Raw genomic sequence first — 55,697 nt, forward strand, 5'->3', positions numbered from 1 at the left:
GAGATCGCCGACACCGTGGTCAAGGAGATCGAGGCGGCGGGCGGTGAGGCCGTGGCCGTCGCCGACGACATCTCCACGATGGCGGGCGGGCAGCGCGTCGTCGACGTGGCGCTGGCGTCGTACGGGCGGCTGGACGGTGTCGTGTGCGTGGCCGGGATCCTGCGCGAACGGATGCTGTTCAACATGACAGAGGAGGAATGGGACCCCGTCGTCGCGACCCATCTGAAGGGCACGTTCACGGTGTTCCGGGCGGCCTCCGCGGTGATGCGGAAACAGCGTTCCGGCACGCTCATCGGCTTCACCAGCGGCAACCACCAGGGCTCGGTGTCGCAGGCCAACTACAGCGCTGCCAAGGGCGGGATCATCTCGCTCGTGCGCAGCGCCGCGCTCGGGATGCACAAGTACGGGGTGACCGCCAACGCGGTGGCGCCGGTCGCGCGGACCCGGATGTCGGCCGGGGTGCCGATGGAACTGGCCGAGATCGGGGAGCCGGAGGATGTCGCCCCGCTGGTGGTGTACCTGCTGTCCGACGCCGCCGCCCGGCAGGGGGTGACCGGGCAGGTGTACACGGTGGCCGGGGCGAAGATCGCGGTGTGGGCACAGCCGAGGGAACTGCGCGCCGCGTACGCCTCCGGCGGGTGGACCGCGGAACGGATCGCGGAGTGTCTGCCCGGGTCGGTGGGAGTGGATCCGATGCCGATGCTGGAGCGCGTGGCGGGGATGGAGAGGGCGGCGGCCGAGGGAGCGCGGCCCAACGCCCGGTAGCTCGGGGGCTCGAGAGGTTCGGCGGGTGCGGCTTCGTCGTGGTGGTCCGCGCAGTTCCCCGCGCCCCTGAAGGAACACATCGACAGCGAGGCGGCGATCGTGGATTTCGGACTCACGCCGGACGACGAGGACTTCCGTGCCGAGGCTCGGGCCTGGCTCGGCGCCCATGCCCACGGCACGAGTGACCGCCGCGCCTGGGAGCGCACCCTGGGCGCGGCCGGATGGATCGGACTCGGGTGGAACGGCGACGGCTACGGCAACCGCAGAGCCACCCTCACCCAGCAGGTCGTCTGGGCCGAGGAGTACGCGCGCTCGGCCGCGCCCCCGCGCTCCGGGCACATCGGGGAGAACCTGCTCGCCCCCACCCTCCTCGCGCACGGCAGCGAGGAGCAGAAGTCCCGGTTCCTGCCGCCGATCGCACGCGGTGAGGAGCTGTGGTGCCAGGGGTACAGCGAACCCGGCGCCGGATCGGACCTGGCCGGTATCCGTACCGCGGCCGTGCGCGGGCCGGACGGCGGCGCGTACCGCGTCACCGGGCAGAAGATCTGGACGTCACTCGCGCACGAGGCGGACTGGTGTTTCGTGCTGGCCAGGACCGAACCCGGCTCGGCGCGCCACCACGGGCTGACCTTCCTGCTCGTCCCCATGGACCAGCCGGGCCGGATCGAGGTCCGCCCCATCCGGCAGCTGACGGGCACCAGCGACTTCAACGAGGTCTTCTTCGACGGGGCGCACGCGGAACACGTCGTCGGCGGCGAGGGCGACGGCTGGCGCGTCGCCATGAGCCTGCTCGGCTTCGAGCGGGGCGTGTCCACGCTGGCCCAGCAGATCGGGTTCGCCGAGGAACTGGCCGGTGTGGTGCGGGCGGCCGTCGAGTCGGGCGCGGTGCGCGACCCCGTCGTACGGGAGCAGCTCGTGCGGCAGTGGGCCGAGCTGCGCACGATGCGCTGGAACGCCCTGCGCACCCTGGGCGGTTGCGGGGACGCGGGCGCCCCGAGCGTGGCCAAGCTGCTGTGGGCCGGCTGGCACCAGCGGCTCGGGGAGCTGGCGGTGCGGGTGCGGGGCGCCGCGGCGAGCGTCGGTCCGTCCGACTGGTCGGCGCGGTCACCGTACGAACTGGACGCGGCACAGCACCTGTTCCTGTTCTCCCGGGCCGACACGATCTACGGCGGCTCGGACCAGATCCAGCGCACGATCATCGCCGAGCGCGTGCTCGGCCTGCCCAGGGAGCCCAAGGGGGCCGTGTGATGCGAGGCGTGATCTTCGACGGGAAGCGGGTCCGGGTCGTGACGGACCTGGAGGTGCGCGAGCCGGGGCCGGGCGAGGTGCGGGTCGCGATCGCGGCGGCCGGACTGTGCCACAGCGATCTGTCGGTGATGGACGGGACCATTCCGTTCCCCGTTCCGGTGGTGCTGGGCCATGAGGGGGCCGGGGTCGTGGAGGCGGTCGGCGGGGGCGTCACCCATGTCGCGCCGGGGGACCACGTGGCGCTGTCCACCCTGGCGAACTGCGGCACGTGCGCGGAGTGCGACCGGGGCCGGCCGACCATGTGCCGGCAGGCCATCGGACGCCCGGGCCGGCCGTTCGGCCACGCCGGCTCCCCGGTGTACCAGTTCGCGTCCAACTCGGCGTTCGCCGAGCGCACGGTCGTCAAGGCCGTTCAGGCGGTCCGCGTCCCCGACGACATTCCGCTGACGTCGGCGGCGCTCATCGGGTGCGGGGTGCTGACGGGGGTGGGCGCCGTACTGAACCGGGCGCGGGTGGACCGCGGCGACAGCGTCCTGGTCATCGGGACGGGCGGTGTCGGCCTGAACGTGCTCCAGGGGGCCCGGCTCGCGGGCGCCGGGCGGATCGTGGCCGTCGACGCGAACCCGGCGAAGGAGGAGATGGCCCGACGGTTCGGCGCGACCGACTTCCTCACCTCGGCCGAGGGCGTGCGCGACCTCCTGCCCACGGGCGCGGACCACGCCTTCGAGTGCGTCGGCCGCGTGGAGCTGATCCGCCGGGCGATCGACTCCCTGGACCGGCACGGCCAGGCCATCCTGCTCGGCGTGCCCCCGGCCACGGCCGAGGCGTCCTTCCGCGTCTCCTCGCTGTACCTCGACAAGTCCGTCCTGGGCTGCCGCTACGGCTCCTCCCGCCCGCAACGGGACATCGCCCTGTACGCCGGCCTGTACCGCCGGGGACGCCTCCTGCTGGACGAACTGGTCACCCGGACCTATCCCGTGGAGGACTTCGAGAAGGCCGCGGCGGACGCGGAGGCGGGGCGGGTGGCGCGGGCGGTGCTCACCTTCTGAGGGCGGCGGCCGTGTCGTTCTGCGCCCGGAACGTCCGCCGGTAGGCGGTGGGTGTGACGCCCAGGGCCGTCTGGAGGTGCTGGCGCATCGACTGGGCCGTGCCGAAGCCCGCGTCCCGGGCCACCTGGTCCACGGAGCGGTCGGTGGCCTCCAGGAGGTGGCGGGCCCGTTCCACGCGCTGCCGGGTGAGCCACTGACCGGGACTGACGCCGGTCTCCTCGCGGAAGCGGCGGGTGAAGGTGCGGACCGACATGGACTCCCGGGCGGCCATGTCGCGCAGTTGGATCGGCGCGTGGAGGCGGCCCAGGGCCCAGGCGCGGGCGGTGGTGGTGGACGCCTGCTGCGGATCGGGCACGGGCCGCGCGATGTACTGCGCCTGCCCGCCGTCGCGGTGCGGCGGTACGACCGTGCGGCGGGCCACGTCGTTGGCGATCGCCGCGCCGTGGTCGCGGCGCACCATGTGCAGGCACAGGTCGATGCCGGCCGCGACACCCGCGGAGGTCAGCACGTCGCCGTCGTCGATGAACAGGACACCCGGGTCGACCTCGATCTGCGGGAAGAGCCGCTGGAACCGGTCGGCGTCGGCCCAGTGCGTGGTGGCGGGGCGGCCGTCGAGGAGACCGGCGGCGGCGAGCACGTAGACGCCGGTGCAGATCGAGGCGAGGCGGGTGCCGGGGCGGATGTGGGCGAGGGCGGCGGCCAGCTCGCCCGTCAGCTCGCCCTGCTCGAAGACCGGTCCGAGCTCGTACGACGCCGGGACGATCACGGTGTCGGCGGTGGCCAGGATCTCCGGGCCGTGCTCGACCTGGATGGCGAAGTCGGCGTCGGTCCGCACCGGGCCGGGCGGGCGGATCGAGCACGTGACGACGTCGTACAGCAGGCGCCCCCGGGCGTCCCTCGGGCGGCCGAAGATGCGGTGCGGGATGCCCAGTTCGAAGGGGAGCAGGCCGTCGAGGGCGAGGACGACGACCCGGTGCGGGCGGAACTCCGGCTCACGGCGCATGGCCCGATTCTAACGAATGCTGTCCTTCGGGCCACTCGATGGAGCGAGCCGCAGATCGGAAGCTCTATGTCGTGACCCAGACAACCGATGCGGCGGCCGTCCGGCAGCCGCCGAAGCCGACTCGTGGGCGCGTGCACCGCGCCTGGTTCGTCGCCGCCGTCACCTTCGTGACGATCATCGGCGCCGCCGCCTTCCGTTCCGTGCCGGGCCTGCTCATCGACCCGTTGCACGACGAATTCGACTGGTCGCGCGGCACCATCGGCGCCGCCGTCTCGGTGAATCTCGCGCTCTACGGCCTGACGGCCCCGTTCGCCGCCGCCCTGATGGACCGCTTCGGCATCCGCCGGGTCGTCGCGGTCGCCCTGACCGTGATCGCGGCCGGCTCCTGGCTCACCGTGTGGATGACCGCGGCCTGGCAGCTGATGCTGTGCTGGGGCCTGCTGGTCGGTCTCGGCTCCGGCTCCATGGCGCTGGCCTTCGCGGCGACCGTCACCAACCGCTGGTTCACCGAGCGGCGCGGTCTGGTCAGCGGCATCCTCACCGCCGCCTCGGCCTCCGGCCAGCTGATCTTCCTGCCGCTGCTGTCCTGGATCATCGACCGGTACGACTGGCGCCCGGCGGCGGTGACGGTCGCCCTCGCCGCCCTCGCGGTCGTCCCGTTCGTCTGGCTCCTGCTGCACGACCACCCGGCGGACGTGGGCCAGAAGCCGTACGGCGCCACCGCGTTCGTGCCGAAGCCCCCGCCCGTCCCCGGCGCTGCCCGCCGGGCCGTGACCGTCCTGCTGTCCGCCGTGCGCACCGGCCCGTTCTGGCTGCTCGCCGGCACCTTCGCCATCTGCGGCGCCTCCACCAACGGCCTGATCCAGACCCACTTCATCCCCGCGGCGCACGACGCCCACATGCCCGTCCAGGCCGCCGCCTCCCTGCTCGCGGTCATCGGGGTCTTCGACGTCGTCGGCACGATCGCCTCCGGCTGGTTCACGGACCGCTTCGAGCCGCGCCGCCTGCTGGCGGTCTACTACGCGCTGCGGGGCGTGTCCCTGGTGTTCCTCCCGCTCCTGCTCGGCCCGACGGTCCACCCCCCGATGATCTTCTTCATCGTCTTCTACGGACTCGACTGGGTCGCCACCGTCCCGCCGACCCTGGCCCTGTGCCGCGAGCAGTACGGCGAGGACAGCGCGATCGTGTTCGGCTGGGTCCTCGCCTCGCACCAGATCGGCGCCGCCGCCGTCGCCTTCCTGGGCGGCGTCGCCCGCGACACCTTCGGCACGTACGACGTGATGTGGTACGCGTCGGGGGCACTGTGCGCGGCGGCGGCGTTGATGGCGCTGGTGATCCGGCGGAGGGCGGACGGCGCGGTGGCGGTGGGCTGAACCGGGGCACCGCTTCAGGGCGTTCCCCGCCCGCCCCGCCGGGCGAGGCCGGTCCGGGCGGTGTGCCGGATCCTCTTCGTCCGGCCGCTCTCGGCGAGCACCCCGAGGGCCTCGGTGTCCGATCCGGCCGCGATCCTGAGCTGGAGCCAGGACGACGACACGAGCAGGTCGTCCCGACGCCAGGGCAGCCGGAGCGCGACGGCTCGGCACAGGGACCACTCCTGGAGGCGCCGGACCAGGAAGGGGTGCCGGATCACCACCCGGGCCATGGCCTGCGCCCACCCCTCCCAGGCGGGTCCGGCACACAGCTGTGCGGCCCGGCGGTCGAGATGCCGCAGCACGGCGCCCTGGGCCATGGTCCGGTCCGGGTCGGTGAGGACGTCGCCGACCAGCTCGATCTCATCCGCGCCGGTGACCTGTTCCAGCTCGGCCAGATAGGCGGCGAACCGGGCGTGCTCGGGTGGTTCCTGCGCTCTGTCTTCGGTGCTCACGCGGCTCACTGTCGGCCTTCCGCGGTCCTGCGTGTCCACGGTCCACCGGGTCGGGGGCCCGCTCGGGCGTCAGTCCGCCGGCCGCGCGAAGCGCCCCCGGTGGAACAGCAGCGGGTCTCCGGTGTCCTCCGTGCCGAGGGCGGTCACCCTGCCGACCACGATGAGGTGGTCGCCGCCGGTGTGGACGGCGTGGACGGCGCAGTCGATCCACGCCACGGCGCCCGCCAGGCGCGGCGCACCCGACACCGGCGCCGCGTCGTAGGCCACGCCCGCGAACTTGTCCGCGCCGCTCACCGCGAACGCCCGGCACAACTCGCCCTGCCCGGCGCCCAGGACGTTCACGCAGAAGACCCCTGCCCGGGCGATACGCGGCCACGTCGTCGACGTACGGCCGACCATGAAGGCCACCAGGGGCGGAGCGAGGGAGAGGGACGTGAAGGACTGGCAGGCGAAGCCGGCCGGGGAGTCGGCGTCGGTGGCGGGTGGTGCCGTGATGATCGCCACGCCCGTCGCGAAGGTGCCGAGGACACGGCGGAACTCACGCGGGTCGAGTGGGGCGCGCTCGTCCTCGGCGACACAGCGCAGCTCGGGGCGCGGCAGCGCGTCGACATGCTCCCGGGCGGGTGCGCGGTTCGACCTGAGGTAGCGGACGGCGGCTTCGGCCATCCCTGCTTGTCCCATCACAACCGTCATTGAAGCTGACGTATCGTCAGATAGGAAGGGTCAGCGGCCGCTGAACCGCGCGCCCCGCCGCTCCACGAAGCTCCGCACACCGTCCTGCGCGTCGGCCGTCGTCATGTTGATCTCCTGCGCGGCGGCCTCGGCGGCGAAGGCGGCGGTACGGTCGGTGTCCATCGACGCGTTGACGAGCTGCTTGGTCAGGGCCAGGGCGCGGGTCGGGCCGCAGGCGAGCCGCTCGGCCCACGCCCGTGCCGTCTTCTCCAGCTCCTCGTCCCTGACGACCCGGTTGACCAGCCCGAGGCGTTCGGCGTCCGGGGCGGAGAGGGCGTCCCCGAAGAACATCAGCTCCTTCGCACGCTGCGGGCCGACGAGGCGGGGCAGGAGGTAGGCGCCGCCGCCGTCGGGGACCAGACCGCGCCGGACGAACACCTCGATGAAGCGGGCCGATTCGGCCGCCAGGACCAGATCGCAGGCGAACGCGAGGTGCGCGCCGAGGCCGGCCGCCGTGCCGTTCACCGCCGCGATCACCGGCTTCTCGCAGTCGAGGACGGCGGCGATCAGACACTGGGCGCCGGTGCGGAGGGTGCGTGCGACATCGCCCGGGAGGCGTTCGCCGGTCGGGCCGGTGCCCCGCAGGTCGGCCCCGGAACAGAAGCCGCGCCCCCTGCCCGTGATCACGACCGCGCGTATATCCGCCGTGGCGGACGCCTCCGACAGCAGCCGGATGATCTCCTCGCGCTGCCCGGCCGTGAGGGCGTTGAGGCTCTCGGGCCGGTTCAGGGTGAGGGTGAGGACATGGTCGCCGGTCGTGCGCAGAACAGCGGCCTCCGTCATCAGCGGCACACCACCAGTGCGTCCAGCGCCACGGCACCCTGCCCCCGGGGCAGGACCAGCAGCGGGTTGATGTCCAGTTCGGCGAGCTGGTCGCCGAGTTCCAGTGCCATGCGCTGGACCCGCAACACCACCTCGACCAGGGCGTCCAGATCCGCCGCCGGCCGCCCTCGGACCCCGCCGAGCAGGGCCCGCCCGCGCAGCCCGGCGAGCATGTCCCGCGCCTGCTCCTCCCCGAAGGGCGGCACTCCCACGGCGGTGTCGCGCAGCACCTCGACGAGCACGCCGCCGAGCCCGACGGTCACGGTCGGGCCGAACAGGTCGTCGTGCGTGACACCGACGACCATCTCGACGCCCGGCTCCATCATCTGGCAGACCAGGACGCCGTCCAGGCAGACGTCCTCGTAACGGGCGATGTCCGTCAACTCCCGGTAGGCGTCCCGGACCTGGCTGGCCGAGGTCAGCCCGATCTTCACCAGGCCCAGCTCGGTCTTGTGGGCGATCCGGGCGCCGGAGGCCTTCATCACCACCGGGTAGCCCACCAGCCCGGCCGCGCGGACGGCCGCCGCCGCGCTGGTCACCAGCTGCTCGCGCGGTACGCGGATGCCGTACGCCCGCAGCAGCTGCTTCGCCGCGTGCTCGCTGAGCTGCCCGCCGGGCTGCATCAGGGCCTGTGCCTTGCGGTAGGACGGCGAAGGGGTGCGCGGGGCCTCGTCGAAGGGGGAGCGGTAGCCGGCCGTGAAACGGTGGTGGGCGAGGTAGGCGCGCACGGCGGTGAGGCAGTTGCCGACCGTGCGGAAGGTGGCCACGCGGGACGATCCGAGCAGGACCTCGCGGTAGGCCGGTTCGGTGCCGACCGGTGAACCCCACACCACACAGACGAGTTTGTCGGTCTGCTCGGCCGCGTCCACCAGGTCGCGCACGAGCCGGTCGCTGAGCGGGGGGAACGGGCCGGTGACCGGGCAGATCAGCACGCCCACGCCGGGGTCGGCGAGGATCGCGTCGATGATCTTCCGGCCGCGGTGGTCGCCGACCGGGTGGCCGCCGTTGTCGACCGGGTTGGCGACGCTCAGGTACTCGGGTATCCACTGGTGCAGCTCGGCCTGCTTGGCCTCGGACAGCACCGGCAGCCGCAGTCCCGCCCCGGCCGCCAGGTCGGCGACGTGCGCGCCCGTGCCACCGGAGATGGAGTAGACGACGACCCCGTCGGCGCGCGGGGGGCGGGCCCGGGCCAGAAGGGCGGCCGTGTCCTGGAGTTCGTCGAGCCCGTCGACCCGGATCACGCCATACTGCCGGAGCGCCGCGTCCACCACCGCGTCCGCGCCGGTCAGCTTGCCGGTGTGGGAGGCGGCCGTGCGGGCCCCGGTCTCGGTACGCCCCACTTTGACGGCGACGACCGGTACGCCGCGCCGGGCGGCCCGGTCGGCGGCGAGCAGGAAGGAACGGCCGTCCTTGAGGCCTTCCAGATAGCAGGCGATGGCGCCGACCTCGGGCTGCTCGGCGAAGTAGGAGAGGAAGTCGGCGCTCTCCAGGTCGGCCTCGTTGCCGGTGGGCGCCCAGTGGGAGAGGCGGATGCCGAGTTCCTGGAGGGCGAAGAGGGGGCGGCCCTGGTGGCCGGACTGGGTGATCAACGCGATCGCCGGGCCGTCCAGGTCCTCACGGAACCGCTCGAAGGCGTTGAGGTTGGTGTTGGGCCCCAGCAGCCGCAGGCCGGACCGCTCGACGGCGGCGGCCAGCCGCCGCTGGGCGGCCTCGCCCTCCGGCCCGGTCTCCGCGAACCCGGACGCGAAGACGACCGCGAACCGTGCCTTGGCCTCGGCCAGTTCCTCGATCACCGGAAGGGGGTCGCCGACCAGCACCACCGCCAGGTCGACCTGCTCGGGCAGGTCGGCCACGGAAGGGGAGCAGGGGATGCCGAAGACGGACGGCCGGGCGGGGTGCACCGGGTACAGCCGGGCGCCGACGCGCTCCGCCCAGTCGGCCAGGCGGCGGGTGATGCCGGTGTGGGGGCGCCCCTCGGTGTCCGAGGCGCCGATCACGGCGACGGAGTGGGGGCGGAAGAAGCGGTCCAGGTCGGGGGTGTCGGTGTGCAGCGGCCGCCCGCTGACGTCGAGGTCGTCCGGCTGGGCCGGCCTGCCGTGCACGACGGGCCCGGACCGTTCGCCACAGGCGATGGCCCGGGCCCGTCGGGAGTCGGTGGTGAGGGTGCCGTGAGTCGATCCGAGCATCGTTTCCGCCCGCTCCTGTGAGACAGCCGCTAACTGACGCCTTGTCAGATTACTGAACTGACGTGACGTCAGGAACGGTGCGAGCGGGTGAAGTTGTGCGGACGGTCAGCCGGGCGTCTCGCCCGCGAAGCGAGGTTCTCAGGACGGCAGCCGGGACGCGCCCCCCGAGTCGTTCCTCGCGACGGCCTTCGCGATCTTCACCGCGTCGAGCGCCATCTCGCGGAGATTGCCGCTGATCGGGTTGGTGAAGCCGGTGAAGTACAAGCCCGGGGCGTTGCTCGGGGTGCGGGCGCCGTGGGCGACGGGTCTGCCGCGGTCGTCGAGCACGTCGAGGTGGCCGACCAGGTCCTCCAGGGCGCGGACGTACCCGGTGGCGGCGATCACGACGTCCGGGGAGATCCGGGTGCCGTCGGCCAGGGCGATCTTGCCGCCGTCCTCGAAGCACTCCACGGCGGCCACGATCTCCACCTTGCCCTTGCGCACGGCGTCGATCAGGCCGACGTCCTGCACCGGGATCGCCCCCTGCCGCACCCGCGAGTACAGCCCGGTGTCGGGACGCGGCAGCCCGTGGGCCGACAGGTCGGGCACGGCCACCTTGGCCTGCACCCGGGCGACGCGGTCGACCAGGCCGACCGGCAGCCGGCGGACCAGGACGCCGCTGTACTGCGCGGCCCAGCCGGCCGTCGACCGGCGCACGATGTGGGGGACGGTGCGCACGGCGAGCCGGACCCGGGCGGCACCGCTCTCCATCAGGTCGACGGCGATCTCGGCGCCGGTGTTGCCGGCGCCGGCGACGAGGACGTCCCGGCCGGCGTAGGGCTCGCCGTCGCGGTACGCGCCGGCGTGCAGGAACTCGCCGGTGAAGGCGGCCCGGCCGGGCCAGTCCGGCACGCGCGGGGTGTGGTTGTAGCCGGTGGCGACGACCACGGCCGCGCCGGTCAGTTCCCGGCCGCCGGTGGCGCGCAGCAGCCAGCCCGTGCCGTCGGGGGAGCGCTCGATCCGGGACACCTCGACGCCGGTGACGATCTCGAGGCGGTGGTGCTCGGCGTACTTCTCCAGGTACCGCACCACGTCGTCCCGGGACACCCACCGCCCGAACCGGCGGGGCATGGGCAGGCCGGGCAGGGCGGAGAGGCGGCGGGTGGTGTGCAGGCGCAGCCGGTCGTAGTGGCGGCGCCAGGACGCCCCGACGCGGTCGGACTTCTCCAGGACGACGGCCCGTATGCCCCGGGCGCGCAGCGCGTACGCCGCGGAGAGCCCTCCGGGCCCGCCGCCGATGACGTAGACGGGGCGGTCGGGCGGGGGCTGCGCGGAGGCGTGTGTGGAGGGTGTGGAGTCGGCCATGAGCGGGAGCGTAATCACGGGACTGCTTGATGGGTCTCGGTCAAGACCGGAATTGGTTGCGGATTGATCACGGCTGTAGGGGGACAGGGAACGGACCGTGCGCAGGTCGCCCGGTTGTGGCGGGCCGGTGGGCATGCCTGTCCGGAAGGATCCCCAGGGGGCCCAGGGGGACCGCACGCGGTTCCGTTCCCGGTTCCGCACGCGTCCCTCTCGGCGGGTTGTGCGCCTCCGAGAAACTGACGTACCGTCAGATTTCATGGACGCGATCTGGCTCACCGGAGCGGAATGGCTGGCCGTGCTGCGCGTCGGGCTCGGGCTGTGGTGGCTGGAGAGCTGGCGGCACAAGGACCGCAAGGCCTGGTTCGAACGGGGCACCGGCATCGCGTGGGCGGCCGGCATCGCCGCCGAACACCGCTGGCGCGCCGTCCGTTCGGGCTTCGAGGCGGTCGTCGCACCCCACCCGCGCGCGATGGCGTACATCGTCGTCCACGCGGAACTGGCCCTCGGCCTGGGCCTGATCACCGGCTTCCTCACCCCGGTCGCCCTGGTCGGCGGATTCCTCCTCAACACCCTCTACTTCACGCTCATGGTCCACGACGTGGCCGAACAGGGGCAGAACTCGATGATGGCGCTGATGTCGGTGGTCGGGCTGTTCGGGATGTCCTGGCAGACGTGGTCGCTGGACAGCGCCCTGGGCCTGTTCTGATGGCCGCCCGCTTCGACCTGCCCGAACCCGACGCCTTCACCCGGGCGTACTGGGACGCGGCCGCCGAGGGCAGGCTGCTGATCCGCCGCTGCGGGGCCTGCGGCCGGGCCCACCACTATCCGCGCGAGTTCTGTCCCCACTGCTGGAGCGAGGACGTGAGGTGGGAGGCGGCGAGCGGCCGCGCCACGCTCTACACGTGGTCCGTCGTCCACCGCAACGACCTGCCGCCGTTCCCGGACCGCGTCCCCTACGTCGCCGCCGTGGTCGAACTCGCCGAGGGCCCGCGGATGATGACGGAGATCGTGGGGGCGGAGGGCCACCCGGTAGGCGAGGAGCCGGGCCTGTCGGGCGGCGCGGAGCTGGAGGTGGCGTTCCGGGAGGGCGTCCCGGTGTTCCGGACGGTGCCCCGTCCCGAGCCGCCGCCGTCGGCCGGGCCGCGTTGATCGGAACGGCCGGGCGGCAGGGAGGATCGCGTCCTGGGGCCGGACCGGAGCCGCTGCCGTCGGCCGGGCCGCGTTGATCGGAAGGGCTGGGCGGTAGGGAGGGATGGCGCCCTGGGGCCGGACCGGAGCCGCTGCCGTCGGCCGGGCCGCGTTGATCGGAAGGGCTGGGCGGTAGGGAGGGATGGCGCCCTGGGGCCGGACCGGAGCCGCTGCCGTCGGCCGGGCCGCGTTGATCGGAAGGGCTGGGCGGTAGGGAGGGATGGCGCCCTGGGGCCGGACCGGAGCCGCTGCCGTCGGCCGGGCCGCGTTGATCGGAAGGGCTGGGCGGTAGGGAGGGTGGCGTCCTGGGGCCGAACCCGGATGCCTCCGGCGGTCGCGCCCCGATCGTCCGGGGAGCCGGGTCCGATGGTGTCCGTGTTCTCTCCGTCCCGGCGCCCCGAATCCCGCATCACGGGTTTGAATGGGACCCATGGCCCTCATACGCGACCGGTCCCTGACCGGCTCCCACCCGGATCTCCACGGCCACGGCCTCCGTCTGCGCCCCTGGGACGCGGGGTCCGGTGCCGACGTCGACACCTGGCTGCGCGGCATGCGGGATCCGGACTTCCGGCGCTGGAACACCCCGTTGAGACCGGTCACGGACCGGGCGAGCGCGCGGGAGTCGCTGCTCGCCCGGGCGCAGAGCGCCTTGGAGGGAACGTCGGTGTCGTTCCGGATCGCGGACGCGCGCACCGACACGGCACTGGGGCACATCGGCGTCAACGAGATCAAGTACCACCTGAAGGTCGCCCGGGTCGGCTACTGGGTCCTGCCCGAGGCCCGCGGCCAAGGCGTCGCCACCCGGGCCCTCCTGCTCACCGCCCATTGGGCGCTGACGCAACTCGGGCTGCACCGACTGGAGTTGGATCACGCGGTCGGACACGACGCGTCGTGCCGGATCGCCGAGCGGTGCGGGTTCTCCTACGAGGGCACCCTGCGCGGCGCGGTCTTCCAGGAAGGCCGCCACGACGCGTTCCGGGACGCCCATCTGCACGCACGCCTGGCCACGGATCCGGCTCCGGATCCGGAGCCGGCAGGGCCGGACGGGCGGAACACGGGCATGTGACGCCCGTCACCGCGAAGCGGCGATCAGTTCGGGCGGCCCGGCCGGTCTCACCCGGCAACCGTGGCATCCCCGCTGTGGAACCGCAGAGAAGAGAAGGGACCGGCCGAGATGACCGCACCCGTGAAGGGCCCCGCCAGCTACCTCCCGTCCATCGAGAAGAAGTACGGCCGGCCGATCGCCGACTGGCAGGAGCTCATCCGCAGCTCGCCACTGACCCGGCACATGGAGCTCGTCACCTGGCTCAAGACCGAGCACGGCCTGGGACACGGCCACGCCAACGCGCTGGTGGCGCACACGCTCGCCGAGGACAGCGGCACCTGAGCCGGGCCGCCCGCGAAAAACGGGGGGTGCCCCGAAGGCCGCCCACGGCACCATGAACCATGGACACAGGCACAGGCACAGGCACCGCGACCGACACCGAAACCGGTGGCTGGCACCTCACCCATGACCTCGACGACTTCCTGACCCGCGCGGGTGCCTTCCTCCGCTCCCGGCCGGCGCTGCACACCGTGCCACTGACGGTGACGGTGACGCTGCGCACGCGCGGTCGGAGCGTGTACGGCGGCGGAGCGCCGGAGTTCGGCCTGCTGGAACGCGACGGCGCCGTCCGGGCGACCTTCTTCCGCACCCCGCCGCACTGGCTGAACCTCACGGCCCTCACCCCCGGGGACACCGACGCCCTCGCCGCGCGGCTGGCCGCCCTCGGGCACCGCCCGCCCGGCGTGAACGCGCCGTGCGACACCGCCGCCGCCTTCGCCGAGGCCTGGCAGCGGCACACGGGCGTGACAGTGACCCTCCGCCAGCGCCAGCGGCTCTACCGGCTCGGCACCCTGACCGCGCCCGAGCCCGTACCGCCCGGCCGACCCCGGGTCGCGGTCGCAGCGGACCGCGAGCTACTGGTCCGCTGGCACGACGAGTTCAGCGAGTCCGTCGGCCAGGGCACCGCCCGCGGCTCCGCCGAGTGGGCGGACGCCCGTATCGACAGCGGCGGCATCACCTTCTGGGAGGCCCCCGACGGCACCCCCGTCGCCATGGCCGGCACCGGTCCGCAGGTCGCCGGCCAGATCCGGGTCGCGCCCGTCTACACCCCGTCCCACCTGCGCGGCCGTGGCTACGCGGGCGCGGCCACGACCGAGGTCAGCCGCGCCGCCCTGGCCGCCGGAGCGGACGAGGTCCTCCTCTTCACCGACCTGGCCAACCCGACCAGCAACGGCCTCTACCAACGCATCGGCTACCGCCCGGTGGCGGACTTCGAGGTGTACGACTTCACGGGCTGAGGCCGTTTCGGCGGGTCGGGCCGTGGGCCGGACGACCCGGAACCGAGGTCCTGATTCCGAGGTCCTGATTCCGAGGTCGTCGGTCAGGTGGCGGGCGTCGGTCGCGCGAAACGCCCCCTCACGGCCAGAGCAGCTCCCGCGACCACCCCTCCCCGGCCGTCTCCTCCCCGTCCCGCCGGTAGCGGAGCCGGACATGCCGACGGCGCTCGTCGCCCTGGAAGAACTCGACCTCCTCCGCCCGCAGCCGGTACAGCGTCCAGGACGGCACCGGCGCCTCCGGTTCCCGTGAGGCCCGTTCCCACGCCGACTCCGAGACCCGGGCCAGTTCGTCCAGGGAGGCGAGCACCTCGCTCTGGCGTCCGGTCAGCGCGGCTGCCAGCGCCCCCGTCGAGCGGGCGTGCAGGTCGCCCTGGGCTTCCCCGGACGGGGCCGCCGACACCGGGCCGCGTACCCGCACCTGGCGGCCCAGCACCGGCCAGTAGAAGCCGAGCGCGGCGTACGGCCGGCCGGTGAGGTGCCGGCCCTTGCGGCTGCCGGCGTGGGACGCGAAGCTCCAGCCGTCGGCGTCCGCGCCGTGCAGCATCACGATTCGCACGTCGGGCAGGCCCGACTCGTCCGAGGTCGCCAGCGACATGGTGTGCGGCTCGCTCTGGCCGGCCGCCACCGCCGCCGCGAACCACTCGGCGAAGAGGGGCAGAGGAGCGGCCGGGGCGGTGGCCGGGTCGAACGAGGGCAGGGCGGTGACCTCCGGGTCCCAGACCCGCAGTGACCTCAGCAGCTCGTGAAGATCGGTTGCCATGCCTCGATTGTCACCGCCCTCGGCACCACCGGGCACCCCGGCCACCCGGAGCCCTAGTGGGTCACACCTGCCCCAGGTCCGACGACACCCACCGCTCCGGCCGCATGCGCAGCACCAGCTGCTCACCGTGGTTGGTCCAGGCGGCTTCCACATAGCCGTCGACCTTCTCGGCCGGGAGGTAGCGGGCCGAGATCTCCCGGAGCTGTTCGAGGGTGGCGGGGGAGGCGTCGACGACCGGACCCTCGACCGACACGTACCGGATGGTGGGTTCCAGCCGGTCCACCATCAGCGAGAACCGGCCCGCCGCGCTGATCAGCTCGTTCTTGCGGGAGTCCCGACCGGTCATGATCCAGATGTCGCCGCCGGGCTCGTACTGGTACCAGATCGGCACCGTCAGGGGCGCGCGGCCCGCCCCCGCGTCGACGGCGAGCGCCGCGATGTGCGGCTCGGACAGGAACTGCTCACGCTCTTCGCGGGTCAGGGCCATTCCGGTCTCCTTCGGCAGGGCGGTCGGCATGCGCATCAGTACAACGCCCTCGCGGCGACCGGCTGTTCCCCGAAGCGGCCCACCGGCGGCGGGCCCGCTCACCCCGCCCCCAGCACCACCGTCCCCGACGAGCAGAACCAGCCCCCCGTCCCCGACGCCACCGACAGCCCGGGCAGTGCGCCGTCCCTCCGCCGCACCTGCCTCGCCCCGCACTCCCCGCGCAGCTGCCGCACCGCCTCCACCAGCAGGAACAGCCCGCGCATCCCGGGATGCTGAGCCGACAGCCCGCCGCCGTCGGTGTTCACCGGCAGCGCACCGCCCTCGACCCGCAGCCGCCCCTTCTCCACGAACGCCCCGCCCTCGCCCTTCCCGCAGAAGCCGAGGTCCTCCAGTGTCACCAGGGTCATGTAGGTGAACGCGTCGTAGATCTCGGCGAAGTCGATCTCCGACGGCCGCACCCCCGCCCGTTCGAACGCCAGCCGCCCGCTCACCGCCGCCGGCGAGACCGTGAAGTCCGGCCACTCGGACATGGCCGCGTGCGAGACGGCCTCTCCCGTCCCCAGCACCCACACCGGTGCGGTGCGGCAGTCCCTCACGTACTCCTCCGCCGCCAGCAGCACCGCGGCCCCGCCGTCGGAGCGGACGCAGCAGTGCAGTTTGGTGAAGGGGTCCGCGATCAGGGGTCCGGCCTGCACCTCGTCGACGGTGACGGGGGTGCGGAACATCGCCTCCGGGTTGAGGGCCGCGTTGGCCCGGGCCTGCACCGCCACCTCCGCCAGCTGCTCGATCGTCGTGCCGTACTCGATCATGTGGCGGCGGGCCGCCATGGCGTACTTGGCGATCAGGGTGTGGCCGTAGGGGACTTCGAACTGCGAGGGGCCTCGCGTGCCGAAGGACAGCGTCCCGGTGCGGCGGCCCGCGTGGACGTCCGCGCGGGCCGTCGAGCCGTACACGAGCAGCACCGCGCGGGCGTGCCCGGCCGCGATCGCGTCCGCCGCGTGGGCCGCCATGACCTCCCAGGTGGAGCCGCCCACGGAGGTGGAGTCGACCCAGCTGGGACGCAGGCCCAGATACTCGGCGACCTCGATCGGGGCGAGGGTGCCCAGGCCCGCCGAGGCGAAGCCGTCGACCAGTGACCGGTCCAGGCCCGCGTCGGCCAGGGCGCGGCGGGCCGCCTGGGCGTGCAGGGCGTACGGGGTCGCGTCGTCCAGGCGGCCGCAGTCCGACAGGGCCACGCCGACGACGGCCGCTCTCCTCCGGGCCACCATGAATCTGACGGTACATCAGATGCGCGCGCCTGGCAGGACTCTGGGCTTCCCTGTTCCGCCGCCCTAATATGACGCACCGTCAGATGCGGAGAGAGGTGCCCCATGGACGCCCGCTTCACCGACGAACAGGACGAGATCCGCCGCACCCTGCGCGAACTGCTGACCAAGCGGTGCGGTCCCGAGAAGCTGCGGGCCGCCGTCGACACCCCGGCCGGTCACGACCGGGCCCTGTGGACCACCCTCGCCGAACGGCTCGGCCTGCCCGCCCTGGCCCTGCCCGAGGCCTACGGCGGTGTCGGCTGCTCGGCTACGGAACTGGCGCTGGCCTGCGAGGAGACGGGCCGGGCCCTCGCCCCCACGCCCCTGCTCGCCACCGCCGTGCTCACCGCCCCGCTGCTGCTGGCCCTCGGCACCGGCGCCCAGCGCGCCGCACTGCTGCCACCCCTCGCCTCCGGCCACCTCACCGCCGCCCTCGCCGTACCGGGGCCGGCCCTCGCCACCGCCCTCGCACTCACCGGCCACGACCGGCGCGGTCAGTGGGCGGGCGGCGGACGGGCCGGGGGAGTGCAGGCCCGGCGGGCGGAGGGCGGCTGGCGGCTGTACGGGCAGGTCGAGCAGGTCCTCGACGGGCACAGTGCTCACCTGCTGGTGGTCGCCGCGCACGCCGGGGGGTTCGCCCGGTCCCGGGTGCTGCCCTTCCTCGTCCGCGGTGACGCCGCCGGGCTGACACGTGCCCGGCAGACCGCGCTGGACGCGACCCGTCCGCAGGGGCGCATCCAACTGCGCGACACTCCGGCCGAGTTGCTGGGCGGTGAAGCCGTGGCCTTCCTGGCCGCCCTCGCCCGGCTCGGTGACACCGCCGCGGCCTGTCTCGCGGCCGAGGCCGTGGGGGCCGCCGACCGGGTGCTGGAGCGGACCGTCGCATACGTGGCGCGGCGCGAGCAGTTCGGGCGGCCGGTCGGCTCCTTCCAGGCGGTCAAGCACCGGCTGGCCGACACGTACGTCCAGGTGCAGGCGGCCCGCTCGGCGGCGTACTACGCGGCTTGGGCCACCACCGAAGCCATTGCCGCGGATGCCCTTGCCGCAGATGCCACTGCCGCGTGCGCCATCGCTGCCGAAGCCGCCGTCGGCCCCGCCGCCGAAGCCACCGCCGCCCGCGCTCCCGCCCCCGCCCGCGCTCCCGCCCCCGAGGACACGGCCGGCGGCCTCGCCCTCGCCCAGGCGCTCGAAGCCCTGCGCCGCGCCGCCGCCGAGGGGATCCAGTTGCACGGCGGTATCGGGTTCACCTGGGAACACGAGGCTCACCTGTACTTCAAGCGTGCCGCGGGCGACGAGCTGCTGTTCGGGCCGGTGCACCGGCTGCGGGCGCACGCCGCCGACGCGGCACACGTCTTCGAGGAGGCCGGGACATGAAGGGCGCGCGCGTGGTGCAGAAGATGTCGTCGACGAGGGGCTTCGCCCGCGTGGCGCCGCACGTGGTGCCCGCCCTCGACCGGGTCGTGCACCGGCTCACCCGGGGAAGGGTGCTGCTCAGCGCCCAACTGCTCCCCGGTGTGGTGCTGACCTCGACCGGGGCGAGGAGCGGGCTGGCCCGGCGTACGCCGCTGGCCTGTATGCCGGAGGACGGCGGGCGCGCCTGGATCGTCGTCGGGTCCAACTTCGGGCGGCCGGGGCACCCCGCCTGGAGTCACAACCTGCTCGCTCATCCCGACGCCGAGATCAGCTGGAAGGGGCAGGACGTCCCGGTCACGGCCCTGCTGCTGGCGGGGGAGGAGCGGGCGGCGGCGTGGCGGGCGCTGCTGGCGTTCTGGCCGCCGTACGCGACGTACCAGGCGCGGGTGGAGCGGGAGATCCGGGTGTTCCGGCTCGTACGGAGGTAGGAGGAGAGAGGCGTAAGAGGGGCACAGGGCAGAAGCGGCGAAAATGGACCGTAACAGCGCGACAGGCGGTGGTCCACCCGGGTGGACCACCGCCTGCCAGACAGGACTTGGAAAGGTGAGAGGCCGCCGCGCCGCCGCTACTTCGTCGGCTTCCGGCCGGTGACGCCCAGGTACACCAACAGGGCGAGGTTCGGCTTCAGTTCGGCCTGTTTCACGCCCCAGGAGGAGAAGCCCTTCTGGTGGGAGGCGACGGCCGCGAGCATCGCGACGAGCGAGCCGGCCACGGCCGCCGGGTTCACGTCCTTGTCCACCCTGCCCTTGGACTGGAGCTCGGCGACGGCGTCCGCGAGGGAGTTGTTCACCGAGTTGAGGATCTTCATGCGGAGTTTGTAGAACCGCTTGTCGCCCTCGGCGGCACCGAGATCGACGACCCGGAGGATCGCGTCGTTCTTGCGCCAGAACTCCAGGAAACCGTCGACGAGTTCCTGAGCCGTCTGCCAGCCGGCCTTGCCGGCCCAGGAGCGGCCCTCCAGGAGCTCCGTCAACGCGGCGCCCTCGGTCGCCATTTGCTCGGCGATCTCCAGGACGGCGCCCTCGACGTCCGGGAAGTACTGGTAGAAGGTCGCGGGTGAAGTGCCCGCTCTCCGGGCGACATCGATGACTTTGACGTCGCGGTACGGGGAGGAGCTGAGCATCTCGCTGAGGCAGTCGAGCAGCTTCTGCCGAGTCGCCTGCCCACGCCGGCCGGCCACGCGGCCGTCGACGGTACGCACTTGTCCTGTCATGCCGTCAGCTTACCGAGGCGTGATCGGGGCGCGATTCGGCCGACTGCAAATGGGGTGCGAGGGAGTGCCGAGGCTGGTGTGCCTGGTCTGCGGGTTGCGGCAGACGCGGTTACGTTGTCGGCATGGCCGAAAACAGGGCATCGGTGTACGGAGAGGGCGTCCCCTGCTGGGTGGACGCGCAACTTCCCGACGTCGAGGCGGGCAAGCGGTTCTACGGTGAACTTTTCGGATGGTCCTTCGAGGACTGGTTCGGCTCCTTCGCGCAGGCACTGAAGGACGGCGAGCCCGTGGCGGCCCTGGTCCGCAAGGTGGACGGCCGGCTGCCCAGCGTCTGGACGGTGTACTTCGCCACCCCGGACGCACCGGCCCTGGCCCGGCGTATCCGGGACGCGGGCGGGCAGGTCGTCTCGGCGCCGGTGCCGGCCGGTGATCTGGGCGTCACCGCGCTCGTCACCGACCCGGAGGGCGCCGTCTTCGCCCTGTGGCAGCCGGAGGAGCACCCCGGCTTCGGCAAGCGGCACGAGCCGGGCACCTTCGCCTGGGCCGAGCTGTACGCCCGGGACACCGAGGCCGCCAACGCCTTCTACGGCGATCTCTTCCGGGAGGCCCTGTTCGGGCCGGACGCCGCGCCGGACTTCGGCCGCGCCCCCGTCTCCGACGTGTTCCCCGCCGAGATGCCGCCCCACTTCCTGGTGCACTTCGCGGTCGATGACGTCACGGCCGCGCTGGAGGACGTGCGGCGGCTCGGCGGCCGGGTGCAGGCCCCGCCCTTCGAGACCTCGTACGGCGAGGTGGCCGTCGTCACGGACGATCAGGGGGCGTCCTTCGCGCTGCTGCGCCGCTGAGCAGGCATTGTTTGGTCATCATTTGATCTCCTTTGCCACTGGACATCCCAATTGTCACCGGGTTCGCCACCACGGCTCCGGCCAGGAAGAATCAGGGTGCGTGCCGCCATGGCGGTGCGGTGGTGAGACGCTGCACGGGGTCGCGTGGAACATGTGGCTTGGCGCGGCTCGTACGGGGAGGTGGCAGGCAGAGTGGTGGATCAGCTGACGCAGCACGATCCGCGGCGGATCGGGCCGTTCGAGGTGCTGGGACGGCTGGGTGCCGGCGGCATGGGGCTGGTCTATCTCGCGCGTTCGGCGTCCGGCCGGCGTGTGGCGATCAAGACCGTCCGGACGGAGCTGGCCGAGGACCAGTTGTTCCGGGTCCGCTTCACCCGTGAGGTGGAGGCGGCCCGCGCCGTCTCCGGCTTCTACACGGCCGCGGTCGTGGACGCCGACCCGCGCGCCGCCGTGCCGTGGCTGGCCACCGCGTACGTCCCCGCACCCTCCCTCGAGGAGATAGTGAACGACTGCGGCCCGATGCCGGCCCAGGCGGTGCGCTGGCTGGCAGCGGGTGTGGCCGAGGCGCTCCAGTCCATCCACGGCGCGGGCCTGGTGCACCGGGACCTCAAGCCGTCGAACGTCCTCGTCGTCGAGGACGGGCCCCGGGTGATCGACTTCGGTATCGCGTCCGGCGTTTCGAACACCCGTCTGACGATGACGAACGTCGCCGTCGGCACCCCCGCCTACATGTCCCCCGAGCAGGCCAAGGACTCCCGCAGCGTCACCGGCGCCAGCGACGTCTTCTCGCTGGGCTCGATGCTGGTCTTCGCCGCCACCGGGCACCCGCCCTTCCACGGCGCCAACCCGGTCGAGACGGTCTTCATGCTGCTGCGCGAGGGCCCGGACCTCGAAGGGCTCCCGGACGAACTGCGGCCGCTCATCGAGTCCTGTATGCAGATGGACCCGACGGCCCGCCCCAACCCGGCCGACCTCCAGGCCCAGCTCGCCCCGCACCTCTTCGGCTCCGGCTCCGACGACAGCGGCACGGCCTCCGCGTGGCTGCCCGAGCGGGCCGTGGGCCTGATCGAGTCCCGCCGCAACGGCCGCCCGGCCGGCAAGCCCGCCCAGGGCGCCGGACGCGGCGGCGGACGCCCCGCCCCCGTGCCCATCCCGCCCCCGCCCTCGCACGACCCCGTCGTCCCCGCGCCGGCCGGCGGCCCCGACACCGGCCCCGTCCGGCTGGCCGGCGCCAAGGTGCCCATCGGCCCCGGCCCGCGAGTCGCCGACGTGCGGGCCGCCGCCGTCCAGGCGCCCCCTCCGGAGGCCGCCCTCGCCGCCTCCTGGTCCAAGCCCCGCCCGGGCGTCAACGGCGCGGACCCCGCCGTCGCCGCGCCCCCGGCCCCGGCCGCGCCGCCGGAGCAGGCCGGTGGCTGGCGGCCGTGGCGCTTCCGCATGTCCAACGACGTCTGGGGCACCCCCTCCGTCGACGGCGACCTCGTGTACGTCACCTCCTTCGAGGTGCACGCCCTGGACGTCGCCACCGGTCGCCGCCGCTTCAAGACCCGGGACGTCGCCTGGTCCATGGCGGTCGCGGACGGCCGTATCCACGCCTCCGACGGGCCCACCCTGTTCGCCCTCGACGCCCGTGAGGGCGGCGACCTGTGGCGTCTGCAGACGGACGCCTGGGTCTACTCGCTCAAGGCCGGCCGCGGCACCGTCGTCACCGGCACCCGCGGCGGCGGAGTGCAGGGCTGGGAGGCCTCCGGCGGCCAGAAGCTCTGGGAGATCACCGGCTGCCAGTCCGACTTCGAGTCCCCCGAGGCCGGACCCGTCCTGCACGACGGCACGGTCTACGTGTGGCAGGACGCCCGGCTGCGCGCCCTGGACGCCCGCACCGGCGAGGAACGATGGTCGTACCCGATCGGCGACGCGGCCTCCTGCGGCGGCGTCCCGGTCCGGCTCACGCAGGCCACCGACGGCTACGTCTATGTCTGCGCCGGCACCCGCGTCCTCGCCCTCGACGTGGCCGCCGGGCATGTGAAGTGGCACTTCGAGGCCCCGGCCGTGTTCCTGTGCCCGCCCACCTTCGTCCCCGGCCCGGCCGTCACCGGCGGCGGCATCTACCTCACCGACTACCTCGGCACGGTCTACGCCCTCGACGCCACCGACGGCCGCGACCGCTGGCGCATCGCCACCGAGGCCCGCTCCTGCGTCGACCCCGTCCTGGTGGCCGCCGGCCATGTCCACGTGGGCAGCGGCAAGGGCCTCTACACCCTCGACGCGGTCACCGGCACACCCAAGTGGCGCTTCCAGGCGGGCGGCGACATCGTGGGCACCCCCTCGGTCGCCGAGGGCCGTATCCACTTCGGCTCCACCGACCACCTGCTCTACACCCTGAAGGCCGACGACGGCCGGCTGCGCTGGAAGCTCGCCACCGGCGGCGAGATCACCGGCTCCCCGGTCGTCCGGGACGGGGTGGTGTACGCGTGCAGCAAGGACCGCTGTGTCTACGCACTGGACGCGGAGAAGGGCACGGGCACGGCACGCACCGCCTGACCGGCCCGAGCGGCCGTCGTCCCGGTACGGAAGGGGCTCCGGGCAGCGCCCGTCGCTCCGCCCCTCGGGGCCGTCTCAGGCTCGAAGGTCCTTGACCATGACCGCGTACACCGGGGAGTCGGCGAACGGTTGCTGCTCGCCGACCTTGGCGTACCCCCAGGACTCGTACAGCTCCTGCACCTTGGGGTGTGTCACGTCGACCAGGAGCACGGCCAGGTCTTCCGTGCGCTCCTTCAAGAGCGCTTCGTGAAGTCGCTCGGAGATGCCGCGCTTGCGCCAGCGCGGGCGCACCATCACCTCGGACACGGCGTAGGTGGAATGGCCGTCCTTCGGCTGGTGTCCGGTGGAGCGCCACCATTCGCGGCCGGGCGCGAGAGGGGCGCCGTAGGCGAGGCCGGCCGGCTCCTCCGAGTCGTACGCGACGACGCAGGAGAAGCCGGGCGTGCCCTCAAGCCGTCCGTGCGACGAGCACGGCCACTCGTGTGACCACCGGCAGGACGGGCGACCGGCGGGGTATCAGTCCCGCAGTTCCGTCAGGAAGTCGATCAGCGCCTCGTTCACCTCGGCGGGCCGCTCCTGCTGTGTCCAGTGGCCGCAGCCCGGCAGCACGAGTGGCTTGCGGCGCAGGTTCGGCATCAACTCGGGGAGTTGCTCGATCAGTTCGGGCGTGCCCGGGAAGGCGGGCACGACGTCCCGGTCGCCGTACACGTACAGGGCGGGCGGGGAGACGACCGCGCCCTGCCAGGGGGCGGTCAACTCCCAGTTGCGGTCCAGGTTGCGGTACCAGTTGAGCGCGCCCGTGAAGCCCGGCTCGAAGCTCTCGGTGAGCAGGTCGAGGTCCTCCTCGGTGAGCCACTCGGGGAGTACCTCGGGGTCCGGCGCGTCCGTGAGCCAGCCGCGGTCCAGGTCGACCAGGGCCTGCTCGGGACGCCCGGCGTTCGGCGCGTCACCGGAGGCGGAGTACAGCAGCTTGCGCAGGGTCGTGCGGGTGTCGGCGCCGAACTCGGCCTCCGCGACCCCGGGCCGGTGGAAGTAGTTCCAGTAGAAGCGGCCCTCGAAGCGCTCCCGCATGGTCTGAAGCGGAGGCCGGCTCCCGCGGAACGGCGGCGGCACGCTCAGTCCGGCCACCCCGCGTACCACGTCCGGCCGCAGCAGCGCGGTGTGCCAGGCCACCGGCGCGCCCCAGTCGTGCCCGACGACGAACGCCCGCTCCTCGCCCAGCGCGTGGATCAGCCCCACCACGTCCCCCACCAGGTGGAGGATGCTGTACGCGTTCACGTCCTCGGGGCGGTCGCTGCCGCCGTACCCGCGCTGGTCGGGCGCGACCACCCGAAAACCGGCCTCGGCCAGTGGCCCGAACTGGTGCCGCCAGGAGTGCCAGGACTCCGGGAATCCGTGCAGCAGCACCACGAGCGGGCCCTCGCCCTGCTCCGCGATGTGCAGCTGTATGCCATTGACGTCGATCATCCGATGCTCAACCACTCCTCGAGCATAGGCAGGAGTGAGGTAGCGACTTTTACTGGCGCGACCGGTACTGCCGTGACCGTCCCGCGAACAGACGGGCCTGCCGTGCTCCCGTCGCGTTCCCGAGTGCGATGAGGTGGGGTGCCTGCGCGATCCCCTGCGAGCGCCCCGCCTCACTCGCGGCCCACAGCGCCCGCACCGTCCCCTGCACGGCCTCGGTGGGATACCCGGCGAGGACGGCGGCGCACCCGGCCGCCGCCCCCACGGCCTCGCCGTCCGCCACGAGTTCCGACACCAGTCCGGTCTCGTACGCCCGCCGGGCCGAGATCCGCTCGGCCGTGCCCATCAACGCCATCCGCGCGACCTCCCCGTAGGGCATGCGCTGCGCCATCAGGACGGACTCGTAGGCGCTGACCATGCCGTAGGTGGTGTGCGGGTCGAAGAAGGAGGCGGTGGTGTCCGCGATGACGAACTCGGCCTCGCCGAGCAGGTAGAAGGCCCCTCCGCAGGCCATGCCGTGCACGGCGGCCACGACCGGTTTCCACAGGTCGTTCGCCTTCGGCCCGATGCCGAGCAGCGGATCGTCCTGCGCGTAGGGCGAGTTCGGCTGCGGCACGACGGCGTCCCGGTCGATGCCGGTGCAGAAGGCACGCTCGCCGGCCCCGGTGAGGACGATCGCCCGTACGGAGTCGTCGAACCGCAGCTCGCCCCAGGTGGAGGCGAGTTCGTCGGCCATGGCGAGGTCGACGGCGTTGAGCCGCTCGGGCCGGTTGAGCGTCACGACGGCGACCCCGCTGTCCGTGTCGGTCCGCACGAGGACGCTGCTCATGACCGCTCCGGAACCCACTGGGGAAGGCCGTCGTGGAAGACGGCCCGCACCCGGGCGCCGATGCGAAGGCTCTCGGGCGGGAAGGAGTCGAGCGGCTGCCCGGCCCCGGTGACCAGGTTGCCCACCAGCCGGATCCGGGGCGCCTCGTCCAGTTCGACGACGACCACGTTGTACGGCGCCTGCGCGGCGTAGTCGGGCAGCAGCGGCGGATGGGCCACGACGTACGACCAGACCCGGCCGCGGCCGGACACCGGCCGCCACTCGGCGTCGAAGGACTGGCAGTGCGGGCAGCAGGGCCGGGGCGGGAAACGGAGTTCTCCGCATGCGGCGCAGGCCTGGACGCGCAGTTCGCCCCGGGCGGCGTACTCCCAGAAGGGTGCGCCGTCGGGGTCGGGGACGGGACGCAGCATGGTCGCTCCTCAACTCCTCAGCAGCAGGGCGGAGGTCGGGACCCCTTCACCCGCCGTGACCAGACAGGCGGAGGCGCCCGGCACCTGGGCGGTGCTGGTCCCCCGCAGCTGCTTCACCCCTTCGTTGATGAGGTTGAAGCCGTGGACGTAGGCCTCGGACAGCCCGCCCCCGCCGGTGTTCACCGGCAGCAGCCCGCCGATCTCCAGCGCCCCGCCCTCGGTGAACGCCCCGCCCTCACCGCGCCCGCAGAAGCCGTAGCCCTCCAGGGAGAGCAGGACCAGCGGTGTGAAGGCGTCGTAGATCTGGGCGACGTCGATGTCCTCCGGGGTCAGGTCGGAGTGTTTCCACAGATGCCGGGCGGCGCTCCAGGCGGGGCCGGTGAGGGGGTCGTCGTTCCAGTAGTTGACCATGCCGTGGTGCTGGGCGGGCAGCGACTGGGCGGCGGAGTGGACGTAGACGGGCCGGCGTCGGCAGTCGCGGGCCCGCTCGGCGGAGACCACGACACACGCCAGCGCCCCGTCGGTCTCCAGGCAGTTGTCGAAGAGGCAGAGCGGCTCGCTGATCCAGCGGGAGGTCATGTACATCTCGCGGGTGAGGGGCCGGTCGTACATGATCGCGGCGGGGTTCTGGTTGGCCCGGTTGCGGCAGGCGAGGGCGACGTTGAACAGGTGCTCCCGGGTGGCGCCGTATGCGTGCAGGTAGCGGCGGGTGAGCATCGCGATCTCGTCGGCGGGCCGCAGCAGCCCGAACGGCCGGGTCCACTGGGCCGGGGTCGGGAGCTGGACGGTCGTGTCGGTCCAGGGCCGGGGGCCGCTGCCCCGCTTGCGGGACCGCCAGGCCACCCCGACGCTCGCCTGCCCGGCGGTGATGGCGGCGGCGAGATGGGCGACGGTGGCGCACGAACCCCCGCCCCCGAAGCCGACCTTGCTGAAGAAGGTGAGGTCGCCGAAGCCGCAGGCCTTGGCCAGCTCCACCTCGTCCGTCTCCTCCATGGTGTAGGAGGCCAGGGCGTCGACCTCGCCGGGCGCGATCCCGGCGTCGTCCAGAGCGGCCAGGACGGCGCGGCAGGCGAGGGTGCGTTCGTCCTCCGGGAGCCGTTTGGCGAAGGGCGTCTGACCTATGCCGACGAGAGCGGTGGCGTCCTTGAGGCCTCCCGATCCTGCTGCCATGCTGCGCGCACCTCCGGGCCCGAACGGTCGCTGACAGGGCGTCAGATTACAGATAATCTGACGAACAGTCAGCTCCTAGGGCGTGGGGAGGCGTGCGGTGCGGTCGGATACGGCGTGGGGAAGCATTCCGGACCTGGTCAGGGCGGCGGCCGAACGGTACGCGGACGACGAGGCGGTGGTCGAGGGCCGCACCCGCGTCACCTACGCGGAACTGGGCATGCGCGTGGAGCGCGCGGCGGCGGCCTGCCTGGCGAACGGGATCGAGCCGGGCGACCGGGTCGGCATCTGGGCGCCGAACTCGCTCGACTGGATCGTCGGCGCCCTGGGAGCCGTTTCGGCGGGCGCGGTGCTCGTGCCGCTGAACACCCGCTTCAAGGGCGCCGAAGCGGCGGACGTGCTGCGCCGCAGCGGCGCCCGACTGCTGTTCGTCACCGGCACGTTCCTCGGCACCTCCTACGTGGCGTCCCTGCGCAGGGCGGCCGGGGACGGCCCGGGCACCGGCCCGCTGCCCGGCCTGCCCGCCCTGAAGCACGCGGTCGTCCTCTCCGAGGACGCACCGGCCGGCTTCCTGACCTGGAAGGACTTCCTGGCCGGCGGGGAGGGGGTGGGAACGGCGGAGGTACGCGACCGGTCCGCGGCCGTACGGGGGACCTGGCCCTCGGACATCATCTTCACCTCGGGCACGACGGGCCGCCCCAAGGGCGCGGTCATCACCCACGACCAGACGCTGCGCGCCTACGACATCTGGGGCGACCTCGCGGGCCTCACCCGGGGCGACCGCTATCTGATCGTCAACCCGTTCTTCCACACCTTCGGCTACAAGGCCGGGGTGATCGCCTGCCTCATGCGGGGCGCGACGATGATCCCCCAGCCGGTGTTCAGCGTGAACACGGTCCTGGCCAACATCGCCGCCGAGCGGGTCTCCGTGCTCCCCGGCCCCCCGACCCTCCTCCAGTCCCTGCTCGACCACCCCGCACGCGACGCCCACGACCTCTCGGCCCTCCGCCTGGTCGTGACGGGAGCGGCGGTCGTGCCGCTGCGCCTGGTGGAGCGCCTGCGCGGCGAACTCGGCATCGGCACGGTCCTCACCGCCTACGGCCTCTCCGAGGCGAGCGGCATCGTCACCATGTGCCGGCGCGGCGACGACCTCACGGTCATCGCCTCCACGTCGGGCCGCGCCGTCCCCGGCACGCGGATCCGGGTCGTGGACCCCGAGGGCCGGCCTCTGGAACCCGGCCTGCCCGGCGAGGTCCTGGTGCGCGGCTTCAACGTCATGAGCGGCTACTACGAGGACGAGCGGGCCACCGCCGAGGTGCTGTCGCCCGACGGCTGGCTGCGCACCGGCGACGTCGGAGTCCTGGACGCGGCGGGGAACCTGCGCATCACCGACCGCCTGAAGGACATGTTCATCGTCGGCGGCTTCAACGCCTACCCCGCCGAGATAGAGCAGCTCCTGGGCCTCCACCCGGACGTGGCCGACGTGGCGGTGATCGGCGTACCGGACGCCCGGCTCGGGGAGGTCGGCCGGGCCTACGTCGTACGGCGCCCCGGCGCCCTGCTGACCGCCGACGACCTGATCGCCTGGTCCCGCAGGGAGATGGCGAACTACAAGGTGCCGAGAACGGTGGAGTTCGTCGCCGAGCTGCCGCGCAACGCGAGCGGGAAGGTCGTGAAGGGCGCCCTGCGGAAACGGGTCACCGGCTGAGCGGCAGGGCCGAAGTGCCGGTGACCGACATCATCAACGAATACAGGGTGGTGTCGGCGGCGATGAACAGCCGGTTGCGCCGGGCGCCGCCGAACCGCACGTTGGCGACGGTGCCGGGCACCAGGATGCGGCCCAGCAGCGTGCCGTCGGGGTCGTAGCAGTGCACGCCCCCGTCCATGGCGGCCGCCCAGAGCCGCCCCTCGTCGTCGAAGCGGATGTTGTCGAAGGTGCCCTGCGCGCACACGGTGAAGACCTCGCCGCCGGAGAGCGAGGTTCCGTCCTCGTGGACGTCGAAGACGCGGATGTGGTTCGCGAGGCTGTCGGACACGTACAGCCGCCGCTCGTCCGGCGAGAAGACGAGCCCGTTCGGCCCCTGGAACCCGTCGGCGACCAGCCGCACCTCGCCGCTCGCGGGGTCGACGCGGTAGACGTTGCGGGCGCCGATCTCGCTCTCGGCGCGATGCCCCTCGTAATCGGTGGCGATCCCGAACTCGGGGTCGGAGAACCACACCGACCCGTCCGACCTGACGACGGCGTCGTTGGGGCTGTTGAGCCGCTTGCCCCGGAACCGCTCGGCGAGCACGGTGACCGACCCGTCGTGCTCGGTCCGGGTCACCCTCCGATTGCCCTGCTCACAGGTGATGAGGCGGCCCTCGCCGTCCAGGGTGCCGCCGTTCGGGTACCCGGCGGGGGAGCGGAAGACCCCGACGGCCCCGGTGGTCTCGTCCCACCGCAGCAGCCGGTCGTTGGGGATGTCGCTCCACACGAGATACCGCCCGGCGGGCACGTACACCGGCCCCTCGGCCCACCGGCACCCCTCGTACAGCGTCTCCAGCCGCGAGTCCCCCGCCTGGCATCTCCCCGTCCGGAACCGCTCGTCGAGGGTCTCGTACAGGTGGGGCTGCTCGCCGGGCATGGGACCGCCTTCGGGTCGGGACGCTGATCCACGGGCCACTATCGCGCGTCGCGCCCAGCGGTGCACTCCACCGGGCCCACGGCACGCGGGGACGGTATTGCGTGGTGCTCTTCACCTCCGATGAGGACGACATGACGAAGCTGTGTGGTCCGGGCGTGCGGGTCGTTCCCCTCTGACGCGACGCCGTCTGCCCCCGGGCGCACCTCGGCCGCGACGGCTCCCCCTCCGCGCCGCCGCGGCCGAACCCCGTGCGTGGTGGCCTACTTCGTCGGCTTGAAGGGCTCCGACGTCGCGTGCAGGTCCTTGACCTCGAGCGGCTCCTCGGTCGCGTGGAGGTCCTGCTTCTTGACGGCGCCCTCCTCCGTGGCGCGCGGGTCCTTGGTCTCCAGCGGCTCGGCGGTGGCGTGCAGGTCCTGCGGCTTGAGCTCGTCGCCCATGATCGTCAACTCCCCTTGGCATGGATCAAGCGGTGGGATCGGCGGGCCCGCCCGGCCACTCCCCCGAGGATGGCCGGGCAGGCCCACCCGGGCCGCTCGCCCCGAATGATCGGGGCGAGGCCCGTGCGGTGACCCGTCTGCCCCCCGACGCGACGGATCGACTGCGTTCATCATGGCGTGCGGCGATAAACGAATGATGAACGCCCCGACGCGCCCTCAGGCCGCCCGCACCGGGGACAGCAGCGCACGCACCTCGGCGGCCTCGGGCGAGCCCAGCTCCTCGTAGATCGCGGCCGCCTCCTGCCAGCAGACCTGGGCCCGGCCCGTCTGGCCGATGCCGCTGAGCGCGCGCCCGAGGACCGTGAGGACGTTGCCCCGCCGCCACTGTCCGCCGATCCCGCGCAGCACTGTGAGGGCCATCTCGGCGTTGGCGGCGGCCCGTGCCGTGCGCCGGGCGGCGAGATCCACCTCGGCCAGCCGGAACAGGCTCATGCCCTCCCAAAGGCGCTGCCTGCTGTCGCGGAACACCTCCACCGCCTCCTGGAGCCGGTCGGCGGCCTTGCCCAGCTCCCCGCTCTGGGTGAGGGCGAGCCCGAGGGCGTAGCGGGCGTTCGCGCCGCGCATGGAGTTGCCCATGCCGTCGTAGATGTCGATGCCCTCCTGGGCCAGCGCGACCGCGCTCTGGGTCCGCCCGGTCGCGAGGTGGATCCGGGAGAGGTTGCAGAGCGCGGCGGCCTCGCCGGGGCGGTCGCCCAGGGCCCGGAAGTGCTCGATGGCCCGGGAGAGATGCTCCTCACCGTCCGTGTGCCGGTTCTGGTAGAGCGCGATGATGCCGCGCGCGTTGCGCGCCCAGCAGACGGGGAGCAAATCGTCGGACTCCCGCGCGAGCAGGATGGCCCGCTCCGCCTCCTCCTCGGCCTGTTCGAAACGGCCGCTCACGTGGTGCACGTTGACGAGCGTCATCAGCGCGCGTGCCTCCGCCCGCCCGAGTCCGTGCGACCGGGCCGCGTCGACGAGCGCTCCGGCCGTCGCCTCGTACTCCTTGGAGTTGGCTCCCGACTCGGAGAGGTCGTGCGCCGCCCACAGCATGTCGATCGCCCGGGGGAGGGTCTCCGGCCGCCCCGCGGACTGCCGCACGCACGCGAGGAGACAGATGGCCTCCGCGTACAGCCAGTCCTGTGCCGCGTGCCGGCCGTCGAACCGCAGCCCCGGATACGACGTGGGTTCCAGATGATCCACCAGCCGGTCACCCGGCCGCTCGATCGCGTACACGCGCGCCGCAGACGCCAGGTAGAAGTCCAGCAGCCGGGACAGCGCCGAGCTCCGTTCGCTCGGGGGCAGTTCGTCCCTTTCCGCACAGGCACGCGCGTAGAGCCGTACCAGGTCGTGGAAGCGGTAGCGGCCGGGGGCCGCCGATTCGAGCAGGGAGGTGTCCACGAGGGACTCCAGCAGGTCCTCGGTGTCCTCGGCCGGCAGGTCCAGGACCGCCGCCGCGGCGGCCAGGGAGATGTCGGGGCCGTCCGCCAGGCCGAGCAGGCGGAACGCGCGGGCCTGGGCGGGTTCCAGCTGGCCGTAGCCGAGTTCGAAGGTCGCCTTGACGGCCAGGTCGCCGGCCTGGAGTTCGTCCAGGCGGCGGCGTTCGTCGGCGAGTTTCGCCGCGAGGACGGACACCGTCCAGGTGCGGCGGGCCGCCAGGCGGGACGCCGCGATGCGGATCGCCAGCGGCAGGAAACCGCAGGCCGCCACCACGTCCAGGGCGGCCGTGCGCTCGGACGCCACCCGCTCCTCGCCCACGATCTTCGTGAACAGCGCGAGCGCCTCGTCCGGGGCCATCACGTCGAGGTCGATCAGATGGGCCCCGGCCAGGTCCACCATCCGCATCCGGGAGGTGACCAGCGCGGCGCAGCCGTCCGTGCCGGGCAGCAGGGGCCGCACCTGGGCGGCGTCCCGGGCGTTGTCGAGCAGGACCAGCACCCGGCGCCCGGCCAGGACGGAGCGGTACAGGGCCGCGCGTTCCTCCAGGGAATCGGGGATCGCCGAGTCGGCCGTGCCGAGGGCGCGCAGGAACGAGCCCAGGACCGTCTCCGGTTCCGCCGCACGGGCGCCCGCGCCCTGGAGGTCGACGTACAGCTGCCCGTCCGGGAAGGCCGCGCGGGCCCGGTGCGCCACGTGCACGGCGAGGGTCGTCTTGCCGACGCCGCCGATGCCGGCCAGGGCCGAGACCGCCATGACCCGGCCCTCGGCGGAGGCGAGGATGTCGCCGAGCTCGCGGACGAACCCGGACCGGCCGGTGAAGTCCGGTACCGTCGCGGGCAGTTGTGCCGGACGGACCGGGACCGAGGCCGGTTCGGGGGCGGGGGAGGAGGGCTCCGCCAGTGCGGGGTCCGCCTGCAGGATCCGCTGTTGCAGTTCGCTCAGGCCGGGGCGCGGGTCCACACCGAGTTCGTCGGCGAGCAGCCGCCGGGTGTCGGCGTACACGGCCAGGGCCTCGGCCTGACGGCCGCTGCGGTAGAGCGCCAGCATCAGGAGCTCGCGCAGCCGCTCGCGCAGGGGATGGGTCGCGGTGAGGGCCGTGAGCTCGGAGACCGCCTCGGCGTGGCAGCCCTGCTCCAGGTCCATGTCCAGGCGGGATTCCAGGAGCTGGAGCCGCCACTCCTCCAGCCGGACGCGCTGGGCCTGAGCGTAGGGGCCGGGCACACCGGCCAGGGTCTCCCCGTCCCACAGGGCGAGGGCGCGGCGCAGGGTGGCGCGGGCGTGGCAGAGATCCCCGGCGGAGCGGGCCTTCTCCGCCTCGGTCGCCAGGTCCTGGGCGACGGTGAGGTCCAGGGCGCTCTCGGCGAGGCCCCGGATGGCGTAGCCGCCGGACTCGCTGACCAGGACGGCGTCGGCGTCGGTGCCGCCGGACCGGCGTCCCTCACTGCCGGGGGCCAGCACCTTGCGCAGGCGTGAGGCGTACGTCCGTACCGCCGCCAGGGCCTGCGAGGGCGGTTCCTCGCCCCACAGGGCGTCGATCAGCTCCGCCGCCGTGGCGGTCCGGCCCTCGCGCAGCAGCAGGGCGGCCAGCAGGGCGCGTTGCTGGGGGGAACCGGTGGTGACCGGCTCGTCACCGCGCCGGGCGCGCACGGGGCCGAGCACGCTGAAGCGCAGTGTCATGGAGTCCCCCGGCTCCGTGGGCTTGTCCGGCGTCGCCGGCTCCGGCGATGTCGACGCGTGGTCGGGACGCCGCTGCTCCGGTACGCGCGGCACACCGTCCGGTACACCGTCCATGCAGTCCCCCTAGACATCCTGAGCAACCACGCCAGTTTGCCTTGTTGACGGCGGATACGTCAGCCGTGGGAGACGCCGATCACAGGGCGGCGCTCCGGAGACCACCAGGTCTGCACACTCTCTCCGCATGCGCCGGGCCGGAGCGGCAGGATCACGCCATCGCGGCCGGAACCGGCCCGCGCACACATAGCTGACGCACCGTCAGATCAGCGCTACCGTGAGCGCCATGGACACCCACGACAGCACCTTTCCGCTGATCATCTCCGTGGACGACCACACCGTGGAGCCCGCGAGCGTCTGGCAGGACCGGCTCCCGGAGAAGTACCGGAGCGCCGGGCCGCGGATCGTCCGTGCTCCCGTGAAGGAGATGACCTTCCTCGGAGGCCGCTTCAAGCCGGTCATGGGGCAGCCCGGGGACGACGGCCCCGTCGGCGACTGGTGGGTCTACGAGGATCTGCGCCGGCCCCTGACCCGGCTCGACACCGCGGTCGGCTACGACAGGGACGAGATCCGGCTCGAGGTCATCACCTACGAGCAGATGCGGCCCGGTTCCCACGACGTCACCGAGCGGCTCGCCGACATGGACGTCAACCACGTCCAGTCCGCCCTCTGCTTCCCGACGTTCCCGCGCTTCTGCGGCCAGACCTTCACCGAGGCGAAGGACCACGAGCTGGGCCTGCTCTGCGTGCGCGCCTACAACGACTGGATGGTGGAGGAGTGGTGCGGCCCGGACGCGCACGGGCGGCTCATCCCCCTGCCCATCGTCCCCCTGTGGGACGCCGAACTGGCGGCGGCCGAGGTCCGGCGCAACGCCGCCCGCGGGGTCCGCGCGGTCGCCTTCTCCGAGATACCGCCGTTCCTCGGGCTGCCCTCCATCCACAGCGACGGCTGGGACCCGTTCCTCGCCGCGTGCGACGAGACCGGCACGGTCGTCGCCATGCACATCGGCTCCAGCAGCCGTATGCCGTCCACCTCCGCGGACGCCCCGCCCGCCGTCGGCTCCACCATCACGTACGCCAACTGCTGCTTCTCCATGGTCGACTGGCTGATGAGCGGCAAGTTCGAGCGGTTCCCGAACCTCAGGGTCATGTACGCGGAGGGCCAGATCGGCTGGATCCCCTACATCCTGGAACGGGCCGACGTGGTGTGGGAGGAGAACCGCGGCTGGGGCGGCGTCGCCGACAAGGTGCACAGGCCGCCGTCCGAACTGTTCGCCGAGCACGTCTACGGCTGCTTCTTCGACGACGCCTTCGGGCTGCGCAACCTCGACTCCATCGGCGTCGGCAACGTCCTCTACGAGACCGACTACCCCCACTCCGACTCGACCTGGCCCAAGTCCCGCGAGGTCGGCGAGGCGCAGATGGGGCACCTTGAGCCGGAGGCCGTGGAGCGGATCGTGCGGGGCAACGCCATCGAACTGCTCGGGCTGACGGCCGAGGGCCTGTGGCCGGGCGGCGGAGGCGCGCGGTGAGCCTGCGCTACGGGATGCAGCTTCCCGTCCAGTCGCAGAGCACCCTCTACGCGGAGGAGTGGGAGGCCGCGACCGGCCCCGCCGACCTGCTGGAGATCGCCCGCGCCGCCGAGCGGGCCGGATTCGACTACCTGGCCGGTTGCGATCACGTCGGCATCCCCCGCCGGCTCGCCGCCGCCATGAGCACCGTCTGGTACGACCCCGTCGCCACGCTCGCCTTCCTCGCCGCCGCCACCGAACGGATCCGGCTGCTCAGCCATGTCGCGATCGTGGGGCTGCGGCACCCGTTGCTCACCGCCAAGCAGTACGCCACCCTCGACCACCTTTCGAGCGGTCGCCTGATCCTCGGGGTCGGTGCCGGGCACGTGCAGGAGGAGTTCGAGGCCCTCGGCGTCGACTTCCGCCGGCGCGGGGCCGTGCTCGACGAGTGCGTGGACGCCCTGCGCGCCGCCCTCGGGCCGGAGGAGTTCCCCGAGCACCACGGCAAGCTGTACGACTTCGAGGGGCTCGGGCAGCGGCCCCGGCCGGTGCAGGACCCAGTTCCCCTGTGGGTCGGAGGCTCCTCGCCCGCCGCCCTCCGGCGGGCCGCCCTCAAGGGCGACGGGTGGCTGCCGCAGGGGGATCCGAGGGACCGGCTGCCCGCGCAGATCGCACGCATCCGGGAGTGGCGCGAACAGGCCGGTGTGCGAGGCCGGTTCACCATGGGTGCCATCGCCGAGCCGCTGTACGTCGGCACGCCCCGGTGGGACGTGGGGCGCCGGACCCTCACCGGCGGGCCGGGCGAGCTCGCCGAGTCGCTGCGGGCGTACCGCGCGATGGGCGTGCACCAGGTCCAGGTGCGGTTGCGCAGCCGGAGCCGCGCCGAACTCGTCGACCAGATCGCGGCGTTCGGCGCCGAGGTCGCCCCCGAGCTGTGAGGAGACACCATGGGAAGGCTGGACGGACGGGTCGTCATCATCACCGGGGCCGCTCGCGGTCAGGGCGAGCAGGAGGCGCGGCTGTTCGCGGCCGAGGGGGCCCGGGTGGTCCTGGCGGACGTCCTCGACGACCAGGGCGAGGCCCTCGCCGAGGAGATCGGCGGGCGGTACGTCCGCCTGGACGTGGGACGGGAGGACGACTGGCGGTCCGCCGTCGCCGCCGCCAAGGACGCGTACGGCCACGTCGACGGGCTCGTCAACAACGCCGGCGTCCTGCGCTTCAACTCCCTGATCGACACCCCCCTCGACGAGTTCATGCAGGTCGTCCAGGTCAACCAGGTGGGCTGCTTCCTCGGCGTCAGGGCGGTCGCACCGGAGATGTCCGACGGGGGCACGATCGTCAACACCGCCTCCTGCACCGGCCTGACCGGGATGGCCGCGGTGGGCGCCTACGCGGCGTCCAAGCACGCCGTGGTCGGTCTGACCCGGGTCGCCGCGCTGGAGCTCGCCGGGCGGGGGATACGCGTCAACGCCGTCTGTCCGGGGGCCGTCGACACGGCGATGTCCAACCCGGCACGGCTCGACCCGGACGCCGACCCGGAGGAGACGGCGAGGGGGCTCGACCGGCTGTACCGCAAGCTCGTGCCGCTGGGCAGGGCCGGGCGGCCGGAGGAGGTGGCCAGGCTCGCGCTGTTCCTCACCTCGGAGGACTCGTCGTACATCACGGGGCAGCCGTTCGTGATCGACGGCGGCTGGCTGGCCGGCCTCAGCGTCATCTGACGCCCCGTCAGCTATTGACGCTCATGGAGGCCGGTGGAACAGTCGGACCCATCGATCTGACGCATCGTCAGAACTGACCGTGGGGCGGTGAACCTCCTTGGAATTCGGCATCTTCGTTCAGGGGTACGTCGGCAAACGGGCCGAGACCGACCCGCTCGCCGAGCACAAGGCGCTGATGGAGGAGACCGAGTACGTCATCCAGGCGGACAAGTCGGGCTTCAAGTACGCCTGGGCCTCGGAGCACCACTTCCTGGACGAGTACTCGCACCTCTCCGCCAACGACGTCTTCCTCGGGTACCTGGCGCACGCGACCGAGCGGATCCATCTGGGCTCGGGGATCTTCAACCCGCTCGCCCCGGTCAACCACCCGGTGAAGGTCGCCGAGAAGGTCGCGATGCTCGACCACCTCAGCGGCAACCGCTTCGAGTTCGGCAGCGGGCGGGGCGCCGGGTCCCACGAGATCCTCGGGTTCATGCCGGGCGTCACCGACATGAACCACACCAAGGAACTCTGGGAGGAGACGATCGCCGAGTTCCCCAGGATGTGGCTCCAGGACGAGTACCAGGGCTTCCAGGGCAAGCACTGGTCGCTGCCGCCGCGGAAGGTCCTGCCGAAGCCGTACGGCGCCTCGCACCCGGCGATGTGGTACGCGGCCGGGTCGCCCCCGTCGTACGCCATGGCGGCGAGGAAGGGCCTCGGGGTGCTCGGCTTCAGCGTGCAGAAGGTCTCCGACATGGAATGGGTGCTGGAGCAGTACAAGACGGCGATCGTGGACGCGGAGCCCGTCGGGGCCTTCGTGAACGACAACGTGATGGTGACGACCACGGCGATCTGCGCGCCGACCCATGCCGAGGCGGTGCGGATCGCCGCGAGCGGGGGGCTGCACTATCTGCCCTCGCTGGTCTTCCGCTACCACGACACGTTCCCCCGGCCCGAGGGGTTCCCCGTGTGGCCGGAGACGCTGCCGGAGTACACCGAGGAGTTCGTGGAGGTCCTGATCGAGGAGGAACTGCTGATCTGCGGGGACCCGGACGAGGTGCTGCGGCAGTGCAAGCGGTGGGAGCAGGCCGGGGCCGATCAGCTGAGCTTCGGGCTGCCGGTGGGGGTGCCGAAGGAGGAGACGCTGCAGACGATCCGGCTGGTCGGGGAGCACGTGATTCCCAGGATCGATACGGATCCCGTGCATCGGACGTCGCGGTTCCGGGGGGTCGGCTGAGCGTGCGGTGGCGGGTGCGGGCGCGTCGTGGCTGGTCGCGCCCACGCGGTGGAGCCGCACATCGACACAGCCCCGCGCCCCTAAGGCGTCGTACTCGAGGGAGTTGAGTCGTCATGCTCGATCACGTCATCACAGGGGCCACCGTCGTCGACGGGACCGGTGCGCCCGGCTACACCGCCGACGTAGGCGTCAAAGACGGCCGCATCGCCGTCATCGGCCGGGTCACCGAGGAAGCGCGCACCACCGAGGACGCCTCCGGGCTCGTCCTCACCCCCGGCTTCGTCGATCCCCACACCCACTACGACGCCCAGCTCTTCTGGGACCCGTACGCCACGCCGTCCCTCAACCACGGGGTCACCACCGTCGCCGGCGGGAACTGCGGGTTCACGCTGGCGCCGCTGCATCCCGATCGGCCCGAGGACGCCGACTACACGCGGCGGATGATGTCCAGGGTCGAGGGCATGGCGCTGGTGGCGCTGGAGGAGGGCGCACCCTGGAGCTGGCACTCCTTCGGGGAGTACCTGGACGCCCTGGAAGGGCGGATCGCCGTCAACGCCGGGTTCATGGTGGGGCACTGCGCACTGCGGCGGTATGTGATGGGGTCGGACGCGGTGGGCGGGCAGCCGAGCCAGGAGCAGCTCGCGGCGATGGTGCGGCTGCTGCGGGAGGCCATGGACGCCGGGGCCTGGGGCCTGTCCACCACCCAGTCGAGCAGTCACTCCGACGGCGACGGACAGCCCGTCGCCTCCCGGCACGCCCGGCCGGCCGAGCTGCTGGCCCTGTCGCGGGCCGTGGGGGAGTGCGAGGGCACGCAGATCGAGGCGATCGTCGCGGGCTGTCTGGATCAGTTCAGCGACGCGGAGATCGACCTGTTCGCGGACATGAGCGCGGTGGCCGGGCGGCCGCTGAACTGGAACGTGCTGACGATCGACGCGGCCGTTCCCGAGCGGGTGCCCCGGCAGCTGCTCGCGAGCGAGCAGGCGCGGAAGGCCGGCGGCAGGGTCGTGGCGCTGACCATGCCGATCCTCACGCCGATGAACATGTCGCTGGGGACGTTCTGCGCGCTGAACCTCATCCCCGGGTGGGGGCCGATCCTCGGTCTGCCCGTGCCCGAGCGGATCGAGAAGCTGCGTGACCCGGACGTGCGGGCCGAGCTGCTGCGGCGGGCCCGGTCCAAGGAGGCGGGCGTCTTCCGGCGGCTGTCGAACTTCGGGCGGTACGTCATAGGTGACACCTACAGCGAGGCGAACGCCGGGCTCACCGGGCGCGTGGTGAACGACATCGCCGCGGAGCGCGGGCAGGAGCCCTTCGCGTGCCTGGTGGAGATCTGCGCCAACGACGGGCTGCGCACGGTGCTGTGGCCGATGCCGCCCGACAACGACCCGGCGTCCTGGGCGCTGCGGGCTCAGACCTGGCAGCACGAGGACGTACTGCTCGGCGGGTCCGACGCGGGCGCCCATCTGGACCGGATGTGCGGGGCGCCGTACACGACCCGGTTCCTCGGGGACTGCCTGCGGGGCCGGAAGCTGGTCGGTCTGGAGCAGGCCGTGAAGATGCTGACCGACGACCCGGCCCGACTCTTCGGACTGCGCGAACGGGGGCGGATCCGGGAGGGCTGGCACGCGGACCTGGTCCTGCTCGACCCGGAGCGGATCGACGCGGGCCCGGCCACCCTGGTGCACGACCTGCCGGGCGACAGCCCGCGGCTGGACTCCCGGGCGCTGGGCGTGCGGGCCGTGTGGGTCAACGGGGTCGAGGCGATCCGGGACGACGTGGTGACCGGGGCCGTGCCGGGCCGGGTGCTGCGCTCGGGGCGGGACACGGAGACGGTGAGCACGAGGTGACGGCACAGCAGCCGCTGTTCGTCGGCGGCTCCTGGGTGGAGCCGGACGGCGGGCACTACGAGGTGACCGACCCGGCGAGCGAGGAGACCGTCGGGTGGGCGCCGGAGGCCTCGCGGGATCAGGTGCTCGCGGCCTGCGCCGCGGCCCGCGAGGCCTTCGGGCCGTGGTCGCGCACGGCACCGGAGGAGCGGGCCGCGGTCCTCGGCCGGGCGGCGGGGATCATCGCCGGACGGCTGAAGGAGTACGCGTCACTGGCGCAGGCGGAGACCGGAGCGACCCTTGGCACCGCCCGCGCTCTGCAGGTCGGCGTAGCCGCCGCCCGCTTCCGGCGCTACGCCCGGACGGAGCCCGCCGAATGGGCGATCCCGCCCCAGATCAACGAGGCCGGGCCGATGGGAAAGGCCGGGGTGATGGGCGCTCTGGCCGTCCGGCAGCCCGTCGGGGTCGTCACCTGCGTCACCTCGTACAACAACCCCTGGGCCAACCCGGCCGGGAAGGTCGCCCCCGCCCTGGCCATGGGAAACACGGTCGTGGTGAAGCCCGCCCCGCAGGATCCGCTGTCGGTCTACCGGATGGCGCAGGCGCTGGAGGAGGCGGGTGTCCCGCCGGGCGTGGTGAACGTCGTGTCCGGCCGGTCGACCGGGGTCGGTGAGGCGGCCGTGGCGGCGCTGGACGTCGACATGGTCAGCTTCACCGGCTCCACGGCGGTCGGCCGGCGCATCGCCGAGGTGTGCGGGCGGGACATGAAACGGCAGTTGATGGAGCTGGGCGGGAAGGGCGCCGCGGTGGTCTTCGACGACGCCGACCTCCGCTCGGCCGTCGCCGGGATCGGCACGACCTTCTCCTTCTACAGCGGCCAGATCTGCACGGCACCGACACGCATCCTGGCGCAACGCGGCATCTACGACCGGCTGGTGGAACAACTGATCGCCTACGCCGACCGGTTGAAGGTCGGGGACCCGCGCGAGCCGGACACCGTGGTCGGGCCGGTGATCTCGCAGGCGCACCGGGACCGGGTGGAGTCGTACGTCGAACTGGGCCGGAAGGAAGGCGCGGTGGTGGTGGCGGGCGGCGAACGCCCTGACCTGCCCACCGGCTTCTACGTCGCGCCGACCCTCCTGGCGGACTGCACCAACGACATGCGCGTGGCCCGCGAGGAGATCTTCGGGCCGGTGGTGGTGGTCGTCCCCTTCGACGACGAGGAGGAGGGCATCGCGCTCGCCAACGACACCGACTACGGCCTGATCGACTACGTCTGGTCGGGCGACGTGGCCCGTGCCTTTCGGGTGGCGCGGCTGCTCCGGGCCGGGGGTGTCGGGGTGAACACCGTGGGCCGGAACATGGAGGCACCCTTCGGCGGCTTCAAGCAGAGCGGGGTCGGCCGGGACGTCGGCTCGTACGCCCTGCACGCCTACAGCGAGGTGCAGGCGATCGTCTGGCCGGGCTGACTCAGGGGTCCTCTCACTGGGAGCGACCCGGGCGGGCCTGGTGAAAGGACCCCTCAGTCCGCGAGGTCGACCCGCACCGTCAGCAGATCCGTCCCCAGCACCCGCACCCCCAGGCTGTTGACCCGGGGCAGCCGCCGCAGTCGCGCCACCGGATCGTCCCCCGGCACCAGATGCGCGGTCCCCGCGTGCCACCGCCCCCGGACGCGCACCCGCACCCGCGGATCGGCCTTGATGTTGCGGACGTACTGCGACCGTTCGCCGAACTCCGACACGATCCAGAAGGAGTCGCCGACGCGGCGGCCACCCACCGGGGTCCGGCGGGGCAGGCCCGAGACGCGGCCCCTGGTCTCCAGGACGGTCTGGAGGGGGAGGCGGCGCATGAGCGGGTTGATGCGGCGCTGGAAGACCGTGGTGGCGCGGAACCTCAGGTCGGTGAGGCGGGACATGGCCGGTGGTCTCCTTCACACGTAGCTCTCACGGAATCTGCAATGGTTCCTGCTTCAATGATCCCGGACGCGGCAACGACGGGAGCGGGTGGCTGCGGATGCGGATCGTTACCTGGAATCTGTGGTGGCGCTTCGGGCCGTGGCAGACGCGGCAGAAGGCGATTCTCACGGCCCTGCGGGAGCTGCGGCCCGACGTCGTGGGACTGCAGGAGGTCTGGGCGGCCGACGGCGAGAACCTCGCCGAGTGGCTGGCCGGTGAGCTCGGCCTGCACTGGGCCTGGGGCGCCTCGCCCGCCCCCGAGCGCTGGCAGCGGCGGATCGGGGACCCTGCCGTCGGCATCGGCAACGCCGTGCTCAGCAGATGGCCGGTCGTCGACCAGGATGTGCTGCCGCTGCCCGCCCCGGCCGACACGGACGACGGCCGCCTGGCCCTCTACGCCCGCCTGGCCGCGCCCGGCCACGAAGTGCCGTTCTTCACGGCCCACTTCAGCTCCGCCCTGCACGCCTCGGCGGTCCGCTGCCGCCAGGTCGCCGCACTCGCCGAGTTCGTCGCCCGGCACGGCGGCGACACCCCGTTCCCGCCCGTCGTCACCGGCGACCTCAACGCCTGGCCCGACTCCGACGAGATCCGTCTCCTCGGCGGCTACAAGACGGCCCCGACCGTGCCCGGGCAGGTCCTCGTCGACGCCTGGGAGTACGCCGACCCGGCCGCGCCCTCCGCCACGTGGGACGCGGCCAACCCGCACGTGGTGGCCGGCCGGAAACCCGGCGCACGCATCGACTACATCCATGTGGGCCCGCCCGGCCCCGGCGGGCTCGGCCGTGTCCGGGACATACGGAGGGCCTGCGACGGCCCGGTCGACGGGGTGTGGCCCTCCGACCACGCGGCGGTCGTGGCCGACCTGGCGGACACCCCTAGCGGTGCCCCAGGAAGATCGGATTCGTGAACGCCGCCAGTGGTCCCGGCACCGGCCCCGCCGCCGCCTCGTGCCGCACCTCGGCCCGGACGTACGCCGCGTACGACGGTGTCGTCCGCCACTCCATGACCCCCGAGCCGGACACCGGCAGCGGGGCGCTGGTGTGCAGCACGCCCTGGTCGGTGACGAAACGGACCGTGCAGCGCGGGGCGCCCGTCACCTCCAGGCGGACGGTGACCGGGGTGTCGCGGCCGGCCGTGAGCCGCTCGCCGATGCCCGCGTGCGCGCCGCGATCGCCGGACACCCCGAACGACAGCGCGACCCTGGCGGACTCGGCGATGTAGGACCGTCCCGCCCGGATGCCCTCCTGGACGGCCTCCCGGGTCAGGTCCTCGGCCAGGACGACCGTCTGGGGGCTGCCCACCGCGTCCGGGGAGCGGTGGGCGTCGCTGCTGCCCATCGCCGGGAGCCAGCCGCGCCCGTCCCGTACGGACGCCACGAGCATGCTGTCCCAGTCGGCCAGCGCCACCTCGTCGTCGGGCGTGTAGGGGCCGTTCCACACCTCCACCGCGTCCGCTTCGTCGAAGCCGAACTTCCAGTTGCAGCCGACGCAGGTGGCGTGCGGGTGGGCCGGGACGACCAGGCCGCCGGCGCGCCGGATCTGCCGGGCGAACCGGCCGAAGCGGTTGTCGCGGGCCCGGTAGCGCCAGTCGACGAAGGTGCCCGGGTCGGTGCCGAGCGCGACGACGTGCCCGTTGCGGGTGGTGACCTCCTCGCCCAGCATGACCAGCAGGTCGTCCCCGGCCACGTCGGCCCAGTGGGCGTGCGCCGCGTGCGTGTTGTGCTCGGCGGAGTTGATGAAGTCCAGACCGGCGGCCCGGGCCAGTTCGCCGATCTCGGCGGGGGTGCGGCGGCCGTCGGAGTACCAGGAGTGCAGATGGCAGTCGCCCCGGTACCAGGCCCGCCCCCGGCCCTTCGCCCGCTCCGGCGGATACACCGGCTCGGCGGCCTCGCCCGGCTCCCCGTACGTCAGCGTGATGGTGATCTCGTACGACAGGCCCTGCGGGGCGACCGTGTACGGGCCGAGCGTGATGTGCCAGGTGCCCTCGCGCACCGGGCCCGGGAGGTAGCCGGGCGTCGCGTCGTCGGCGCGGAGGAAGAACTCGGTGCGCGCCCCGCCCGACCAGCCGCGAAAGCCCCGGCCGCCGAGCTCGGTGCCGCGCTCGTCGAAGACGCCGATGTCGAGGGCGTTGCCCAGGGTGCCGGCCGGGACGGACGGCCGGTCGTAGGTGTAGGCGACCCTGAGCTCCCGGACACCGGCCGGGACTTCTACGGGCACGTACACGAAGTCCGGGGAGCCGGGTGGCAGCGTGCCGCGCACGGTTCTGCTCTCCCGGCCCCCGTCGGCCGCCGACGCGAAGCTCACGCTTCCCAACTTGACGTACTCCCTGACCTAAGTCCAGGGATTCCGGCCTGGGTCGGCTGACCCTTCCGGGGGCTTCCTGCTTCGCCGCGCTGTGCGGGCACGTGTGCACCGGCGCTCCACAGGCGTTTCGTGTCTCCTTGGGCGGGAGCTGTCCCGCAAGGCCAATCAACCAGCTGTCGTGCACGGGCATCCATGGTCTCCCTTGGATTTCTCCATACCCTGTGGGGGTGCACCTCGGCAGTCTCCGCGAGGTGCACGAGGAGGGAATCGGCTGCTTTGACACGGCACGAGATGAATGCCGACCAGTCGGTATCGACAGTCGGTCCCCTCTCGGGTAGTGATGAGGTCATGCGCATCGCCGTGACGATCTTCCTCACCGACGAGACGATCACCCCGACCCGGCTCGCCCGGGAGCTGGAGGATCGCGGATTCGTCGGGTTGTACCTGCCCGAGCACACCCACATCCCCGTCGAGCGGACCACGCCGTACCCGGCGGGTGGCGAGCTGCCGCGCGAGTACGGCCGCACCTTCGACCCGTTCGTGGCCCTCGGCCAGGCCGCCGCCGTCACCGAGCGGCTCGGGCTCGGCACGGGCATCACGCTCGTCGCCCAGCACGATCCGATCGTCCTGGCCAAGCAGGTCGCGACCCTCGACCACCTCTCCGGCGGCCGGTTCACCCTGGGGCTCGGCTTCGGCTGGAACGTCGAGGAGGCCGCCGACCACGGCGTGCGGTGGAGCACCCGGCGCGAGCTGGTCCGGGACCGGATGGCGCTGATGCGGGCCCTGTGGTCGGAGGAACCGGTCGCGTACGACGGGGAGTTCGGCGGCGTCCGGGCCAGTCACGCGTATCCGAAGCCCGTGCAGAAGCCGCGCGGTCCGATCGTCGGCCCGCGCACGCTCGTCGGCGGGGCCGCCGGACCCAAGCTGTTCTCCCACATCAGCGAGTACGCCGATGGCTGGCTGCCGATCGGCGGCCGGGGCCTCGGCGAGTCGCTGCCGGTTCTGCGCGCCGCCTGGGCCGACGCCGGCCGTGACCCCCAGGCCCTCCAGGTCGTCCCCTACGCCGTCCACCCGACCCCGGGCAAGCTCGCCCGCTACGCCGACCTCGGCATCGAGGAGGCCGTGGCGCAGCTGCCTCCGGCGGGGGAGGCGGAGGTGCTGAAGACCCTGGACGGCCTCGCCGCCCATCTCTGACAACTCCCCTGCCAGGCAGGCCGGTTGGCCCCCCTCTACTAAACTACTGTTCAGTTCACCATGGGGGGAGAGAGCGTCATGCGGCTTGCCTGGTTTTCCTGGCTCCTGCGTCATTTCACCGAGTACGGCTACAGCCAGGGCCTGCTGCGTGCCGCGATCGGCACGACGGCCGTGCTGGTGACCGCAGCGCTGGTCTGGTTCGCCCTGCACCGCCACAGACCGGCCGCCGTGGCCGCAGCCGGTCTCGTCTCGGCCCTGGGCATCGGATGGCTGGCCTTCCACTGACGGGGCTGCCCCGAGCCTGATCAGCGCACTCGTATGCTCGAAGGATGACGACTTCCGCGACCTCCGGAACCGGCCCCACCGAGAACTCCATGCGTCGCGCCCTGAAACGGGCCAGGGACGGCGTCTCGCTCGACGTCGCCGAGGCCGCGGTGCTGCTCCAGGCGCGGGGTGAGCGGCTGGAGGACCTGTCGGCCTCGGCCGCCCGGGTGCGGGACGCGGGCCTGGCGGCGGCCGGGCGGCCGGGCGTCATCACGTACTCGAAGAGCGTCTTCATCCCCCTGACGCGACTGTGCCGGGACAAGTGCCACTACTGCACGTTCGTCACCGTCCCCGGCAAGCTGCGCCGGGAGGGCCACGGGATGTTCATGTCCCCGGACGAGGTGCTGGACATCGCCCGCAAGGGCGCCGCCCTCGGCTGCAAGGAAGCCCTCATCACCCTCGGCGACAAGCCCGAGGACCGCTGGCCGGAGGCGCGCGAGTGGCTCGACGCGCACGGCTACGACGACACCATCGCCTACGTCCGGGCCATCTCCGTCCGCATTCTGGAGGAGACGGGCCTGCTGCCCCACCTGAACCCGGGCGTCATGAGCTGGACGGACTTCCAGCGTCTGAAGCCGGTCGCGCCCAGCATGGGCATGATGCTGGAGACCACCGCGAGGCGCCTCTGGTCGGAGCCGGGCGGCCCGCACCACGGTTCTCCCGACAAGGAACCCGCCGTCCGCCTGCGGGTCCTGGAGGACGCGGGGCGTTCCTCCGTGCCCTTCACCTCCGGGGTCCTCATAGGCATCGGCGAGACCTACGAGGAGCGCGCCGAGTCCCTGTTCGCGCTGCGGAAGGTCTCCCGGGCCTACCACGGCGTCCAGGAACTGATCATCCAGAACTTCCGCGCCAAGCCGGACACCGCGATGCGCGGCATGCCCGACGCGGAACTCGACGAACTGGTCGCCACGGTGGCCGTCGCCCGGCTCCTCATGGGCCCGAGCGGCAACATCCAGGCCCCGCCCAACCTCGTCGACGACGAGTACGGGCGGCTGATCGCAGCCGGTATCGACGACTGGGGAGGTGTCTCCCCGCTCACCATCGACCACGTCAACCCCGAGCGCCCCTGGCCGCAGATCGAGCGGCTCGCCGAGAAGTCCCGCGCCGCCGGGTTCGAGCTGCGCGAACGGCTCTGCGTGTACCCGGAGTTCGTGCGGCGCGGTGAGCCCTGGCTGGACCCGCGGCTGCGCCCGCACGTGGCCGCGCTGGCGGACCCGGAGACCGGGCTCGCCCGCCCCGAAGCCCTGCCGGAGGGCCTGCCGTGGCAGGAGCCGGAGGAGGTCTTCGTCGCGTCGGGCCGCACCGACCTGCACTCCTCGATCGACTCCGAGGGCCGCACCTCGGACCGCCGGGACGACTTCGACGAGGTGTACGGCGACTGGGGCGCCCTGCGCGAGGCCGCAGCCCCGGGCATGGCCCCCGAGCGCATCGACACCGACGTACGGCAGGCCCTGCGCACGGCCGCCGACGATCCGACGAAGCTCACCGACGACGAGGCCCTCGCCCTGCTGCACGCGGACGGCCCGGCGCTGGACGCCCTCGCCCGCATCGCCGACGACGTTCGCAAGTCGGCCGTCGGCGACGACGTCACCTACATCGTCACCCGCAACATCAACTTCACCAACGTCTGTTACACCGGCTGCCGCTTCTGCGCCTTCGCCCAGCGCCGCACGGACGCCGACGCCTACACCCTCTCCCTGGACCAGGTCGCCGACCGGGCCCAGCAGGCCTGGGAGGTGGGCGCGGTGGAGGTCTGCATGCAGGGCGGCATCCACCCGGACCTGCCGGGCACGGCGTACTTCGACATCGCGCGGGCCGTGAAGGAACGCGTCCCGGGCATGCACGTGCACGCCTTCTCGCCGATGGAGGTCGTCAACGGCGCGACGCGCACCGGCATGTCCGTCCGCGAGTGGCTGACCGCCGCGAAGGAGGCGGGCCTGGACACCATCCCGGGCACGGCCGCCGAGATCCTCGACGACGAGGTCCGCTGGATCCTCACCAAGGGCAAGCTGCCGGCGGCCGACTGGATCGACGTGGTGACGACCGCCCACGACCTGGGCATCCGCTCGTCGTCGACGATGATGTACGGCCACGTCGACCAGCCCCGGCACTGGCTCGGGCATCTGCGCACCCTGGCCGGCATCCAGCAGCGCACGGGCGGCTTCACCGAGTTCGTGACGCTGCCGTTCGTGCACACCAACGCGCCGGTCTACCTGGCGGGGATCGCCCGCCCGGGCCCGACCATGCGGGACAACCGCGCGGTCACGGCCATGGCCCGGCTGCTGTTGCACCCGTACATCCCCAACATCCAGACCAGCTGGGTGAAGCTGGGCTCGGAGGGTGCGGCCGAGATGCTCCGCTCGGGCGCGAACGACCTCGGCGGGACACTCATGGAGGAGACGATCTCCCGCATGGCGGGCTCGTCGTACGGCTCGTACAAGTCGGTCAAGGACCTGATCGCGGTGGCGGACGCCGCGGGCCGTCCGGCCAGGGCCCGGAACACCCTGTACGGGGAGGTTCCCGAGGAGCGGCAGCGGGCGGCGGCGGCCTCGGACGGGCAGTTGCCTCAGCTGCTGCCGGTGCTGGACTGACGGGTCCCAGCGGCCCCGGCGTCCGCCGGCTGGTGCTCCGTCAGGGAGCGGCCGGACGCGGCGCCGGGGCTCGGCGGTCGCCCGGGAGCCGCGCCCCGGCCCAGCCACAGCAGCAGCAGGCCGAGGGCGCCGGCGAGCGCGGGCCAGTAGACGTAGCGGAAGTCCGTCGCGGGCATGATCGGCAGATAGCCGAGAATGTAGGCCGCCGCGCTGATGCCCAGCGCCCGGACCGGCATCGCGAAGGCGCCCCGGCCGGGCCGGGCGGCGAGCACCAGCGCGACGGCCAGCCAGAACCACCCGCGGAACAGCCAGGGCAGGTCGGCGGCCATCCCCTTGACGTACGTGCCGAGCATGTCCTCCAGCCGGGGGTGCGCCACCTCGATGCCCAGGTCGTTGCGGGTGACGCCCGCCTTGTAGGGGTAGCCGGTCTCGAACAACAGTGACGCGAACAGGCGCAGCCGGTACTGGAGGTACTGCGGCACGTGCCCGCCCATCTCCCGCAGCCACAGGGAGGTGATCTCGCCCGAGTCGCCGCGCAGCCCGTCGGCCGGCCGTTCGTAGCACGCCCAGTAGGCGTCGGACAGGGCGCCGACGCGCCGGCACTCGCGCGCCGAGGCCACGAGCCGGTCCCGGAGGGCGGGGGAGACGTCGGCCGACCGCAGCTCCTCCACCCGCAGCACGTGCACCAGGTCGTCCAGCATGATCTGCGCGCCCTGCTTGGTCCGCAGCGGCTCGGCGAACAGCGAGACGGCGACGGCGGGCACGACCAGCGCGACGGCGAGCGCGCCCGTGCACCGCAGCCACGTGCCGCGTCCGGGGGCGCGCCACAGCGCGAGGACGAGCAGGACGAAGACGGGGATCGCCGCGAGGAAGGCGTTCTTGCGCACGAGCATGGCGTAGGCGAGGAACAGCACGCCCAGCCAGAGCAGGCCCCACCGCACGGCGGGGCCCACGCGCCGGTCCCGGACGCGCAGCCCCGTGCACGCGACCGCGCACGCGGCGAGCAGCGCCTGAGCCGTGTGGACGTCCTTCCACACCACTCCGGCGAACGTCAGCACGAAGGGGGCCAGGCCGAGTCCGAGTACGGCGAGCGATCCGCCGCGCTTGCCGGTCAGGTCCCACACGCACCGGGCCAGCACCCACAACGCCCCCCAGAACACGAGCGACTGGAGGACCAGCATGGACGCGATCGAGCCGGTCACCGCGATGAGCGCCCGCCACACCAGGCTCAGCACGGGCGGGTGCCAGTCGGTCAGCGGCTTCTTCCCCTCGGCCTGCCGGAGCTGGTCGAGGCTGTCGGGACTCAGGTAGCCGGGGGCGAAGACGAGGATCGTGGCCAGGCAGCCCACGGCGGCGACGGCGGCCAGGACCCAGCCCCAGTGCCGCACCCGAGGCATCCATCCCATTTGTCCCATGTGCCGGATGCTAACGGCTCACGATGCGACGAAGACGTAGCGCCGGTAGGCGTAGAAGCGGAACAGGGTCGCGAGCACCCAGCCCAGGACGCGGGCCGTGTTGTCGCTGAGCGGTGAGTCGAGTCCGAGCAGGTGCCGGGAGGCGAAGACGGTCCCGGCGGTGATGGCGAGCCCCACTCCGTTCGCGGCGAGGAAGAGGGCGAGTTCGCGGGTCACCTTCTCGCCGTGCCGGTCGCGGTAGGTCCAGTAGCGGTTCCCGGCCCAGCTGAACAGTGCGGCGGCGCAGGTCGCGAGGGCGGACGCCAGGACCGGGGAGGCGCTCATCGGCCCGCCCCGTGCCCCGCCGGGCAGCCCGAAGACGAGCAGGTTGTAGCCGCCGTGGTCGACGACGAACGCCAGCGCGCCGACGACGCCGAACTTGGCGGCTTCGCGCCAGATGCCCTGCACGGCGTGGCGCATGGAGCTGGTCACAGAGCTGGAAACCGGCACAAAAGGGAGAGTAGCCACCCGGCGTGCCCTCGCTCGGCGGGCTCGCTCATATCGCATCATTTCCTACTATCGGACAGCGCTTCGGTCGAGGAGTGGGAGTGGCAGTGGAACCGACGATCGCGTGTGTCGTGCCGTGTCACAACGAGGAGGCGGCCGTCGGCAAGGTGGTCGGCGACCTGCGCGCGGCCCTCCCCGAGGCGGTCGTCTACGTGTACGACAACTCCTCCACCGACCGCACCGCGGAGGTCGCCCGGCAGGCCGGCGCGATCGTGCGGGAGGAGACCCGCAAGGGCAAGGGCAACGTCATCCGCCGCGCCTTCGCCGACGTCGACGCCGACGCGCTGCTCATCATCGACGGCGACGACACCTACGATGCCTCCCGCGCCCGGGATCTGGTGGACCTGCTCTTCGAGGGACCGTACGACCAGGTCGTCGGAGCCCGCCGGGTGACCGACGACGGGGCCTACCGGGCCGGGCACGCCGTCGGCAACAAGCTGCTCACCGGGGCGGTGCGGTCCCTGTTCGGCAACGACGTGACGGACATGCTCAGCGGCTACCGCGTCTTCTCGCGGCGCTTCGTGAAGTCCTTCCCGGCGCTCGCCCGGGAGTTCGAGACCGAGACCGAGATGACCATCCACGCGCTGCACCTGCGGCTGCCCACGGCGGAGGTGGTCGTCGACTACCGGGTCCGGCCCGCGGGCGGCGAGAGCAAGCTGCGCACCTACCGGGACGGCTGGCGCATCCTGCGGGTCATCCTCGACCTGGCCCGGCGTGAGCGCCCCTCGCTGGTCCACACCGTCGTCGCCGGGCTCCTGGCCCTCGTCTCGGTCGTCCTCGGCATCCCCGTCATCGCCGACTTCGTCGAGACGGGCACCGTGCCCCGGGTGCCCACGGCGATCCTCGCCGCCGCGATCATGACCATCGCGGCACTCGTGCTGCTCGTGGGCTACATCCTCGAGTCGCTGACGCACATGCGCCAGGAGCAGACCCGTCTGGTGCACCTCTCCTACCCGGCCCCGGTGCGCGCCCCCCGCTACACCGCCCGCGGCGCCGGCACCGGCCCGGTCCCCGTCCGCAAGACCGCCGGCGGCCCCTGAGGCGACCGGGGCCCCTGAGGCACCGGGGGGACGGCGGACGCGCAGTACGATGATCGGAACCCCGTTTCGGTGCGGGGTCCCGTGACTGAGGAGATGCGTGCCGGTGCCTGCCCGACTTCCTTCGTGGGCCTGGGTGACCGGGCTGACCGTGGGAGCGATAGCCGCGGTGACGGTCCTGGGCGTACAGGCCGACCGAGGCCCGCGCCCCACCGCCACGTCGGCCAAGCCGAGCAGCACGGCCTCGGCGCAACCCGCCCCCACCGCCCCGGCCCCGGCGAGGGTGCCCGACGGCTCCGGCACCGGCCGACGCATCGTCTACTCCCTCGGCGAGAAGCGGGTGTGGCTGGTCGACGCGAGCGAGGCCACCCGCCGCACCTTCACCGTCTGGCCGGGCTCGGTCAGCCCCGACCCGGGCAGCTACACGGTGTCGTCGCGCAACGCGGCCACGACCGGCTCGGACGGCGTCCAGATCGAGCACATCATGTACTTCGCCGCGAAGTCCGGCGTCTCCGTCGCCTTCTCCAACGCCGTCGACGGGGCCTCGCCGCCGCCCGCCGCCTCCGGCACCAAGACGGGTGGAGTCAGGATGCGGAAGGCGGACGGCACGGCACTGTGGGCGTTCGGCACGGTCGGCACGACCGTGACCGTGGTCAGGTAGCGGGCGTCTCCCCGCGCCGGGCCGACAGCTGGTTGACGATCAGCACGACCCCGCTGAACAGGAAGATCCGGGTCGCGGCGTCCAGCCCGTTCCAGCTCTCCGACTGCCACATCGAGAACCACTCGCCGCCGATCGCGATGAACCCGGCCCCGAACAGCAGCATCACCATCAGCAGCCCGTAACCGGACATCCGCCGGGCGCGCAGGTCATCGCGCCTGACCCACAGCCAGCTCCCGTATATGAGGACCAGCGCGGCGAGGGTCTCCCAGACGATGATCCCGACGTAGACGGCGTCCTGCAGCCCCTGACTCGTGATGGCCCGCCACATCAGGTCCTCGTCCTTGAACGTGGTGTCCATGGCCAGCACATGCCGGACGAACTGCTGGTTGGTCCCGAAGTCGGTGATGTTCCCGAAGGCGACGAGCGCCATGTACAGGGCGATGGTCGCGGTGAGCAGGGTGGCGGCGAGCGACAGGGCGCCGCGTGATGTGGAGGTGGCCATGCCGATCATTCTCCCCAAGCGCGGCCGTCCGGTGTACCCCGCGGCCGTTGCGCGAGAATGACGGCGAGAAGCCGGCCGGGCGAGTCGAGGGGAACGTACGGATGGCGCAGACGAGACCGACCATGCAGGAGCTGATCAGACAGCGCAGTCGGGCCGGTTTCGTCGGCCGCTCCGCCGAACGCGCCGCGTTCCGCGCCAACTTCGACACCGCCCCGCATGACGAACGCCACCGCTTCCGCTTCCACGTGCACGGCAACGCGGGCGTCGGAAAGACCTTCCTGCTGCGGGAGTTGGAGCACATCGCCCGCGAACGGGGCGCCCTGACCGCCTACGTCGACGACAGCACGGCCGGCTTGCCGGAGGTGATGGCGCAGATCAGCCGCCAGTTCGCCGCCCAGGGCACGCGGTTGAAGGAGCTGGACCGTCTGCTCGCCGCCCACCGCGAACGCCGCCACGAGGCCGAATTGGCCGCCCTGGCGGTCCTGGACGCGCCCCCGGAGAACGCCGGCCCGTCGGTGGGCGGGAGGATGGCGGCCCGCGCCGGGGTGGTCGCCGCCGGCATGGTGCCCGTGGTCGGACCGCTGGCCGGGATGCTCGACGCGGACCAACTCGCGCACGTCGCCGACCGGTTGCGCGCGAGCCTCATCGCCCGCTTCCGCAACCACGACGACCTCCAGCTGGTCCTCGCCCCCGAGCAGGTGCTCACCCCGGTACTCCTGCGCGAACTGTCGGACACGGCCGCCCCGTGGATCACCCTCTTCCTCGACACGTACGAGCGGACGGGCCCGTATCTGGAACCCTGGCTGCACGAGACGATGACGACGGACCGTCACGGCGGCATGCCCGCCACGGCGATGGTGGTCACGGCGGGCCGGACCCCCCTGGCCCCCGCCCGCTGGGGCGGCCTGGCGGACTTCGTGACGGACCTCCCGCTCGCCCCCTTCACGGAGACGGAGGCGCGCGGCCTGCTGGCCGCCAAGGGCGTGACCGCCGAACCGGTCGTCGAGGAAGTACTGCGCCTCACCGGCGGCCTGCCGGTCCTGGTCTCCACCCTCGCCGCGTCCCGCCCCACCGACCCGGACGACGTGGGCGACCCGAGCGCGACGGCCGTGGAGCGCTTCCTGAAGTGGGAGGAGGACCCGGTACGGCGGGCCGCGGCCCTGTCCTGCGCGCTGCCGAGGTGGCTCGACGGGGACGTGTTCCGGGCGGTGACCCAGTGCCCGGAGGAGGACCTGGAGCGCGTGTGGGCGTGGTTGCGGGGCATGCCGTTCGTCACCGACCGAACCGGGGAACGCCTGCGCTACCACGATGTCGTACGGGCCCCGATGCTGCGTGCGGAACGCCGCCGGTCCCCGCGGGGCTGGGCGCAGCGGCAACGGCACCTGGCGGAACTCTTCGGGCGCTGGCGGGAGGAGACCGGAGCGGGCCGCACCGGGGAACCGTGGGCGGACGAGACCTGGCGGGAACTGCGCCTGGAGGAGACGTATCACCGGCTCTGCGCGGGAGAACGGGACGCGCTGCCGCAGGCGTTGCGTGACTTCGTCCAGGCGTGCGACACGGGCGCGAGTACGGCCGGGCGGTGGGCCCGTGCGCTCGTGGACGCCGGGACGGACGCGGACGCCGAGGCGACGGCCCGCTGGGGCACCGAGCTGACCACGGCCCTGGACACGGAGGGGATCGTCGCCGCCCTCGGGCTGCTGCTGCGCCGTGCGGGACTCGACACGCGGACCCAGGCCAGGGCCCGGGTCGTACGGGGCGACGAACTGCGCGGCGCCGGCGCGCACGCGCAGGCCCTCACCGAGTACGACCGGGCCATCGCCCTGGACCCGGAGTCGGCCGTCGCCCACCGGAACCGGTCCGGGATCCGGGGAGACCTGGGCGACCACGACGGGGCGATCGCCGACCTGGACCGGGCCGTCGCACTGGACCCGGGCAACGCCTGGTCCCTCGCCCTGCGCGGGGAACACCACCGGATCGCCGAACGCGACACCGAGGCGATCCGGGACCTGAGCGAAGCGATCCGGCTCGACCCCGCCCTGGAGTTCGCCTGGGCGTCCCGAGGCGCCACGCACGCGCGTGCCGGAGACCCGGAAGCGGCCCTCGCCGACCTGGGGCGGGCGCTGGACCTCGACCCGGACTACGCCTGGGCGCTCGCCCGCCGCGCCCGCGTGTGGCGTGCGCTGGGCGACCCCCACCGCCAACTGGCCGACCTCGACCGGGCCCTCGCCCTGAACCCCGACTGGCCCTGGGCCCGCTGCGAACGCGGTGACGCACTGCGCGCCGCCGGCCGCGACGAGGAGGCGGTCGCCGACCTGGACATCGCGCTGTCCCTGGACCCGGCGTACACGTCGGCGCACGCCAGCCGGGGGGAGTCACTGGCCCGGCTCGGCCGCCACGCGGAGGCCCTGGCCGACCTGAACCGGGCGGTGGAGATGCGGCCGGGGTACGTCTGGGCCCTGTGCCGCAGGGCCGTTCTCCACGCGGCGATGGGCCGACCGGAGCAGGCCCGGGCGGACGTGGCACGCGTCCGGACGCTGGATCCCGGGGCGCTGGAGAGGTTCGCGGACGTCAGCGTCCTGCCGTGAACTCCAGGAACTCCGACCAGGCACCACCGGTGAACGACAGCCGGGCGCCCTCCTTGTTCTTGGAGTCGCGGATATGGATGGTGGGTGCCTGAGCGGATATGGCGACCTCGACGCAATCAGGTCCGTCGTTGCTGCTGTAGGTGCTCTTGAACCAGGCGAGTTCAGTGGTCACGTCTCGTCTCCCAGAACTTTCTCAATGAAGGCCAGGGACTCTCGGGGTGAGAGGGCCTGCGCCCGGATCATTCCATAGCGCATGTCGAGGATCTGGGCGTCGCGGGGCTCGCTGATCACGCGGTTGTGCAACTGGGCTTCGAAGTGCCCCAGCACCTTGCCGTCCTGGAATTTCAGGAGCCGAAACGGACCTGCCATGCCCGCGTGGTCCTCACGGTCGGTCGGCATGATCTGAATCGACACGTGCCGCAACTGAGCGACTTCCAACAGGTGTTCGAGCTGGTGCCGGAGCACCATTCTGCCCCCGACCGGTCGCCGTAGCGTGGTCTCTTCCTGGACGAAGGTGATGAGCGGTCGCGGTAGCCGGTCGAAGACGGCCTTCCGCGCCATGCGCGCTGCGACGTGCCGTTCGATCTCGTCCTCCGTGTAGGCAGGGCTGCGCATGGCGTACAACGCCTGGGCGTACTCCGGTGTCTGAAGCATCCCGTTGATCTGATGGGTGTCGTAGGCCCCGAGTTCGAGAGCCTCGTCCTCCAGTTTGGCGAGGTCCCGTACCTTCTTCGGATACCGCGCCTTCTCCACGTCCTCCCTCATCGCGGAGATCTTGCCGCCCGCCCCCAAGACCTCATCGGCCTTGTCGAGAAAGTCCGGCTTGGGGATGCGCCGCGCCCGCTCGACGGACGACACCATCTCCTCCCCGTAGCCGATGGCCGAGCCCAACTCCGCCTGTTTCAGCCCCGCCGCCTCGCGCCACATCTTGATCTGCCGCCCGACCGTCCTGAGCACGGCCGCCGCTTCCTCGTCCTCCACGCCTTCCCCTCCCACGTACGAGCCGTACGACCTCGTGACGCGTCCGGACAGT

The 55,697-nt window shown here is 72.7% G+C and carries 50 protein-coding genes and 2 pseudogenes (1 of these 52 only partly in view); 27 read left to right on the forward strand and 25 right to left on the reverse strand.

Annotated features, from left to right (window positions below):
- The 3 genes from QNO09_RS22020 to QNO09_RS22030 all read left to right on the forward strand — a co-directional run.
- A protein-coding gene (locus QNO09_RS22020) for an SDR family NAD(P)-dependent oxidoreductase (protein ID WP_283971950.1) crosses the window boundary here: on the forward strand, positions 1 to 765 show its 3' portion. The gene continues 150 nt to the left of window position 1, outside the view; 765 of the gene's 915 nt are visible here — the last part of the coding sequence; the start codon falls outside the window, past its left edge; the stop codon is at positions 763 to 765.
- A gap of 99 nt (positions 766 to 864) precedes the next feature.
- Complete coding sequence (locus QNO09_RS22025; RefSeq protein WP_283971951.1) at positions 865 to 2,013, forward strand: acyl-CoA dehydrogenase family protein; 1,149 nt, start codon at positions 865 to 867, stop codon at positions 2,011 to 2,013.
- Positions 2,013 to 3,062: an alcohol dehydrogenase catalytic domain-containing protein gene (locus QNO09_RS22030; protein ID WP_283971952.1), complete on the forward strand. Its 1,050-nt coding sequence runs from the start codon at positions 2,013 to 2,015 to the stop codon at positions 3,060 to 3,062. Before QNO09_RS22025 ends, QNO09_RS22030 begins: the two co-directional genes overlap by 1 nt.
- Here QNO09_RS22030 and QNO09_RS22035 read toward each other — a convergent pair.
- A complete protein-coding gene (locus tag QNO09_RS22035; RefSeq protein ID WP_283971953.1) occupies positions 3,052 to 4,065 on the reverse strand; it encodes a GlxA family transcriptional regulator in 1,014 nt (337 codons plus the stop codon). The two genes, QNO09_RS22030 and QNO09_RS22035, sit on opposite strands and share 11 nt — an antisense overlap.
- Before the next feature lie 71 nt (positions 4,066 to 4,136).
- On the opposite strand from QNO09_RS22035, the gene QNO09_RS22040 reads away from it, so the two are divergent.
- On the forward strand, positions 4,137 to 5,438 hold the full coding sequence (locus QNO09_RS22040) for an MFS transporter (RefSeq protein WP_283971954.1): 1,302 nt from the start codon (positions 4,137 to 4,139) through the stop codon (positions 5,436 to 5,438).
- 14 nt (positions 5,439 to 5,452) lie between these two features.
- Here QNO09_RS22040 and QNO09_RS22045 read toward each other — a convergent pair whose 3' ends face one another.
- The 5 genes from QNO09_RS22045 to QNO09_RS22065 all read right to left on the reverse strand — a co-directional run bounded on the left by QNO09_RS22045 (position 5,453) and on the right by QNO09_RS22065 (position 11,013).
- On the reverse strand, positions 5,453 to 5,929 hold the full coding sequence (locus tag QNO09_RS22045) for a hypothetical protein (RefSeq protein WP_283971955.1): 477 nt from the start codon (positions 5,927 to 5,929) through the stop codon (positions 5,453 to 5,455).
- A 69-nt stretch (positions 5,930 to 5,998) separates the two neighbouring features.
- Positions 5,999 to 6,610 (reverse strand): flavin reductase family protein, encoded by a 612-nt coding sequence (locus QNO09_RS22050; protein ID WP_283971956.1) that lies wholly within the window; start codon positions 6,608 to 6,610, stop codon positions 5,999 to 6,001.
- Between the two features lie 42 nt (positions 6,611 to 6,652).
- Positions 6,653 to 7,444: an enoyl-CoA hydratase/isomerase family protein gene (locus QNO09_RS22055; protein WP_283971957.1), complete on the reverse strand. Its 792-nt coding sequence runs from the start codon at positions 7,442 to 7,444 to the stop codon at positions 6,653 to 6,655.
- The gene (locus tag QNO09_RS22060; RefSeq protein WP_283971958.1) at positions 7,444 to 9,669 is read right to left on the reverse strand and encodes an acetate--CoA ligase family protein; all 2,226 of its coding nucleotides are present in this window, start codon (positions 9,667 to 9,669) and stop codon (positions 7,444 to 7,446) included. Before QNO09_RS22060 ends, QNO09_RS22055 begins: the two co-directional genes overlap by 1 nt.
- Positions 9,670 to 9,807: 138 nt before the next feature.
- Positions 9,808 to 11,013 carry a flavin-containing monooxygenase gene (locus tag QNO09_RS22065; RefSeq protein ID WP_283971959.1) on the reverse strand — a complete coding sequence of 402 codons (1,206 nt, stop codon included), beginning with the start codon at positions 11,011 to 11,013 and terminating at the stop codon, positions 9,808 to 9,810.
- Between the two features lie 256 nt (positions 11,014 to 11,269).
- Here QNO09_RS22065 and QNO09_RS22070 point away from each other — a divergent pair, with 256 nt between their 5' ends.
- From QNO09_RS22070 to QNO09_RS22090, 5 genes are all read left to right on the forward strand, one after another.
- Positions 11,270 to 11,719, forward strand: coding sequence for a DoxX family protein (locus QNO09_RS22070; RefSeq protein WP_283971960.1), 450 nt, complete (start codon positions 11,270 to 11,272; stop codon positions 11,717 to 11,719).
- Positions 11,719 to 12,162, forward strand: a complete 444-nt coding sequence (locus QNO09_RS22075; RefSeq protein ID WP_283971961.1) for a Zn-ribbon domain-containing OB-fold protein — start codon at positions 11,719 to 11,721, stop codon at positions 12,160 to 12,162. Before QNO09_RS22070 ends, QNO09_RS22075 begins: the two co-directional genes overlap by 1 nt.
- A gap of 469 nt (positions 12,163 to 12,631) precedes the next feature.
- Positions 12,632 to 13,267 carry a GNAT family N-acetyltransferase gene (locus tag QNO09_RS22080; RefSeq protein ID WP_283971962.1) on the forward strand — a complete coding sequence of 212 codons (636 nt, stop codon included), beginning with the start codon at positions 12,632 to 12,634 and terminating at the stop codon, positions 13,265 to 13,267.
- 108 nt (positions 13,268 to 13,375) lie between these two features.
- Entirely contained in the window at positions 13,376 to 13,588 is a 213-nt protein-coding gene (locus QNO09_RS22085) for a DUF4287 domain-containing protein (protein WP_283971963.1), read from the forward strand.
- 59 nt (positions 13,589 to 13,647) lie between these two features.
- Positions 13,648 to 14,544 (forward strand): GNAT family N-acetyltransferase, encoded by an 897-nt coding sequence (locus tag QNO09_RS22090; RefSeq protein WP_283971964.1) that lies wholly within the window; start codon positions 13,648 to 13,650, stop codon positions 14,542 to 14,544.
- A gap of 118 nt (positions 14,545 to 14,662) precedes the next feature.
- Here the strand turns inward: QNO09_RS22090 and QNO09_RS22095 are convergent, their stop codons facing one another.
- The 3 genes from QNO09_RS22095 to QNO09_RS22105 form a co-directional block, all read right to left on the reverse strand.
- Positions 14,663 to 15,343, reverse strand: a complete 681-nt coding sequence (locus QNO09_RS22095; RefSeq protein ID WP_283971965.1) for a pyridoxine/pyridoxamine 5'-phosphate oxidase — start codon at positions 15,341 to 15,343, stop codon at positions 14,663 to 14,665.
- A 61-nt stretch (positions 15,344 to 15,404) separates the two neighbouring features.
- The gene (locus QNO09_RS22100) at positions 15,405 to 15,830 is read right to left on the reverse strand and encodes a pyridoxamine 5'-phosphate oxidase family protein (RefSeq protein ID WP_283972020.1); all 426 of its coding nucleotides are present in this window, start codon (positions 15,828 to 15,830) and stop codon (positions 15,405 to 15,407) included.
- Positions 15,831 to 15,928: 98 nt separating this feature from the next.
- Positions 15,929 to 17,098: a thiolase C-terminal domain-containing protein gene (locus QNO09_RS22105; RefSeq protein ID WP_283971966.1), complete on the reverse strand. Its 1,170-nt coding sequence runs from the start codon at positions 17,096 to 17,098 to the stop codon at positions 15,929 to 15,931.
- 102 nt (positions 17,099 to 17,200) lie between these two features.
- On the opposite strand from QNO09_RS22105, the gene QNO09_RS22110 reads away from it, so the two are divergent.
- Positions 17,201 to 18,511, forward strand: coding sequence for an acyl-CoA dehydrogenase family protein (locus tag QNO09_RS22110; protein ID WP_283971967.1), 1,311 nt, complete (start codon positions 17,201 to 17,203; stop codon positions 18,509 to 18,511).
- Positions 18,508 to 18,978, forward strand: a complete 471-nt coding sequence (locus QNO09_RS22115) for a nitroreductase/quinone reductase family protein (RefSeq protein WP_283971968.1) — start codon at positions 18,508 to 18,510, stop codon at positions 18,976 to 18,978. The genes QNO09_RS22110 and QNO09_RS22115 overlap by 4 nt, the downstream gene beginning before the upstream one ends.
- A gap of 137 nt (positions 18,979 to 19,115) precedes the next feature.
- Here QNO09_RS22115 and QNO09_RS22120 read toward each other — a convergent pair whose 3' ends face one another.
- A complete protein-coding gene (locus QNO09_RS22120; protein WP_283971969.1) occupies positions 19,116 to 19,763 on the reverse strand; it encodes a TetR/AcrR family transcriptional regulator in 648 nt (215 codons plus the stop codon).
- A gap of 122 nt (positions 19,764 to 19,885) precedes the next feature.
- On the opposite strand from QNO09_RS22120, the gene kbpA reads away from it, so the two are divergent.
- Both kbpA and QNO09_RS22130 read left to right on the forward strand, forming a co-directional pair.
- Entirely contained in the window at positions 19,886 to 20,608 is a 723-nt protein-coding gene (gene kbpA / locus QNO09_RS22125) for an AfsK-binding protein KbpA (RefSeq protein WP_283971970.1), read from the forward strand.
- A 192-nt stretch (positions 20,609 to 20,800) separates the two neighbouring features.
- Positions 20,801 to 23,146 (forward strand): outer membrane protein assembly factor BamB family protein, encoded by a 2,346-nt coding sequence (locus tag QNO09_RS22130; RefSeq protein ID WP_283971971.1) that lies wholly within the window; start codon positions 20,801 to 20,803, stop codon positions 23,144 to 23,146.
- A gap of 75 nt (positions 23,147 to 23,221) precedes the next feature.
- Here the strand turns inward: QNO09_RS22130 and QNO09_RS22135 are convergent.
- The 5 genes and pseudogenes from QNO09_RS22135 to QNO09_RS22155 form a co-directional block, all read right to left on the reverse strand.
- Positions 23,222 to 23,617: pseudogene (locus tag QNO09_RS22135) on the reverse strand (GNAT family N-acetyltransferase); the annotation flags it as partial.
- A gap of 45 nt (positions 23,618 to 23,662) precedes the next feature.
- Positions 23,663 to 24,613, reverse strand: a complete 951-nt coding sequence (locus QNO09_RS22140; protein ID WP_283971972.1) for an alpha/beta fold hydrolase — start codon at positions 24,611 to 24,613, stop codon at positions 23,663 to 23,665.
- A gap of 49 nt (positions 24,614 to 24,662) precedes the next feature.
- The gene (locus tag QNO09_RS22145) at positions 24,663 to 25,439 is read right to left on the reverse strand and encodes an enoyl-CoA hydratase/isomerase family protein (RefSeq protein ID WP_283971973.1); all 777 of its coding nucleotides are present in this window, start codon (positions 25,437 to 25,439) and stop codon (positions 24,663 to 24,665) included.
- Positions 25,436 to 25,849 (reverse strand): Zn-ribbon domain-containing OB-fold protein, encoded by a 414-nt coding sequence (locus QNO09_RS22150; RefSeq protein ID WP_283971974.1) that lies wholly within the window; start codon positions 25,847 to 25,849, stop codon positions 25,436 to 25,438. Before QNO09_RS22150 ends, QNO09_RS22145 begins: the two co-directional genes overlap by 4 nt.
- 9 nt (positions 25,850 to 25,858) lie before the next feature.
- Positions 25,859 to 27,019, reverse strand: coding sequence for a lipid-transfer protein (locus QNO09_RS22155; RefSeq protein ID WP_283971975.1), 1,161 nt, complete (start codon positions 27,017 to 27,019; stop codon positions 25,859 to 25,861).
- A gap of 97 nt (positions 27,020 to 27,116) precedes the next feature.
- Between QNO09_RS22155 and QNO09_RS22160 the strand changes: the two genes are divergently transcribed.
- A complete protein-coding gene (locus tag QNO09_RS22160; RefSeq protein ID WP_283971976.1) occupies positions 27,117 to 28,724 on the forward strand; it encodes a FadD3 family acyl-CoA ligase in 1,608 nt (535 codons plus the stop codon).
- On the opposite strand, the gene QNO09_RS22165 is transcribed toward QNO09_RS22160, so the two are convergent.
- The 3 genes from QNO09_RS22165 to afsR all read right to left on the reverse strand — a co-directional run bounded on the left by QNO09_RS22165 (position 28,714) and on the right by afsR (position 33,344).
- On the reverse strand, positions 28,714 to 29,640 hold the full coding sequence (locus tag QNO09_RS22165) for an SMP-30/gluconolactonase/LRE family protein (protein ID WP_283971977.1): 927 nt from the start codon (positions 29,638 to 29,640) through the stop codon (positions 28,714 to 28,716). The two genes, QNO09_RS22160 and QNO09_RS22165, sit on opposite strands and share 11 nt — an antisense overlap.
- Positions 29,641 to 29,900: 260 nt before the next feature.
- The gene (locus QNO09_RS22170; RefSeq protein ID WP_283971978.1) at positions 29,901 to 30,077 is read right to left on the reverse strand and encodes a hypothetical protein; all 177 of its coding nucleotides are present in this window, start codon (positions 30,075 to 30,077) and stop codon (positions 29,901 to 29,903) included.
- Between the two features lie 216 nt (positions 30,078 to 30,293).
- Positions 30,294 to 33,344, reverse strand: coding sequence for an SARP-family global regulator AfsR (afsR, locus tag QNO09_RS22175; RefSeq protein ID WP_283971979.1), 3,051 nt, complete (start codon positions 33,342 to 33,344; stop codon positions 30,294 to 30,296).
- 226 nt (positions 33,345 to 33,570) lie between these two features.
- Between afsR and QNO09_RS22180 the strand changes: the two genes are divergently transcribed.
- The 6 genes from QNO09_RS22180 to QNO09_RS22205 all read left to right on the forward strand — a co-directional run bounded on the left by QNO09_RS22180 (position 33,571) and on the right by QNO09_RS22205 (position 41,020).
- Positions 33,571 to 34,815: an amidohydrolase family protein gene (locus tag QNO09_RS22180; RefSeq protein WP_283971980.1), complete on the forward strand. Its 1,245-nt coding sequence runs from the start codon at positions 33,571 to 33,573 to the stop codon at positions 34,813 to 34,815.
- Between the two features lie 14 nt (positions 34,816 to 34,829).
- Positions 34,830 to 35,732 carry a TIGR03619 family F420-dependent LLM class oxidoreductase gene (locus QNO09_RS22185; protein ID WP_283972021.1) on the forward strand — a complete coding sequence of 301 codons (903 nt, stop codon included), beginning with the start codon at positions 34,830 to 34,832 and terminating at the stop codon, positions 35,730 to 35,732.
- Between the two features lie 9 nt (positions 35,733 to 35,741).
- Positions 35,742 to 36,512, forward strand: coding sequence for an SDR family NAD(P)-dependent oxidoreductase (locus tag QNO09_RS22190; protein WP_283971981.1), 771 nt, complete (start codon positions 35,742 to 35,744; stop codon positions 36,510 to 36,512).
- 97 nt (positions 36,513 to 36,609) lie between these two features.
- Complete coding sequence (locus tag QNO09_RS22195; RefSeq protein ID WP_283971982.1) at positions 36,610 to 37,728, forward strand: LLM class flavin-dependent oxidoreductase; 1,119 nt, start codon at positions 36,610 to 36,612, stop codon at positions 37,726 to 37,728.
- 113 nt (positions 37,729 to 37,841) lie between these two features.
- Positions 37,842 to 39,572 (forward strand): N-acyl-D-amino-acid deacylase family protein, encoded by a 1,731-nt coding sequence (locus tag QNO09_RS22200; protein WP_283971983.1) that lies wholly within the window; start codon positions 37,842 to 37,844, stop codon positions 39,570 to 39,572.
- Positions 39,569 to 41,020, forward strand: a complete 1,452-nt coding sequence (locus QNO09_RS22205; RefSeq protein ID WP_283971984.1) for an aldehyde dehydrogenase family protein — start codon at positions 39,569 to 39,571, stop codon at positions 41,018 to 41,020. The genes QNO09_RS22200 and QNO09_RS22205 overlap by 4 nt, the downstream gene beginning before the upstream one ends.
- Before the next feature lie 53 nt (positions 41,021 to 41,073).
- On the opposite strand, the gene QNO09_RS22210 is transcribed toward QNO09_RS22205, so the two are convergent.
- Positions 41,074 to 41,466: a nitroreductase/quinone reductase family protein gene (locus QNO09_RS22210; RefSeq protein ID WP_283971985.1), complete on the reverse strand. Its 393-nt coding sequence runs from the start codon at positions 41,464 to 41,466 to the stop codon at positions 41,074 to 41,076.
- A gap of 98 nt (positions 41,467 to 41,564) precedes the next feature.
- On the opposite strand from QNO09_RS22210, the gene QNO09_RS22215 reads away from it, so the two are divergent.
- Positions 41,565 to 42,413: an endonuclease/exonuclease/phosphatase family protein gene (locus tag QNO09_RS22215; RefSeq protein ID WP_283971986.1), complete on the forward strand. Its 849-nt coding sequence runs from the start codon at positions 41,565 to 41,567 to the stop codon at positions 42,411 to 42,413.
- On the opposite strand, the pseudogene QNO09_RS22220 reads toward QNO09_RS22215, so the two are convergent.
- A pseudogene (locus tag QNO09_RS22220) lies at positions 42,382 to 43,818 on the reverse strand (CehA/McbA family metallohydrolase); the annotation flags it as partial. The gene QNO09_RS22215 and the pseudogene QNO09_RS22220 sit on opposite strands and share 32 nt — an antisense overlap.
- 339 nt (positions 43,819 to 44,157) lie before the next feature.
- On the opposite strand from QNO09_RS22220, the gene QNO09_RS22225 reads away from it, so the two are divergent.
- The 3 genes from QNO09_RS22225 (at position 44,158) to QNO09_RS22235 (ending at position 47,918) form a co-directional block, all read left to right on the forward strand.
- Positions 44,158 to 45,003, forward strand: a complete 846-nt coding sequence (locus tag QNO09_RS22225; RefSeq protein ID WP_283971987.1) for an LLM class F420-dependent oxidoreductase — start codon at positions 44,158 to 44,160, stop codon at positions 45,001 to 45,003.
- A 78-nt stretch (positions 45,004 to 45,081) separates the two neighbouring features.
- Positions 45,082 to 45,288 carry a hypothetical protein gene (locus QNO09_RS22230; protein WP_283971988.1) on the forward strand — a complete coding sequence of 69 codons (207 nt, stop codon included), beginning with the start codon at positions 45,082 to 45,084 and terminating at the stop codon, positions 45,286 to 45,288.
- Positions 45,289 to 45,332: 44 nt separating this feature from the next.
- Positions 45,333 to 47,918, forward strand: a complete 2,586-nt coding sequence (locus QNO09_RS22235; protein WP_283971989.1) for a bifunctional FO biosynthesis protein CofGH — start codon at positions 45,333 to 45,335, stop codon at positions 47,916 to 47,918.
- Here QNO09_RS22235 and QNO09_RS22240 read toward each other — a convergent pair.
- Both QNO09_RS22240 and QNO09_RS22245 read right to left on the reverse strand, forming a co-directional pair.
- Positions 47,894 to 49,333: a hypothetical protein gene (locus QNO09_RS22240; protein ID WP_283971990.1), complete on the reverse strand. Its 1,440-nt coding sequence runs from the start codon at positions 49,331 to 49,333 to the stop codon at positions 47,894 to 47,896. The two genes, QNO09_RS22235 and QNO09_RS22240, sit on opposite strands and share 25 nt — an antisense overlap.
- Before the next feature lie 18 nt (positions 49,334 to 49,351).
- Positions 49,352 to 49,822: a GtrA family protein gene (locus QNO09_RS22245; protein ID WP_283971991.1), complete on the reverse strand. Its 471-nt coding sequence runs from the start codon at positions 49,820 to 49,822 to the stop codon at positions 49,352 to 49,354.
- Between the two features lie 98 nt (positions 49,823 to 49,920).
- Between QNO09_RS22245 and QNO09_RS22250 the strand changes: the two genes are divergently transcribed.
- Both QNO09_RS22250 and QNO09_RS22255 read left to right on the forward strand, forming a co-directional pair.
- Positions 49,921 to 50,919: a glycosyltransferase family 2 protein gene (locus QNO09_RS22250; protein ID WP_283971992.1), complete on the forward strand. Its 999-nt coding sequence runs from the start codon at positions 49,921 to 49,923 to the stop codon at positions 50,917 to 50,919.
- 103 nt (positions 50,920 to 51,022) lie between these two features.
- Complete coding sequence (locus QNO09_RS22255) at positions 51,023 to 51,577, forward strand: hypothetical protein (RefSeq protein WP_283971993.1); 555 nt, start codon at positions 51,023 to 51,025, stop codon at positions 51,575 to 51,577.
- Here the strand turns inward: QNO09_RS22255 and QNO09_RS22260 are convergent.
- Positions 51,570 to 52,079, reverse strand: coding sequence for a DUF2165 domain-containing protein (locus QNO09_RS22260; protein ID WP_283971994.1), 510 nt, complete (start codon positions 52,077 to 52,079; stop codon positions 51,570 to 51,572). The two genes, QNO09_RS22255 and QNO09_RS22260, sit on opposite strands and share 8 nt — an antisense overlap.
- A 101-nt stretch (positions 52,080 to 52,180) precedes the next feature.
- On the opposite strand from QNO09_RS22260, the gene QNO09_RS22265 reads away from it, so the two are divergent.
- Positions 52,181 to 54,664: a tetratricopeptide repeat protein gene (locus QNO09_RS22265; protein WP_283971995.1), complete on the forward strand. Its 2,484-nt coding sequence runs from the start codon at positions 52,181 to 52,183 to the stop codon at positions 54,662 to 54,664.
- Here the strand turns inward: QNO09_RS22265 and QNO09_RS22270 are convergent.
- Complete coding sequence (locus QNO09_RS22270) at positions 54,648 to 54,836, reverse strand: DUF397 domain-containing protein (RefSeq protein ID WP_283971996.1); 189 nt, start codon at positions 54,834 to 54,836, stop codon at positions 54,648 to 54,650. The two genes, QNO09_RS22265 and QNO09_RS22270, sit on opposite strands and share 17 nt — an antisense overlap.
- Complete coding sequence (locus QNO09_RS22275) at positions 54,833 to 55,645, reverse strand: helix-turn-helix domain-containing protein (protein WP_283971997.1); 813 nt, start codon at positions 55,643 to 55,645, stop codon at positions 54,833 to 54,835. Before QNO09_RS22275 ends, QNO09_RS22270 begins: the two co-directional genes overlap by 4 nt.
- Positions 55,646 to 55,697: the final 52 nt, after the last annotated feature.

The organism is Streptomyces sp. 378 (genome assembly GCF_030124145.1).
Taxonomy (GTDB): domain Bacteria; phylum Actinomycetota; class Actinomycetes; order Streptomycetales; family Streptomycetaceae; genus Streptomyces.

What these genes read in the sequence shown, in the direction of transcription:
- QNO09_RS22030 (WP_283971952.1), top strand. Translation starts at nt 2,013, where the DNA reads ATGCGAGGCGTGATCTTCGACGGGAAGCGGGTCCGGGTCGTGACGGAC.
- QNO09_RS22035 (WP_283971953.1), bottom strand. Translation starts at nt 4,065, where the DNA reads ATGCGCCGTGAGCCGGAGTTCCGCCCGCACCGGGTCGTCGTCCTCGCC.
- QNO09_RS22050 (WP_283971956.1), bottom strand. Translation starts at nt 6,610, where the DNA reads ATGGGACAAGCAGGGATGGCCGAAGCCGCCGTCCGCTACCTCAGGTCG.
- QNO09_RS22055 (WP_283971957.1), bottom strand. Translation starts at nt 7,444, where the DNA reads ATGACGGAGGCCGCTGTTCTGCGCACGACCGGCGACCATGTCCTCACC.
- QNO09_RS22060 (WP_283971958.1), bottom strand. Translation starts at nt 9,669, where the DNA reads ATGCTCGGATCGACTCACGGCACCCTCACCACCGACTCCCGACGGGCC.
- QNO09_RS22065 (WP_283971959.1), bottom strand. Translation starts at nt 11,013, where the DNA reads ATGGCCGACTCCACACCCTCCACACACGCCTCCGCGCAGCCCCCGCCC.
- QNO09_RS22070 (WP_283971960.1), top strand. Translation starts at nt 11,270, where the DNA reads ATGGACGCGATCTGGCTCACCGGAGCGGAATGGCTGGCCGTGCTGCGC.
- QNO09_RS22075 (WP_283971961.1), top strand. Translation starts at nt 11,719, where the DNA reads ATGGCCGCCCGCTTCGACCTGCCCGAACCCGACGCCTTCACCCGGGCG.
- QNO09_RS22080 (WP_283971962.1), top strand. Translation starts at nt 12,632, where the DNA reads ATGGCCCTCATACGCGACCGGTCCCTGACCGGCTCCCACCCGGATCTC.
- QNO09_RS22085 (WP_283971963.1), top strand. Translation starts at nt 13,376, where the DNA reads ATGACCGCACCCGTGAAGGGCCCCGCCAGCTACCTCCCGTCCATCGAG.
- QNO09_RS22090 (WP_283971964.1), top strand. Translation starts at nt 13,648, where the DNA reads ATGGACACAGGCACAGGCACAGGCACCGCGACCGACACCGAAACCGGT.
- QNO09_RS22095 (WP_283971965.1), bottom strand. Translation starts at nt 15,343, where the DNA reads ATGGCAACCGATCTTCACGAGCTGCTGAGGTCACTGCGGGTCTGGGAC.
- QNO09_RS22100 (WP_283972020.1), bottom strand. Translation starts at nt 15,830, where the DNA reads ATGGCCCTGACCCGCGAAGAGCGTGAGCAGTTCCTGTCCGAGCCGCAC.
- QNO09_RS22105 (WP_283971966.1), bottom strand. Translation starts at nt 17,098, where the DNA reads ATGGTGGCCCGGAGGAGAGCGGCCGTCGTCGGCGTGGCCCTGTCGGAC.
- QNO09_RS22110 (WP_283971967.1), top strand. Translation starts at nt 17,201, where the DNA reads ATGGACGCCCGCTTCACCGACGAACAGGACGAGATCCGCCGCACCCTG.
- QNO09_RS22115 (WP_283971968.1), top strand. Translation starts at nt 18,508, where the DNA reads ATGAAGGGCGCGCGCGTGGTGCAGAAGATGTCGTCGACGAGGGGCTTC.
- QNO09_RS22120 (WP_283971969.1), bottom strand. Translation starts at nt 19,763, where the DNA reads ATGACAGGACAAGTGCGTACCGTCGACGGCCGCGTGGCCGGCCGGCGT.
- kbpA (WP_283971970.1), top strand. Translation starts at nt 19,886, where the DNA reads ATGGCCGAAAACAGGGCATCGGTGTACGGAGAGGGCGTCCCCTGCTGG.
- QNO09_RS22140 (WP_283971972.1), bottom strand. Translation starts at nt 24,613, where the DNA reads ATGATCGACGTCAATGGCATACAGCTGCACATCGCGGAGCAGGGCGAG.
- QNO09_RS22145 (WP_283971973.1), bottom strand. Translation starts at nt 25,439, where the DNA reads ATGAGCAGCGTCCTCGTGCGGACCGACACGGACAGCGGGGTCGCCGTC.
- QNO09_RS22150 (WP_283971974.1), bottom strand. Translation starts at nt 25,849, where the DNA reads ATGCTGCGTCCCGTCCCCGACCCCGACGGCGCACCCTTCTGGGAGTAC.
- QNO09_RS22155 (WP_283971975.1), bottom strand. Translation starts at nt 27,019, where the DNA reads ATGGCAGCAGGATCGGGAGGCCTCAAGGACGCCACCGCTCTCGTCGGC.
- QNO09_RS22165 (WP_283971977.1), bottom strand. Translation starts at nt 29,640, where the DNA reads ATGCCCGGCGAGCAGCCCCACCTGTACGAGACCCTCGACGAGCGGTTC.
- QNO09_RS22170 (WP_283971978.1), bottom strand. Translation starts at nt 30,077, where the DNA reads ATGGGCGACGAGCTCAAGCCGCAGGACCTGCACGCCACCGCCGAGCCG.
- afsR (WP_283971979.1), bottom strand. Translation starts at nt 33,344, where the DNA reads ATGGACGGTGTACCGGACGGTGTGCCGCGCGTACCGGAGCAGCGGCGT.
- QNO09_RS22180 (WP_283971980.1), top strand. Translation starts at nt 33,571, where the DNA reads ATGGACACCCACGACAGCACCTTTCCGCTGATCATCTCCGTGGACGAC.
- QNO09_RS22185 (WP_283972021.1), top strand. Translation starts at nt 34,830, where the DNA reads ATGCAGCTTCCCGTCCAGTCGCAGAGCACCCTCTACGCGGAGGAGTGG.
- QNO09_RS22190 (WP_283971981.1), top strand. Translation starts at nt 35,742, where the DNA reads ATGGGAAGGCTGGACGGACGGGTCGTCATCATCACCGGGGCCGCTCGC.
- QNO09_RS22200 (WP_283971983.1), top strand. Translation starts at nt 37,842, where the DNA reads ATGCTCGATCACGTCATCACAGGGGCCACCGTCGTCGACGGGACCGGT.
- QNO09_RS22210 (WP_283971985.1), bottom strand. Translation starts at nt 41,466, where the DNA reads ATGTCCCGCCTCACCGACCTGAGGTTCCGCGCCACCACGGTCTTCCAG.
- QNO09_RS22215 (WP_283971986.1), top strand. Translation starts at nt 41,565, where the DNA reads ATGCGGATCGTTACCTGGAATCTGTGGTGGCGCTTCGGGCCGTGGCAG.
- QNO09_RS22225 (WP_283971987.1), top strand. Translation starts at nt 44,158, where the DNA reads ATGCGCATCGCCGTGACGATCTTCCTCACCGACGAGACGATCACCCCG.
- QNO09_RS22230 (WP_283971988.1), top strand. Translation starts at nt 45,082, where the DNA reads ATGCGGCTTGCCTGGTTTTCCTGGCTCCTGCGTCATTTCACCGAGTAC.
- QNO09_RS22235 (WP_283971989.1), top strand. Translation starts at nt 45,333, where the DNA reads ATGACGACTTCCGCGACCTCCGGAACCGGCCCCACCGAGAACTCCATG.
- QNO09_RS22240 (WP_283971990.1), bottom strand. Translation starts at nt 49,333, where the DNA reads ATGGGACAAATGGGATGGATGCCTCGGGTGCGGCACTGGGGCTGGGTC.
- QNO09_RS22260 (WP_283971994.1), bottom strand. Translation starts at nt 52,079, where the DNA reads ATGGCCACCTCCACATCACGCGGCGCCCTGTCGCTCGCCGCCACCCTG.
- QNO09_RS22265 (WP_283971995.1), top strand. Translation starts at nt 52,181, where the DNA reads ATGGCGCAGACGAGACCGACCATGCAGGAGCTGATCAGACAGCGCAGT.